We start from the raw sequence: 56,586 nt of genomic DNA, 5'->3' as shown, positions 1-56,586 counted from the left end.
ATGTCCGCCTTCGTCGTCAGCAACGAGAACCCGTACTTCGCGACGACGGGCGCGGACGGTGCCTTCGCACTCGAAGGACTGCCCGCGGGCACGTACACGGTGGAGGCCTGGCACGAGACGCTCGGCACGAAGACGGCCGAAGTCACGGTGAAGGACGATGCGCCGGCCGAGGCCGCGTTCTCCTTCTCCGCGGAGGACGCGTCCGCGCAGAAGTGACGAACGCGCTACGCGGCGGGGCGGCCCTCTGATGCCGGAGGGCCGTTCTTCCGCACGGTGAAGCCCACCCGAGCGCCGCCGCCGGGGCGGTTCTCCGCGAAGACTTCTCCGCCGTGGACGTGCGCGATGCGCTGGACCAGCGCCAGCCCCAGGCCCAGGGAGCCCGCCTCGCGCGCTTCGGTGCCTGAGTCTCTCCGGTAGAAGGGCCGGAAGATGCGCTCGTCCTCGCCGGGCTGCAGCCCAGGGCCCCGGTCTTCCACGCAGAAGGCCAGGTGTTCGCCTCGCTCCTGGATGCGCAGTGCCTCGGCGCCGGCGCCGTGTTTGCGCGCATTCTCCAGGAGGTTGGCCAGGGCGCGGCCCAGCAGCGTCGCGTCTCCCACGAGCCCGGCGCGCTCTACCTCCATTCCCAACAGGGAACTCGCCAGCCCCGCGCGCTCCAGGGCCTGCGTGGCCAGTGTCTGGCCATCGAGGACTCGCGGGGTGAGCTGGCCGAAGTCCAGCCGGGAGCTGGCCAGCAGCTCCCCCACCAGGGCATCCAGCTCCACCACCTCGCGGTCCACCTGGTCCAACGTCTTCGGGTTGCCGCCTCCGTCGCGGAGCAGCTCCGTCAGCACACGCAGCCGGGCCAGCGGGGTGCGCAGCTCGTGGGACACGGCGGCGAGCAGCTCGCGCTGGTCCGCCACCTGCTTCTCGATGCGCCCCGCCATGTCGTTGAAGGCATCCGCCAGCACGGCGAACTCCCCCGTGACATGCGGCGCGACGTCCGCGCGCGAGTCCAGCCGGCCCGAGCCCAGCTCTCGCGTGGCCCGCACCAGCTCATCCATGGGCCGCGCGAGCCGCCGCGCGAGCTTCCCCGAGGCCAGCCACAGCACCATGCACGACAGCGCCAGCGGCAGCACCATCCGCAGCGGGTTCTTCGGACGGAAGCTGGCGTAGCAGGCGCGCACCGAGCCCAGGGTGATGCCATCGCGAACCACGGGCAGGTTGAGCTCGGGCCGCCGGCACGGCACCTGGGATTGCGCCAGCATCGCGCCGGACGCGTCCCGCAGCTCCACGCCCACCTGCAAGTCCTTCTCGATGGACGCCACCAGCGCGTCCCGCCGTGCGGGCTCGTCCCAGACCTCCTCGAAGCGGTGGCCCACGAAGGCGCGCACGCGGTCGCCTTCCTGTTTCCAGGTGCCTCCGCCCACCAGGCTCATCACCGTGGCCACCAGGGCGCCGGTGGCGAGGATGGACAGGCCGAACCACATGAACAGGCGCCGGTGCAGCCGGGCGCGCACGAAGCCGCCCAGGCGGCCCATATGCCAGTAGCCGTGCGGCGGATGCCGGTGTCCCCAGGGGCCGCATTCGTGCGGCTCGCCCCACGCGTCCCAGCCGCGCTTGTGCGCCCGGGGCCTGGCGCGTTTCACGGGCCCTCCTTGGCGAACACGTAGCCCACGCCGCGCACCGTCTTGATGAGGCGGGTGCCCACGTCACCGAGCTTCTGTCGTAGGTGGGAGATGTGCACGTCGACGGTGCGCTCGCCCACCACCGTGTCACTGCGGCCCGCCTCGCCCAGCAGGGCGTCGCGCGGAACGACGCGTCCGGCCCTGCGCACCAGCGCGACGAGCAAATCGAACTCCAGGCCCGTCAACTCCACGGCGCGCTCCTCCACGCGTACCTCGCGCCCGGCCACGTCGATGGACACGCCGCCCGACTCCAGCCGGTCCGCCACCGCCGAGGGCTGCGAGCGGCGGAGCACGGCCCGCAGCCGCGCCAGCAGCTCGCGGGGACTGAAGGGCTTGGGGAGGTAGTCGTCCGCGCCCAACTCCAGGCCCACCACGCGGTCCGTCTCGTCGCCCTTCGCGGTGAGCATGATGACGGGGATGCGGCTCTTGGCGCGGATGCGCTTGCAGACCTCCAGGCCATCCATGCCGGGCATCATCACGTCGAGCAGCACCGCGTCGAAGGCGCCGGCCTCCAGCGCCGCCAGCCCCCGTCCGCCATCCGCCGCGTGGGTGACGCTGAGGCCATTCTGCCCGAGGTACTGCTCGAGCAGCTCGTACATCCGGGTGTCGTCGTCGATGAGCAGGACGCGCGTGGACATGAACCGCCTTCTACTTCAGGGGGAGGCCGTGTGGATGGACACGCGAGTCGCTGGCGGGGGAGTCACACCTCGCTGGCTGGAAGGCTCCCACCTGCCGTGGGGGCTCCATCCGTGTTCCCAGGCGCCGTGGTGACAGTGGCGCAGGTGATGGCGGTGGCGGGCCACGCTGGCGAACCCGGAGGCATAGCCTCCAACGGTGCCCAGGGCGAGCAGGACGATGAGCAGACGGCGGCGCATGGAGACTCTCCTTCAAGGACGACGAGAGGGGGCGTTGGTTCGGGGCTCACACCCCACGCGCGTCATCGCGTCCCCAAGGGCCGTGGCTGCCCCCGTGGCGATGGCCGCCGTGGCCGAATGCGCCGCCTCGCCAGCCGCCGTGGCCGCCACAGCGGCGGTGCCAGCCGCCATGGCCTCCGTGCCAGCCGTAGGCGGAGCCGAAGCCGTGCTCGAGGAGGTCCGCGAGCTCACGGCGCTGCCGCGGGTCCAGCGCCTCGTGGACCTGGGCGAGCGACCCCTGCACCGTGCGGCGCACATTGTCGATGGCGACATCGTGGCGGGCGAAGAGCTCGCGCAGCGCGGCGCCGTCGAAGTGCTCACCGCGCAGCGCGGCGCCCAGGGCGGTGCGGCTGGGGCCTACCTCATCACGGGCCTTGGCGAAGGCCTCCATGACATCGTCGGCGGCCTTGAGGAGGACCTTCTCCTGGCCAGGTGATGTGTCCAGCCGCTCGAAGAGCCAGCGGAGGCGTCCGCGCGAACTCCAGCGGCCTCCGCGGCGATACCCGTGGCGCCCGCCACGGACCGTGTAGATGAGCCCGGCGAGACAGGCGGTTCCGAAGAGAAACCCGAACATGGTTCCACGCTCCCAATGAGGCCGTCCCCTGGGGGCGGCGCTGGTGGTGACGAGCGGGAAGGTAGAGGGCGGGTATGAAGGCCACGCCCGCGCGCGGTGAAGAAGTGTGAAGACGGCCCCGGGAGAGGGGTGGGGGAGTGAGGGGAAGAAGACGGCTTGTCGCCCTGGCGGGAGGGGTCGGTGGAAGTGGAGTGTCCGGTGGCGGACGGCTGATTGCCCGGAAGGCGGCTGCCCGGTGGACAGGCGGCGCCAGGAAGTTTGTCGTTAGGGGGCCGGGGCGGTGTCCGCTCCGCACACGTCGATCAGGCAGCCCTTGGCGGCGGCCTCGAAGCAGAAGGAAGAAGGTCACATGGCAATCGGTACCGTGAAGTGGTTCAACGACGCCAAGGGGTTCGGCTTCATCGCGCAGGACAACGGTGAGGACGTGTTCTGCCACCACACCGCCATCAACATGGATGGCTTCCGCACCCTCCAGGAGGGGCAGCAGGTGGAGTTCGAGGTCACGCGTGGCCCCAAGGGCCTGCAGGCGCAGAACGTCCGCGCCGTCTGAAACACCCGCAGGCCACCCTTGAGTGTGCCCGAGGCCCGGTCTCCCAGCAGGGAGGCGGGGCCTTCGCATGTCTGGCTCCTGGCACGCCGGGCTGGCGACCCGCGCCGAGTGCTCGTCGGCACCTGGATGCCTTCCTTACCTTTTCCGGCAGACGCGCGGCACATCCGCCGCCATCCAACGGAGACGAAGGCATGGGCGACACCAGCGTGAAGAAGGTGGAGAGTCGGCACTCTCCCAAGGGCGAGATGGGGCAGAAGTACCTGGCGTCCGGCGTCCGCCTGTCGATGCGGCTATGGGAGGACGAACCGCCCGGAGAACCGGCACCCGCCACCGCGAGGGATTACGAGACGGTGGGCTTCGTCCTGAAGGGCCGCGCGGAGCTGCACCTCGAAGGACAGGTCATCCTGCTCAACCCCGGTGACTCCTGGCTGGTGCCTCGGGGCTCCAGCCACACGTACAAGGTGCTGGAGACCTTCTCCGCCGTGGAAGCCACCAGTCCGCCCGCGGCCGTGCATGGCCGGGATGAGGGCAAGGACGCGGGGACGAAACCGCCCGCGAAGGCGTGAACCTGACGGTCCGCGCCGTTTACTCAGGTTGTGATGGGGGCGAAGCTGCCTGGACGCTGCACGCGTACCTGGGATGACGTCCTGCTTCAGGGCGGCAAACCAGCAGCGGCGATGTCGGCACCCCCTCTGGGTGAGGAACAGGTGGGCCGTTGAACGTGCAACGGGCATCGCTGGAAGTGCGCCAGTGGCACTGGTCCGCGGCGAGGGTTTCCAGCGGCTCCCATTTCGACTGGCGACTCTGGGCCTCGTCGCACGCCAGTTCAGGGGTTTCGGGTTCGACGCATTGGAAGCGCGGGCCTTCGTCGGGGTAGGGCTTCGATACGGTGAGCTGCTTGCACCAGCGGAGGTGGACCTGCTGTGTGCAGCGTGCTTCGGCGGCATGGGCGGGCGTTTGAATCAGCTCGAACGACTTGCCTTCCCATGACCTGCCGGCCATGACCAACCGCTGCCCGGTCGAGGCAGCGCTGGAGTGGGTGAGGAATGGGCGACGGGCCTTCATCAAGGCAAGTGCCTTGCGTTCCTCATGCGGAGGGATGAGGGCCTTCCCTGGGGGCGTAATCAAACTGCCTCCAATGCGTTCCATGTCGCAGGGCTCACATGAGACGGATTCGCGCTGGACCACGGCCGGAAGGGAAGGGAGCTTCCCCGTCGTGAGCCAGACCCACTCCGCATCATCCAAAGAGGTCATCGGTCGGGAGCGGGAGCAGTGCCATATCAACCTGGCGTCTTTGGGTTCGGCGTAGATGAGATACTCCGCTTCGCCCCGGAACCGGACCCGGCAGTCGCCTCCGCCACCCTGGGGAAGATTGAACTTCTCGCCGGTGACGACCGGGCCTTTGATGACCTCCAGGACCTCGACGTCCACGGTTCCCAAGTAGGGGCCACGAGGGGCTGGGACGACGCGAGCCCGATAGATGGCGCTCGCACGCTCACGCGCCACCTTGAGGTCGGTGTGAAGGTTCCCCCCGCCCGCGACGCAAACACATGCCTGCGCTGTCGTCGGCCACAGGCAGAGCGTGATTGCCGCAGTGAGAATGATGAAGAGGATTCTCATTCTCGGCAGTCTACGGGGAATGTGCGGCGTGCAGGAATGGGTGCCGGATTGGCGCTGCTCTCAGCGCAGGCCTTTGAGGCGCTGCGCCATGCTCAGATCAGTCTGGTCAAGCCACTGGATGCAAGATTCGGGGCTGTCCCTGAGCCCCGCTTCGACCATGTCGAAGAATATGGGGGGAACCCAGGAGATGAGATAGTCATTGCCGGTATCGCGAGGCATCGGCTCGTCGGAAAAGACTCCCACCCAGGTGTCCCAGGGCGGCCCGTTCTCACCATCAAAATACCCGTGAGAGGACGCCTCGGCTGCCCCATCACTCAACGTGCCATCTGGGAAGAAGATGAGCAGTCTGCCTCCCTGCAGGATACCGTGGTCTGGCTTGGCATCCGAGTCCAATGCTCCCTTCACGCTCATGAGCAGGTGCTGTCGATTCGACGCAACACGCTTCATTGCGTTGAATCGATTCGACACCACGAGTGGGTTGGGCAGAATGTACGGTGTGCGGAGGCAGGTTTCGAGTGACTTCTGAGTTACCTTGAATGCACACCAGCGCACGGTCTCTGCAAGCACCTGCTGGAACCCAGCAAGATCCGAAGTGCAGTCGGGGACGCTACGAACAAGTCGACCTGCCATTCGCACCTCGCGCGTACTCTCGCCCTGCTGCTGCGCGCTACTTCCGCCCGCCAGACCACGCCATGTTCATGTACTTCGTGCCGCCGGCCAGTTCATCCAGCATCTGGTCGAGCCGCTTCTGTCGGGTCGCCTCCAGCTTTGCCCGGGCAATCCACCCGAGATAGTCATTCTGCTGGTACGGCGGACGCGCCTTGTACGCGTCCATGAGCCCGCGCTGGACCAACGCCGCCCGGACATTCGCGGGCATCGGGTTGACGGCGCGCTTGAGCGTGGGTCGCTTTGCCGTGGCCATGGTCATGTCCCAGCCTTCACCGGTGCCAGGCGCTCGAACATGAGCGAGGGCTCTCCCTTGTAGCGCCCCTGTCCCGTCTGCCGGAAGCCGCACTTGTCGGCGACTCGGATGGATGCTGCATTCTCGGGGGCGATGATGCACACCACGCGCTCAGGGCTGAGCTGGGCATCCGCCCAGGCCAGCGCCGCGCGTACCGCCTCTGTGGCGTAGCCCTTGCCGTGGAAGCCAGGAGCGAGCACCCAGCCCGCCTCGGGCCCGGCGCTCAGGGGCGGCTGCATGTCGCGGTGGAAGTCGCCCAGGCCTACCTCGCCAACGAGACGGCCTGTTGCCTTCTCACGCACCACCCAGAATCCAAAGCCCAGCAGGTCCCAATGGCCCACGTAACGCAGGAGCCTGGACCACATCTCTTCACGTGTGGACGGCTTGCCGCTGATGTAGCGGACCACCGCGGGGTCACTCCACAGCGCGAGGCACTCCTCGTAGTCCTCGAGGCTGTGACCCTTCATGACGAGACGCTCGGTCTCGAGGGTGGGGATGGTCGCTGCGGGCACGGACGCTCCTCCTGGGGCCTGGAGCCCCGCCGCGCCTGCCACACGATGCGGTGGCGCGGATGTTCCGATTCAACCGCTCCCAGGCCTCTCATGCCAGAGGACAACTGTCCATGTCCGGGAGCGGGGGCTCGGGAGGTCCAGTTGCGCGGCGTGGAGGGAACGTTCATTCCACGGACGGCCCCAGCCTTCACAGGTTCCGCTGCAAGCGCTCCTGCGCCTTGACGACAGCGGCGGTGCGCGTGGTCACGTCCAGCTTGGCGAACACGTTCCGCAGGTGCCACTTGGTCGTGGAAAGCGCGACGTTGGAGCGCTCGCTGATCTCCTGATTGCTCAGCCCCTGTGCGAGCAGCTTGAGCATCTGGAGTTCGCGCTCGGTGAGTGGCTCCAGGGGCGCGGAGGGGGGCGCCGCGAACTCCCGAGGCACGCGGGCTCCCGCGGAGAGCAGGTCCTGGTACCGCGTGGCGTACCGGTCTGGAAACGCGTAGCTCAGCTTCCGCTGCCGGGCGGCGGCGATGACGACCTCCTGCAGGCCGGGTGTCTCGTCGAACACGCTGCGCCCGAATCCGAAGCGCTGCGCCAGCGCGAAGCCCCGGTTCAACGCCGCGAATGCGGCCATTGCGTCACCCGCGCGCCAGTGGCACACCGCGATGGTGGCCAGCAGCGCCGTCTCGCGTGACACATAGCCCACCTCGTGCGCACTGGCCCGCAGCACCTCCAGAATCGCGTGCGCCTTGTCGTGACGGCCGCGCACCATCAGCACCCACGCCTGCGCGAGCCCGAGCCGCTCCCACGTCTCGTCGTAGAAGCGCTTCTCGCTCCACTCGCCCCGGCGCATGCGCTCGCCCAGGCCGAACTCCTGGGCCACCACCCGCATTCGCGCGGGCGCCTGCTCCACCAGGTAGAGGCGAATCTTCTCCCCGCAGACATGGGCCAGGAAGCGCGTCTGGTGGCCGCACTCGAGCACGCCGTGGAGATAGTCCAGGAGCCGGTACGCCTCCGCGTACTTCCCGCGAACCGTCTTGATGCGGGCCAGCATGAGGTAGGCGAGCGCGAACGTCTCGAACACGGAGGCCTGCGGGAGCAGCGGCAGCACCTCGACGCAGAGCGCCTCGGCTTCGTCGAGCCGGTTCTGCTCATAGCGAGCGTTGGCGAGCGCCGTGGCCGCGTTCGCCCAGACGGGGTTGCGCCGTCCACGGCTCGCGCGCTCGAAGGCTTCCTCGCAACGCGCGGCGGCGTCCTTCATGTTCCCCTGCGCCCGGTCCGCCAGCGCGACAAGGACGTCCGTGTATCCGACCAGGAATGGATTGTCGTGCCCCTGCAACGTCTCCCGGGCGCTCAGCGCGAGCCGGCGCATCGCATCGAAGCGGTTCATCCGGAGCGCCCGGTAGGCCTTCGCCGCCAGCACGGCGCCCGCCATGAAGACGTCCGACTCCTCGGAGCCCGGAGACGCGTCCAGGTCCATGCCGGTGTCCGGAGCCGAATCGGACAGCACGGCGTGAAGCAGCGTGAGGTGCGCGAGCCGCTTTGTCAGCCGCTCGCGTTCGGGCGCGGACACCTCATCGGCCGTGTCGAGGTGATGCTGGGCATCCCTCAGCGCCGCGGTCGCATGCGCGAAGCGACGGGACAGGATGAGGCAGGCGATGTGGCCCACGCAGATGGCTGGCGACCGGATGACCTCCTGCGCCGTCAGCTTCGCGGTCCAGTGGAGGACGGAGGCGAGCTCGCCCTCGCGCATCCACGCCTCCATGCAGCGCGCGGTGAGCGCGAGACACCAGTCCCTGTCTCCCGAGGCGAACGCATGCGTCAGCGCCTCGTCCGGCATCTGGTTCTCCGCGAACCACGCGCTCGCCGCACGGTGCAGCCGAGGGATGCGGTCCGCGTAGTCACAGGCGAGCTGGGCGCGCAGCACATCGAGGAACAGTGGATGATACCGGTACCACTGCCGCTCGGTGTCGAGCGCCTGGATGAACATCTGCGACCGCTCGAGCTGCCCCAGCAATGCGTGTCCTCGGGTGATGCCAGGCAGCGCGTTGCAGAGCGCCCCGTGGAGTTGCTCCACCACGGAACTCAGCACCAGGAACTCGCGGACCTCCTCGGGTTGCTCGCGCAGCACCGCGTCCGCCAGGTACCGGGCCACGTCGTGATTGGAGCCCATGGCCTTCGTCAGCGCATCGCTCACGCTCGCGTGCTCACCCGCCGACAGCAGCGCCAGCTTGACGCCAGCGACCCAGCCTTCCGTCCGCGTGCGGAGGGAGTCGATGTCCTCCGGCGTGAGCACCGCGCCGCACAGGCGCAGGCCCAGCTCGCGGATGGCCTCGCCGTCCAGGTTCAAGTCCCGGCCGTCGAGCGTCACCAGTTGCTCGGTGAGCTTCAGCTTGGCCAGGTCCAGTTCGGGGATGGTGCGCGATGAGACGACCCAATGCACGTGCGGTGGTGAGTGGTCCAGCAGGTACGAGAAGGCCCGCACCAGGGGGCGCTCGCGCAGGACATGGAAGTCGTCCAGCACCACGACGAGCTCGCGGCCCAGGCTCCACAGGCTTTGCAGGATGACGGCCGTCGCGTGCTCGGGCTGGCTCGTGCTGTACGCGTCGAAGTCTGGAACGGCCCGGCGAATCGCCCCGACCAGGTATGCGAAGAACCGCTCGGGAGCGTTGTCCTGCTCGTCCAGCGACAGCCATGCAAGGAGGTGCGGCACGCGTGCTTCGCGGTACCACTGCGTCAGCAGCGTCGTCTTGCCGGAGCCGAGCGGGGCCGTCACCAGCACCAGCTTCCCGCTCACCCCATGGTCGATTCTCCGCAGGGCGGCGCCACATGGCACCAGCACGGATGCTGCCCGGGGTGGGGAGAGCTTCGTGGGCAGCAGATCCGGAGCACTTCGAAGGCTCGGCATGAGCACGTCCCTCTTTGGCCGGTTGCGTCAGGCACTAGACCACGGAAAACGGGTGAACCGGGTTGATGTGCGCGAAGGCAACCCCGCAATGAGTGTCGCGAAATGGACACCGCAATGCGTTACACACGCGGTTTCGCGGCTTTGCGGCGCCGGGTGTTCGCGAGCAAAGCCTGACGTGCCGTGCCGGTGGCTGCCTTTGGGCGTGGGGAGGGGCCGGTCCCCCTCCCTTCGGTGGGGGCGTTGTCGCGAAGCCCGCTGCTAATCCCTGGACAGCAACGCTTTCCCGTCTCGTGAGGAGGTCCCTATGGTGGGTACTCAGCAAGTGGGCGCGCGCAGGAGTTGTTGGCGCGCCCGCACCGTTTCGTTGTGCGCCGTGGTGTCCTTGTTGGCCGCATTCACCGCGGCGGCCCAGGTGCCCTCGTTCATCACGTTCGACAGCGCGCACGTGCGTCCCCTGGCGCTCTCCCCGGATGGGACGCGGTTGTTCGCCGTCAACACGCCGGACAACCGCCTGGAGGTCTTTTCCATCAGCAGCGCGGGGCTCTCACTCATCGCGACGGTGCCCGTGGGCCTGGAGCCCGTCGCTGTCGCCGCGCGCAGCAACTCGGAAGTCTGGGTGGTCAACCACCTGTCGGACAGCGTCAGCGTGGTGAGCCTGGTGGGAACGCCGCGGGTGGTGCGCACGCTGCTCGTGGGCGATGAGCCGCGCGACATCGTCTTCGCCGGCACCAACGGCCATGCCTTCATCACCACCGCGCACCGGGGCCAGCACCGCACCGACCCGTCCATCGCCGCGGTTCCCGGGGCGGGAGACCCGAAGCTGACCACGCCTGGCGTGGGGCGCGCGGACGTCTGGGTCTTCAATCCGGCTTCGCTCGGGGCGACGCTGGGCGGTACACCCCTGCGCATCGTGACGCTCTTCGGCGACACGCCGCGCGGACTCGCCACCAGCCCGGACAAGAAGATTGTCTACGCGGCCATTGCCCAGTCCGGCAATCAGACGACGTCCGTCAGCCTGGGGAGCGTGTGCGACGGGTTCAAGGAGCGGGACATGTGCCTCGTCTTCCCCGACACGCCGCCATTCGGCAACAACCTGATGCCGGGCGGCCTGCCTGGGCCCGCGACGAACTTCGAGGGCGCGAAGGCGCCGGAGGCCGCCCTCATCGTGAAGTGGAACAGCGCCGCCGGGCAGTGGCAGGACACGCTGGGCCGCAACTTCAACAACGGCGTGCGGCTGCGTCTGCCGGACAAGGACGTCTTCGCCATCGACGCGGACACCCTTCATGAGACGGCTTCCTTCTCGGGCGTGGGGACCACCATCTTCAACCTGGCCACCAACCCGAAGTCGGGCGTGGTGTATGCGTCCAACAGCGAGGCCAACAACCTGACCCGCTTCGAGGGCGCCGGTGAATACGGCGGCAGCACGGTGCAGGGCAACCTCGCGCAGATGCGCATCACCGTCATCTCCGGGGGCACGGCCTACCCGCGGCACCTCAACAAGCACATCGACTACTCGAAGCTGGCGGGGAAGCCCGGCTTCGACCCCTCGGTGAAGAACCACAGCCTCTCCACGCCGACGGAGATGGTCGTCTCCCGGGATGGCACGAAGCTGTACGTGGCCGCGTTCAGTTCCAGCAAGATTGGCGTCTACGACACGGCGTCGCTGGAGAGCAATGCGTTCGACCCGCGCACCGTGAGCGCCAACCACATTCCGGTGAGTGGCGGCGGGCCCAGCGGTCTGGTGCTGGACGAGGCGCGCAACCGCCTCTACGTGATGACCCGCTTCGACAACGCGGTGAAGGTCATCGACCTGGCCACCAGGGCGCAACTGTCCTCGGTGTCGCTCTACAATCCGGAGCCCGCCTCCGTCGTCCAGGGCCGCCCGTTCCTCTATGACGCCAACTTCTCATCAGCCAACGGTGAGTCGTCGTGCGCCAGTTGCCACATCTTCGGTGACAAGGACGAGCTCGCCTGGGACCTGGGCAACCCGGATGCGACGGTGACGGCCAATCCCATCAACATGCGCCTCGCGAGCGACCTCGAGATTGGCATCTTCCGTGCCTTCACCGGCCACCCGAGCTCACCTCTCAACGGAACGGGGAAGCAGAACGAGTTTCACCCGATGAAGGGGCCCATGACGACGCAGACCCTGCGCGGCATGACGAACCAGGGCGCCATGCACTGGCGGGGTGACCGTTCAAATGGCTTCTTCGGTGTCGATGCCGGCGGGGAGGAGATGTCCTTCAAGAACTTCATCGTCGCCTTCCCGGAACTGCTGGGCCGCGCGTCGATGCCCACCGAGGCGGAGATGGACAAGTTCACGGCCTTCCAGCTTCAGGTGCAACTGCCGCCCAACCCCATTCGCAGGCTGGACAACGCACTCACGGCTTCGCAGAAGGCGGCGAGCGACTTCTACTTCGGCAGCCGCCGGGTGGACGGCATCGCGATTGGCGAGGACAACGGGTTCAATTGCAATGGCTGCCACAGGATTGACGGTGCGCAGGGCTTCTTCGGCACGGATACCCGGTCCAGCTTCGAGGGCATCAGTCAGATCATGAAGATTCCCCACGTGCGGAACATGTACACGAAGGTTGGCATGTTCGGCTTCCCGGACAGCAGCTTCTTCCTGCACCCGGAGACGGGGCAGTTGGGTGACCAGGTTCGCGGCTTCGGTTTCACGCATGACGGCGCGGTGGACACCATGTTCCGCTTCTTCAGCGCCATCGTGTTCTCCAACACCAGCATTGGTGGGCCCCTCGTGGGCTTCCGGAACGACACCGAGCGTCGCCAGATGGAGGACTTCATGCTGGCGGCGGATACCGACCTGGCGCCGATTGTCGGCCAGCAGGTGACGCTCACGGCATCGAATGCCGCCAACGTGGGGGCTCGCATCGACCTGCTGATTGCGCGAGCCCGAGCGCAGTTCACGTCGAAGGTGCTCGGTGGCGCGACCTACGAGGCCGACGTGGTCGCGAAGGTGGCCGTGGGCAGCAGGGTGAAGGGCTTCCTGTACGAACGAGGTCCCGGGACCTGGAAGCCCGATGATGGCAGCGCGAACATCTCCACCGTGGCGCTCCGAGCGCTGGCGAACACCGCGGGGCAGGAGGTGACCTTCACCGCGGTTCCTCCAGGCTCCGGCACGCGCATCGCGCTCGACCGGAACCTGGATGGCAGGCTCGACGGTCAGTAGCCGTTGAACGTGTTGACCTCGGCGGGAGCTGGGGTGGACGCAGTCGGTTGGATGGCAACCCACCGGTGCCTCAACATGCCGGTGGGCTTGCCAGTTGTTGCTTCCCTCCACCGGGCCGCTGGCGGGGACGCGCCGCGCTGGGAGGCACCCGCCGTCCGCGGTTCCGTGTCGCCCCAGGCATCGGTCATTCGTCCTACGGACGGATGGCCGATGCCTGTCGAAGGGCGTGTCCCATAATGTCCTCCGTCATGGACACACGCGCCCTGACAGAACGCCTCACCATCGCGACGCCCTGCGAGATGCGCTGGGAGGACATGAAAGGGGATGCACGTGTCCGGCACTGTGGTGCCTGCAGGCTCTCCGTCCACAACCTGAGCGAGATGACCACGCTGGAGGTGGAAGCGCTGCTCCAGCCCGGTGGGAGCGTCTGTGCCCGGCTCTACCGCCGGCCGGATGGGACGGTTGTCACGGGGGATTGCCGTCGCATCTGGAGCCAGCAGCGAGAGGAGGCGGTCACGCTCCTGGGCACGGCGGCGACCGTGGTGGCCGCGTTCTCATTCCTCGTCTTGATTGTCGCGCTGACAATCACCCTCTACGGCGACCACATCCGGCGCCTCTTCGGCCATGCCACCGTGGGAGCCTTGCCGGCCACGTCGCCGCCCACCGTGAGCGCGCCCTCCCCCTTGCCGGGGGGACACAGGGCTCCATGACTCGCGAGCAGCCGAGGCGGCCGGCTGTCAGGGGCGTTGAGGCGGCACTCTGCACGCGGCATGTCCCATGATGATGTCGCCGTCGACGGTGCTCGTGGGCGTCGGCGTCCATCCGGATGCAAGCCGGGCATCGAGGAGTTCATCTGCGCTGGGGCGGTGGTCCCACACGGAGACCGAAGTGACTCCGCCCAGTCAGGTCGTGTCAAAGACGAGGTAGCTGCCTTCCATCCACGGCATCACCACGTCGTGGGTGAACTCGTCCTGGACGATGACCTCCGTGACATCGCGCGGCGGCGAGCTCGCGAAGCCCCAGAGCACGACGTCCTGGAGCAGCGTGAGGGACGCCAGCTCCTTTTCCAGGGCGGAGCGCGCTTCCTGAGGCAGCGAAGCCCGGTCGGTCAAAGGCGCCATGGTGTCAGCCTACCTCGGAATCGCATCAGCGGGCAGTCGGTCGGACTGCTCCTCGGGGGCCACGGCGCGGGTCTGCACCGTCCGGCTCTCCGTGGGCACCCGCAGGCGGCCCCGGAGAGGGTCGTGCCACCGGGAGAGCACGGCCTTCGCCTGGCTCACCCGTGAAGGCCGATTTCATCGAGCCGTCATCGCCCCTAGAACCGGTGTACCGCCGTGAGCCTCACGACGGGGTGCAGCGTCTGCGTTGTCTCGACAGTGCGCTCGGGCTTCGAAAGCAGACACCAGGAGAACAGCGTGCAGGTCGCGGAGCGCGGCAGCTCGGTCTCCTGCCGGAGGTGGCTGAACCCAGCGCCGCCCGCCAGGGCGATATGCCACTGGTTGCCCAACCGCTGCGAATACCCGATCAGTCCGCTGACGGAGGCGCGGAGCTTCGATACGTCCTCATCCGCGTCGAAGAAGGTGCCATCGCCCTGAACGGACAGGAAGGGGCCCTGGAAGGGCCTCCCGGTCAGATAGACGCGGCCGCCAGCCTGGAGGCCCGTTGCCTTCATGTTCACACCCACGTGCCCGCCTGCGAACACCGAGATGAACGGTGACAGGGGTTGCTCGATGTCCACGATGAAGGCCATTGACGCAGGGGAGACGGAGTCCACCGAGAGCGAGTGCACGCCCAGGGCCGCCGCGCTGCTCAACCTCTGGGTTCCCCCATGGACAGCGGGAGGCGCGGAATGGGGGGCGACAGTCGGTGCTTCCTGGGCGTGCGCGAGCATCGGCGCGGACACGAGGCCAGCAAGAGCACGGACGCGAAGGGCGCTGAGATTCATGTGCCCATACCCATCAAGGGGCATGCCAACGCGAAACCCCACGAAATGACAGAAGGCCGTGTCAGCCACTGTGCATGCAGTTGCACAAGTGCGAAGCCGTGCTCGCGGCTTCAGGGACTCCGCCGGAGGTACCGGTCCAGGAAGGAGAGGATTCTGACGGAGGTTTCCGCCTCGCTCTTCGTGCTGCTGAAGCCATGGCCATCATTGGGGAGGACGAAGTAGTCGATGGGCACGCCGTTCTTCCGGACGGCCTCGACGAGCGCGTCCGTCTTGGCCTTGGGCACGCGCGGGTCGTTGGCGCCCTGGATGACGAGCAGGGGCCTGCGAATCTTCTCCGCATGGAACAGCGGGGAGATTTCTCGAAGCATCGCCTCCTGCGTCTGGGGGTTGCCCAGTTCCTGGTAGAGCGCCTCGCGCAGGGCCTCCTTGTGGGGCGGCAGCTCTCGCAGCGCGCTCAGCCAGTCGGAGATGCCGAACGCATCCACGCCCACGGCGAAGACGTCGGGATGGAACGCCAGCGCCGCGAGCACCATGTATCCGCCGTAGCTGGGGCCCAGGATGCCCACGCGCGCGCCATCCACGTAGGGGAGGGCGGCCAGGTACTTCTTCGCCTCGACGCAGTCCTGGAGCGGCGCCTTGCCGTGCTGCTGGTCATCCGCCGCGAAGAACGACTTGCCGTAGCCCTCGCTGCCCCGGTTGTTGACGGCGAGCACCACGTAGCCGTGGTGGACGAGGACCTGGAAGAAGCTGCTGTAGCCCTTGGAGGACTGTCCTCCCGGTCCCCCGTGGACGAAGACGATGGCGGGGGCGCGCTGCTTCGCGGTGGCCTGATGGGGCTTGTAGAGCAGCGCCGGAATCTCCAGCCCGTCGAAGGACTTGAAGCGCACTCGCTCCGACTCCACCAGGTGCTGGGTGTCCAGAGCCCGGCCCAGCGTGTCGGTCAGCCGGGTGAGCTTCTTCGTCTCGAAGTCGTAGACGTACAGGTTGCCGGGCGAGCGGTCTCCGTCGACGTGGAAGGCCATGCGCTTCTCGCCGCGGGACAGCGTCACACCGGAGATCGCCCCCTCTGGAATCCCTGGCAGGGACACGCGCCTGCCGGCCTTCATGTCGTGGACTCGAAGCGTGGTGCGGCCGTCCTCGTTGACGCGGGTGATGCGCCACGTGCCACGTCGCGAGAACACCGTGGAGAGCACGTCCCAATCCAACTGCTCCACCAACTCGCGCTTCCCGGAGGCAAGCACGTGGCGCTCCACGCGATTGAACTCGGAGCCCTCGTTGGTGAGCAGGTACAGCGCGGAGGACGCTGGGTCGAAGGTCGCCGCCTTCCAACTGGCCGAGCCCTCGTGCGCGGTGAGGTGCCGACGCTGCCGGGTGGCGAACTCGTAGAGGTAGACGTCGCTGTCGGACAGCGTCCGTGACTTCTCCAGCGCCAGCCACTTCTCGTCCGGGGAGAGGGCGCCGGGCACATGCTCGCCATCGCCCGCGTAGAGCAGGGTGCGGGCATACGTCTTGGCGTCGTAGCGGTAGAGGTCCTGGAAGCGCGCGTCGCGCTCGTTGGTGAGGACGTAGAAGGCGGCGCCGTCCTGGCTCCAGCCGAAGAAGGACGCGCGGTGCTCGTCGCCCGGCGTGAGGTCCTTCTCCTGGCCGTCCAGCGTGCGCACGTAGAGGTGGGCGAGCTCGTTGCCTCCCGAGTTTCGCGTGAAGAGGACGCGGTCATCGGTGGGGAAGTAGGCGACGGCGATGGAGGCGTCCTGGGTGGAGCGGGTCAGCTGCGTGGGCTTTCCGCCCGTCACCGGGACGGAGAAGACATTGAAGACGCCGGTCTCGTTCGACGAGTACAGCACCCGCTTCTCATCCGAGGAGAAGGACGCACCGAGCACGGAGGTCGTCTCCATGAACTGCTCGACGGTGTAACGCTTTGCCGGGCCTGGGGGCCTGGTCGTCCCGGCGCGGGGAGCGGACAGCGCCAGTGAGGGGAGGACCACGATGGCGACAAGGGCTCGCGTGAGGGTGGACCAGGAGGTCATGGGGGTTCCACAAGTCGGGCGGTGGAGCAGGGGCGTGCAAGAGACTGTGGCGTGATTGGGGCGGGAGACGAGTTTCCAGATGGACGGCGTGGCACCGCGCCAGGAGGAGGGCTCAGCGCACCCCCCTTGCCTGCGTCGGGTGCGAGGTTGGCTCCGGCGCACAGCCGCCGGTCCCAACTGCTCCGACGCGGGACGTCGCTGCGAAGCGGCGGTGGCACCCGCGTAGGCGGCGCGCCAGGGCGCCGCTGTCAGGAACGGACCGGCCCGGGCTCGCGTCCTCAGAGGGAGCGGGCCTCTGCACCGGTTTTGCACTGACCCCCAGGCTCACCGGTGGAGGAGGTTCCCATGAGATGGATGCGCACGTTGACGTTGGGTGTGTTGGCGATGTCGGGCGGCTGTACCGAGAGCAAGGTGGCAGAGGACCAGGACATCGTCCTGAGCGGACGACTCGTTGACGAGGCGGGCGCGCCGCTCTCGGACGCGCTGCTGAAGCTCTACCGCAGTGAGAACTCCGCGTGCGCGTTCGCTGCCTTCTCGGCGAGCTGGAGGTCGGTAAAGACCCGCGCCGATGGCACCTTCGAGGTCGACCTGCTGGGGGCGGACACCCGCAACGGGAGCATCGCGCGTTGCTTCGTGGCCCGCTCGCCCGAGCAGTCCCAGGGAAGGCGCGTTTCGGCCTTCTTCCTCATCCAGCAGTCGGAGGTCGCGCTGCCCGTCATCCAGGAGTGGACCGGCACGCTGACGGCCACCGCGCAGGCGCAGGGCGTGAGCGTGGGCTTCCGGCCGCTGTCCGCCACCCACGGTGCCGGGAACGATGAGCACGTGTTGTACCTCCACCCGTCGAGCGCCAGGGAGGCCTGGCAGGTGCTCAAGGCCACCTCGCCGGTCCTCCTGAGCGACTACGTCCTCGAGGACGCGGAGGGGCTCAAGGCCTCCCTCATCACCACGCGCGATGTGAATGCGGGGGGCGTGACGGTCGGCCTCACCTATTCCAGCGATGACGTTGTCCTGCCTCGCCGCGCCCTCGTCCCGGCAAGCCGTGGCGCGGCGTGCACCTACCTGAACGCCGAGACGCCCTGCCGCGTCACCAACGGCGACCTCGGCGGGATTGTGCTCTTCCAGGAAGGCGTCCGTGAAGTCGCCGTGCAGCTCTCGCGGCCCGTGGTGCCTCGCAAGGCCGTGCTGCGCAACTTCGGGGTGACGGGCACCATGCGCGAGCTGGTGCTGGAGGGAAGCGCCGACGGCGCCCAGTGGATGCCCCTGGCCAACTTGCTCGATGGCGAGAGTGTGCAGTCCTTCATGGAAGTGGACCTCACGGGCACGACACCGGTGTCGCAGGTCCGTATTCGGGCAACTCCGCAAGAGGCGGTGGGAGCGTTGCGCTCGCTGGGGCAGCTCTCGCTCTTCGAGGAGTGACAGGACCGCGGCCAGGGTTCTTCGTTTCTCGGTGAGGGAAATCGGGGCTCGGCTCCGTTCAGGGGAGTGACGGCGAATCAGCGCCGTCCTTCCTCACGGAGTTCCCGCTATGACGTCGCCCCGTTCATTCCGAGCGCTGGCCTGCACTGGTGCCCTCTCCCTCCTGGGGGCATTCCCCGTATGGGCGGCGCCCACCGAGCCGTCCGGACCGCGCGAGATTGCCCGCATCGGGACTTCTGACAGCCATGTGCTCTGGCTCGAGGGAGAGGGGGGCGCGGTCAACGTGGCCGTCATCGCCCAGTATCCGCAGCGTCCGCTCGTGGCCCCTCGTTTCTTCCAGACACACTCGGCGGCGGAGGTGTTCCTGGCCGTGGCACCCGAGGGGCACGCGCTGCCCCCGGCCCTGGCGGACCACGCGCTCGTCGCGATGGATGAGGGCGAAAGAGCGCAGCTCCGGCGGCAGAACGAGGCAGAGCTCTCCGCCCTACCGACCACCTTCCCCGAGGAGCCTCGCTCGCTCACCGGGAGCTGCTCGGCCTCGAACCGCGCCTGGGCTGCCTCCGTCTATGGGGACCCCACCTGCGGGGACCCAAGCCAGGAGGTCATCCACACGGCCTTCACGAGCGACTACTACTGCAATTCCCCGGACTGTGACTTCCCACTCGGAAGTGAGGACGGCTATCAGTGCTCCCCTCAATTGCTCGCCTGCGACAAGGTTCGTGGCACCGCGACGCGAGTCCGTCTGCGCGCCACCGACTGGAACGGGGCCCTGTCATTCAATCATCCAGGGCACTCCATGCACTTCGCCGTGCTGAACTGCGCGGGCAATGGGCCGGTGACCTTCAACTTCAGCCGAGGCACGGGGGCCGACAGCGTGCAGCTCAACCCTGGACAGATGGGGAACGTCAAGCTCGGGGCGCACATCGCTCCGACCCTCGCCGCCACGCGCGTCACCATGGGCCGGTGGACCGAAGGCCTGCCCGCGAGCGGCTCTTCGTACGTCTCCAACGCCATGTCGGTGGCCGACAATTCTGGCACGGCGGACGCCGTGCTTGCCTGCGGAGACATCATCACCCGTTACACCATGTCGGACCTGACTGTCCCTGCCTGCCACAACTACGCTGACCTCGCGCTCTGCAACGGCACCAACTGCAGCAACGCCTGCTATTACACCTGGTAAAGGGAGGGCTGCTCCGTCCCCGCTTTCGGACGGACTTGCTCCGGGCGAGGGCAAGCTGCTAGGGCACGCGCCCGTCAATGACCAAGACCTCCTTCGGGCGCGCACTCCTCTCGCTGTTGCTGTGCTGTTTGTTCACCACCGCTTGTTCCTCTGAGGGGCCCGTGGGCCCCCAGGGGCCGGCGGGACCGCAAGGGCCGCAGGGCCCCGCGGGCGGGCCTCCGGGGCCGCAGGGCCCCGCGGGTCCGCGCGGAGAGCAGGGCCTGACGGGCCCACGAGGCCCGATGGGCGTGGAAGGCCCGCGCGGCGTCATGGGGCCCCAGGGCGCGCAGGGACCCAAGGGCGACACGGGCGAGCAGGGCCCGCCTGGCGCGACGGGCGCGCAGGGCCCCCAGGGTCCCCGGGGCGACACCGGTCCGGCGGGCCCCATGGGGCCTGTGGGGGAGTCGCCGGAGATCTGCACGCCGGGAGAGTTCTTCTGCGAGGGAACGAGGCTGTGGGCCTGCACGCGCTCGGGGACGGACGCCGTGCTGAACACGAAGTGTGCGGGCGGCACGACGACGAATCCCTTGGGGTGCTTCACGACCGCCTGCCCCCCCGGCGACGCCGCGTGCTGCCGCACCGAGAGGCCCACGTGTCAGTGGTCCATGAGCCGCCCCATCAGCAGCACGGGCGTGGGCTACGAGAACACATATGGCGGCGTCGTTACGCCTGAGCGCTTCTACTGTTACGCGCCCTCGAGCTGCCTCTCGACGGATTCCTTCACCGTGCAGATGGGAATCACGGGCCATAGGAGCGTCACCTGTGGCGCGGTGTTCTCGACGCTGGTCATCCGGTTGACCCGGCCGATGACGGCGCCGGGGCAGGTCTTCACCCTGCCGAACTCCAGGGTGTCGCTCTCCCTGTTCGCGGATGACAACGCCCGGGCCTGCTCGAACTGGACGGGCACCGTGACCTGGCATTCCGAGGTCCCGGCCTGGAGCGTCAGCGTCAACGCGACCTGCTCGGAGACGGGCAAGAGCCACATCCAGCTTGTGGGCACCTACAGCGGCGACACCTGAGCCTCCCACGGCCCGCCCACGCCCAGTCCTCACCCGGCTGGGCGTGGCTGTTGGACGCTGGAGCCGCGCCGGTCCGGACGTCATGCAAGGCCAGGACCGTACGGGGCGCTTTCCCCGGGATTCCGAGCTCGCGGGCGGACCTTGCCTCCACGCCGCAACCATCTCTCGCCGCAATAAGGGAATCAGGGCGTCAGGCCGCTTGAGTCATGGCCCCCACGTTCGTGGGAGGCCTTTGCTCGCGAGGTCCACGATGCCGTCCATGTTGCGTCCGTCCTGGGGGCTGCTTTCCTCCTGCGTCCTGTTGCTGTCCACGCTCTCCGCCTGCGACGAATCCGGCCCCACTCCTGATGCAGGGACCTGGCTTCCCGAGGACTCGGGGTCGCCGGACTCCGGCGCTCCCGATGCGAGCGCGGAGGCGCCGTGGGATGGCGGCTACACCGTGCTGGAGGAACACGGTGACTGGATTGACCGGGGCCGTTACTCGCCATGCGACTTCAATCAGCAGGGAGACCCCACCACCATCCGGTGTGATGACCTGTCGCGCTACGACGTTTCGCAGTGCTCACCGGAGGCGCTCTCCCAGGTGGCGCAGCACGGCATCTACCTGGCCGACATGCGAGGTGAGCGCCTGCTGTCTGACGGAGGGACCCAGATTGCCCCCGACTTCACCACCTACCAGCTCTTCTCCGACGGAGGGACGGACACGCTCAACGGCCAGCCGTTGCTGACGCGGCACACGGACGGTGGGAGCTTCTTCGTCGTTGGCAGCCGCACCAATCCCTTCAATGGGGCCGTCACTGTCACCGCGCTCGCCGGCTGCCAGGTGCCCTCACCCGGCATCATCACGGGCTGCTACGCCCGCTGCACCAACGGAAGGTTCAGCCGGGCCGGCACCTTCGAAGCGCGGCGCATGCCCTCACAGCGAGGGGAGGGAGAGTCCTCGGGCGGGCTGCGCCTCATCTCCGAGTCCCCCGTCGCACTGGGGGATGCCGTGGACGTCTATGTCACGAAGAACCACGCCTACGTCGTCTCCATCGACGACCTTGGCGGCACCAGCAACGGCGGACTCACCGTCTTCGACGTGAGTGACAGGGCGCACCCCATCTTCAAGGCCTCCATCAGTCTGCCGGGGGACTCGAGCTGGAATGGCGTGTGGGCCAAGGAGGATGCCCTCTACATCGCCGGCAACCGCGCGGGCGTCGTCGTCTATGACATCTCCAACCCCGCGCAGCCTGAGTACGTGCGCCACCTGCCCGCGGGGCAGGGGGCGCACACCGTGCTGGTGGATGGAAACCGGCTCTATGCGATGTCACCCGGCGAGGTGACCTATGTGCACGACGTCACCTCGCCGCTGGCGCCCGTCCTGCTCCAGCTCATCACCGTGCCGTCCGAGTTCTCCTCGGGGGGCGCGCATGACGCCTTCGCGTACGAGGGCCGCCTCTACGTCAGCAATGGCTTCGGTGGTTACTCCATCATGGATGTCACCGACCTCGACAACGTGCGGCACCTGGGCCAGTACGTGCACGGCTTCAACGTCTTTGCGCACCACAGCGCCGTGGGGACCTTCGCCGGGCGCAATTTCGCCTTCGAGGGCACTGAATTCAATGGCAGCCACCTGCGCGTGCTGGACGTCACCGACCCGGCGAACATCGTCAAGATGGGTGAGTTCCGCCTCAGCCCCGTCACGTCCATCCACAACCTGATTCTGAAGGGCCACCTGCTCTACATCGCCTGGTACCACGAGGGCGTGCGCGTGCTGGATGTGTCCAACCCCACGAAGCCGCGCCAGGTGGCGCACTACAACACCTTCCGTGAGAGCGACCTTGGCCGCACGGACAACCTTTTCGAGGGCACCTTCGGCATCCGAGTGCCCGGCGACGGGTATGTGTACGCCGCCGACTCCGTGCGCGGCCTGCTCATCCTCAACGAACTCTGAGCGACCCACGGCGTCGCTGGAGCAGTGGAGGCTCTGAGGTCACGCCTCAGCGGGCCGCGGCCTTGGCGCGCTCGACCTGGCGCGCCCGGGCGCAGCCTTCGTTGACGCCCAGGTCGCACGCCTTCTTCAAGTCGGACAGCGCGGACTTGAGGTCCCGCAGGTGGTAGTGCGTCCCGCTGCGCTCCATGTAGGCCAGCCCGTGGTCGGGATTGCGTTCGATGAAGGCATCCCAGAGCGGAAGGATTTCCTTGAAGCGCCGCTCGCGCGCCAGGGCGTAGTCCCGTTGCTGCACGGTGCGGAAGTCCTCCGCCCCCTCGCCTTGCTTCTCCTCGGCTCGTGCCTCCGCCTGCTGTGGAGATTTGACGACCCATGCACGCCGCCGCGCCACCTCGGGGTTGCCTGGAGCGAGCTCCCCAGCCAGTTCCAGCAGGCCCAACGCTTCCTCACGGCGTCCGGCCTTGTGCGCCTCCCAGGCGTCGTAGATGACCCCCTTCACCACGTGGTCCCGCAGGGTCCGTCCGTCCGAGTCCGTCGCGTCCAGCCGCAAGGCGTGCAGGAGGTCCTTGCCCGCGGGTTCCCACTTCCGGCTGTTGGAGAAAATCCGAGCCCGTTCGAAATAGACGGACGCACGAGCGGGCCGCAGGGCCACGGCCCGGTTCGCCTCCTCCAGCGCGGCGTCCAGGGCCTTGGTGCGGCGCAGTTGCTTCGCCCGAGCCAGCCTGAACTCCCAGTAGTCGCCAGCTGACAGTGCCTGGGCGAGCAGGACCAGCCCCTGGTCGTGCTTGCCCTGGACCGCCAGGTCGTGTGCGCGGTCAAAATCGGCGAAGCCGCGCAGGAAGCCCATCTTGGGGTGAGCAAGGCTCTGCGCCTCGGCGAAGGCGTCCATCTTCTCGTAGGTGCCGCCCCAGCGGGGGGCGAGACCGTGGAGATAGACGGCCCGGACGTCCGCACACGTGGGGCACTGCTCCATGGCGCGGGTGTAGGCGCGTTCGCGAGCCTCGTCGTCGCCCAGCGCGTTCGCCACGTAGATGAGCGGCCGCGCCGCCGCGACCGCCTTCGGCTGGAGCGACCACGCTTGGACGAGATCGGGCACCGCGCGTTCGAAGGCGTCATGCATCCCGGCGAATTCCTCCTTCGCCGTTGCCCACACGGTCTTCCCCCCGCGGCGCAGGTATCCCACCGACACCCAGTGGGTCCCCCTCGCGAGGTAGGGCGCGAAGGAGCGCGGTGACGCTTCCACCCAGGCGTCGAGGAGCTCCGTCGATTCGGAGGAGCCGTTGCCGAGCGCCAGGATGCCATCCGTCATCCAGTGCTCGTCCTGGGGGTTCGACTCCATGCCCCACTGGAGCTGCTCGACCGCCAGCGTCAGCTCCTCGAACTGGCGCCGGAGCAGGAGCGAGCGCAGGGCCACCCCGTCCACATGCCCCTGGGGGACTTTGCCCTCCTCGCGCCCGGCAAGCGTCACAATGGGAAGCCCTTGCGGCGCGGGGCCGGGGGCGGGTGTCAGGACGGGCTCCTGGCGCGCCGCGATGCGCGCTTCGACCTCGGCGCTCCGCGTTGCCCGTGAAGCGGTCACGGCAAGTCCGGCGCCCAGGCCTATTACGAGGACTCCCGCGCCGAGCGCGGTACGAAGAGATGGCATTGAGCCTGGCATCCTACTCAATACAGGCCGCTGCGTGCCTTCCCGGCCGTCTTCTGGACAGGGACCGTGGACCGGGGCAGATGTGTGCATACCGATGGCCTCCCGTCCTCCCTCCGGCCGTGCCTCTTCCCCCCGGACGCAGAAGACGAAGCAGCTCCCTGCCGGCGCCCGGCGCGCCGTGAGGAAGGATTCCAGTCCGGGCTGGGGCCGCTGGATGTTTGGCGGGTGGCTGCTGTTCGTCGTCTGGCTCAGCGTGGAGTACGTGCGGCTGCCCGACGTCCGCTCGCTCCAGACGCAGAACCCGCGCACCACCGCGCTCATCACGCAGCGGGCCGAGGAGGCGCTGGCGGAGGGGAAGAAGCCCCGTGTGCGGCAGACCTGGGTGCCCCTGGAGGCGGTGGCGCCGCACGCGGTGGATGCCGTGCTGAGCTCCGAGGACGCGCGCTTCTACAAGCACGAGGGCGTGGATTGGATCGAGGTGGAGAACGCCCTCGAGCAGTCCGTGCGGAAGGCGCGTCTGGGCCGCGGCGCGTCCACGCTCACCCAGCAGTTGGCCAAGAACCTCTACCTCTCCACGGACCGCAGCCTCCTGCGCAAGGGCAAGGAGTTGCTGCTCGCCCGCCAACTGGAGACCCATCTGTCCAAGCAGCACATCCTCACGTTGTATGTGAATGTGGTGGAGTGGGGAGAGGGCGTGTATGGCATCGAGGCCGCGGCGCGTGAGCACTTCGGTACCTCGGCGCGGGCGCTCTCCGTGGCACAGGGGGCGATGCTCGCGGGAATGCTGCCCGCCCCACGCCGCTGGCTGCCCGCCCAGAAGCCCGAGACGCTGCGTATCCGGGCTGGCGCCATCATCGGGAGGCTTCAGCGCGAGGGCCGCATCACCGCGACGCAAGCCCGCGAGGCTCAGGCCGAACTCTCGCGCTTCTTCGGCGAAACCTCCGTGCCCGGCTCCGTGGTGGAGGCCATCTCCCGGCTCTCCTCGGAGAGCTGACCCGCGGACCCGGCCGGGCTTGCCTCGAACGATGGGGACCGCGCCGCGGGGCCTCCCGCTACTTCGGCGTGTTGATGAGCGTCAGCCGGTGTGGCTCCGGCGTCGCCCAGTTCTGGGGGCTGTTTCCAGACAGCGCAACCCCGTCGAGGATCACGTTGCTGTCGAAGAAGTAGAGTGCCCCGCCCTCCGGTGCCCTGTTGTTACGGAACTCGCCGCCGCGGAACGTCCATTGGTTGCTGGCCGGGAGGTGCGCGGTGTTGACCGCGCCGCCCACGCCTCCGAACTGGGTTCGCGGACCGGTGCATTCGTTGCCGTGGAAGATGTTCCCGGTGGCGATGCCCGAGCTGGTCGGCGCAATCAGCATCAGCGCGCCGCCGAACGCGGGCGCCTTGTTGAAGCGGAACTCGTTGTGGTTCAGGTTCACGTTCCCGCGTGAGCCAATCCAAAGCGCGCCACCGGCGTTCTCGGAATAGGAGCCCTCCGCGCCCGCGCCGTTCTCGCCGTCAATCTTGTTGCCGTACTCCAAGATGCAGTGTTCCAGGAAGTCCGACCCGGCGTCCGACGTCGCCGCCAGGCGCAGTCCAGCCCAGCCTCGGGAGGGATTGTTGGCGGTGAAGACAATGGGGCTGGCCGCGGTGCCCTGCGCGGTGATTCGCCCATGCACGGCGAGCTTGTGGTGTCCCATGAAAATGAGATGGACGCCGGGCTCGATGGTGAGCCGGCTCCCCGCGGGCACCGTTAAGTCACCCGTCACGTGATACGGCGAGCCCGCGCGCGTCAGTGTGCGCGTCGTGAGGCTTCCGGAGAGATTCGTCCCAGCGGACGTGCTCACCGCGACCGTGGTGCTCGCGGCGGTGCTGCCGCTCTCGTTGGTCGCCGTGAGGGTGTACGTCGTCGTCGCTGTCGGGCGGACCTGCACCGACCTTCCGGTCACCTCACCCACGCCGTAATCGATGGAGACGTCCTGCGCGCCGGTGATTTCCCAGGACAATTCGGCGGACTCGCCCGGAGCGATGGTCGCCGGGTTTGCTTCGAAGCGCAGGATGTTGGGGCGGTCCGGGACTGGATCCGGCGAACTGCAGGCGGTGGCGACCGCGACAACGGACGAGAGGGCCAGGACGAAACGACGCGAGGGGAGCATGCGCACGTTTTATCTCAACAGGGGAGGCCCGATAACCGGGATGGGAAATGGGCCCCCACGCGCCGTCCCAAGGCCCTGATGCCTGCGACGAACGGTCAGCGTGAGTGGCTCAGCATCCACGTGTCGATGTCATGGCCCGCGGAGCCGCTGTAGGTCCTGGACCAGGAGTCATGTCTGTGAATCAACATCCAAGTGCCAGCGGGTTTTCCTGGCGTGCCTACATCCACGTCGCGTCACACCGGGGACACATCGTGGCGCGCTCATACTCCTCTCGTGGGCCCTCGAAGCCACAGGCGTAGCAGGTCCGCAGTGTCTTCAAGACATGCGCTGCCATGGCAGGCGTGGGCTCCGTGCTCCAACTGGGCGCGGCGCTGGCGGCGGGGAGGGCCATCCCCGGCTCCCAGACGAGCTCGCATTGCAGGTCGGACAGTGGCTCCACGGGGCCGTCGACCACGGCTGCGATGAAGGCTGTCGGAAGCGTGGCCGCCGCGTGGCGCTTCACAGCCAGGCTGCCCGGTGAAACCTGGGGTCCCATCTTCATGTAGGCAGTGACACTCAGGCCCCCAGACATCACGGTGTTGAGCAGCGATTCACCGAGGTCGATTCCCATGGAGACCTCGCCCGACACCGCCTTCATGTCACTCTCCTTGGGAATCTCCAGGGTGTCGAAGAGCTTCCACGCGGGCCGCACGCGCGCGGCGTTGGGGTGAAGAATTGATTCCACCTGGAAGTGGACTTCATCGAACTCCGGGGGCAGCTCGAGCGGAAGCCGCCACCGCACCACGCGACCTCCCGCAAGAGATGGCAGCGGGAACTGGCCCAGCAGCCGGTGCGCGGAGCCCTGCTTCTGCCTGCCCATCACCAGCACGGACGGCGGGGTGGTGGCGAGGGGCTCGAAGGCGGCCTGGAGCCACACGACGGCGGTGGCCTGCCCGAGTGGATTGCGAATCACGGGCTCCACGTGCAGGTGGACGGAGCCGAACTCTCGGGGGGGACGCCCGACGTGGTCGAGGACGTCAGCGTAGAAGTCATCCATGCCGCGCATCCTCGCCGAGCCAGTGGCGTATGGACAAACGGGAATCTCCGGCCTCACTCACTGCCGCCACTCGTGCATGCGGTCATGTGTGTGGCCGGTCGCGGACGCCGTCGTCAGGGTCCGCGCCATGCCCGCCACGCGCTACGGCTTCATCGATACGAGGTGATGCGCGCGGGGGCGAAGTCCTCCGATGCGTACATCAACCGGAAGGGCGAGGTGGTGCTGCGCTGGTCGTGGAGAGTGGGAAGTTCGGCTTCGTGGACGAGTCTGGCGCGTGGATGGCGGGATGATGGGCGGCCTCTGACAGCCAGGCCATGCCCCGCCACGGCGTCTCTGGGCGCGGTATCCATGCTCCGGGACTGGCGCTCCGCCCGTGGACGCTCCGGCCCGCGCAAGTAGGCCAGAACACGGGCGGAGAGGGCTGGTCCAACGGCTGCAACGGGAGCGGGACCCCTTTCACCTGAAGGTTCATCCCATGCAGCGCTTTGTCTCCTCCGCTCTTGTCGTCGTCCTGTTCACCGGCTGCGCCAGCTCGACGGTGATTCGCTCCAGTCCCAGCGGCGCCAAGGTCCGGTCGCGCTCGGGCGAAGTGCTCGGCCGGACGCCGTACGAGTACAGCGACTCGGCCACCGTCAACAACACGGAGAGCTTCACCTTGGAGTTGGACGGCCACGCTCCCGAGTACGTCACCATTCGGCGCGATCAATGGAGCGGGGCACGCACCGCGGGCGGCATCGTCGGAGGACTGTTCGTCTTCCCCGTCTTCGCCACCCTGTTCTGGGCGGCGGACTACCGGGAGTCGTACCACGTAGAGCTCACCGCGCTGCCCGACAGCGAGCCGGAAGCGCCCGCGCCGCCCGTCCGGGCGCGCCGCGCGAGCAGCGAGAAGTCGCCCACGCCCCGCCGCTGACCAACAAGCTCACGGCGCCTTCGGCCGCGAAGCAGAAGCTGTTCGTCGACAAGCCGGGCAGCCCCTTCCAGAAGGACACCTTCGGCGGAACGGTGAGCGGCAACGTGGGCTCGATGCAGGCCTCTACCTCGAGCTACAGCGGCAGTGGCGTGCACCATTACTCGGTCCAGGCGGAGCTGCGTGGGCCTCACGTCGGCTACGAGCTGCAGAAGACGCACGCGGACCGGCTGCACGGCTCGGTCACCGGGGGCGCGGTGGCGGGCGCGGCGGCCCAGGCGGGCGGCAAGCCCGGCCTGGAGAATGGCTTCCTCAGGCACTCCGCGGACGTCAACGCCGTCGCGGGCGTGGGTACCCACGTGAAGGCCGACGTGGCGGTCGACCTGCGTCACTACCTGAAGCCGGGCATCGCGGCGGGCCTGCGCCCCGCGCTCGCTGGCGCCACGAGTGTGGCCTCGCCCGCGAGTACCATCGAGCCGGAGAAGTCGCGCGTCGAGAAGTTCTTGGCCAAGGCCTTACATGCCCGCCGAGCGGCGGCCACGATTCCCGCCGCCTCCACACTCAGAAGCCCAGCAATCTCATTGGGTTGCTGGGCTATTTCGTTGCCCTCGTGTCCTCATGTGCCCCTGCGGCGTCCGCGGGGGGCAAGTCCCGAATCCTGTGTAGTTGGTTCGGAGGGGGGCAGGGGAGGAAAGCTCCTTGGCTGCATCGAATCGTCGGCGTGTGGCAGCGGGTGAGCGGGAGCGTGGAGGAGTTCAGGCCTTGAGCGGGACGGCGCGCGCTGGGCGCATGCATTGAGGCGCTGTCATTCGTGGGGGATAGTCGCGCCGATGCTCATCGGGATTCCCGCACTCGACGCGACGGACTGGCCACGGCTGGTACACGCCTATGGCCGCGCCACTGACACGCCTGTACACCTTCGTGCCCTGCTCACCGAGGACGCGCGGGCCCGCGGCGCAGCCATGCAGCACCTGTGGTCTGCCATCATCCATCAGGGCACCGTCTTCCCCGCGACGGCTCCGGTTGCACTCGTGATTCTCGGGGTGCTCGACGATGCGAGGCTGGATGCGGGCGAGGAGCCTGTTCGCGCGGAGTTGCTCTTGTTCCTGACGCGTGTGGTGGACGCCTTCGAGCGGAGCGGCGCGACGATGGAGGACCTGGAGTCGATGGCCCGGTTCGACCTGGGGCCGCTCCTGGACGCGGACGACGATGATGCCATCTACGAGGACGAGGACGCCTCGAACGCGCTCCATGCGCAGTCCGTGCTGGCGTGTGCCCGGGTGGCGCCGTTCCTGACCCGCTCGCTGCTGGCCAACCTGGACCATCCGGATGCCCGGGTGCGGATGCACGCGGCGATGGCCGCCACCGCGCTCGCCACGTCACCGGCGTCGGACGTGCGACCGGACGAACTGGTGGAGCGGCTGGCGGAGATGGCGACGCGGACGGTGGATGTGGCGGAGCGATGCTCCCTGCTCCTGGCACTGGGAGAGCTCAACGTACCCCTGGAGCGCTTCCTGTCGGATGCGGAGCCCTCGGTGCGCCTGTGCGCGGCGATGGCGCCGTCCCTGGCTCGAAGCGAGGTCGCGACACGCGAGTTGCGCACCGCGCTGGAGCAGCATGCCGCGCACATCAACGACTGGTTCCCGGTGAAGCCGCCGCAGTTTCCGATGCAGCCGCGCTTCACGGTCGTCCAGCGGCTCCTGGAGCTCGTCCCCGACTTCGACCTCGTGGTGGACGCAGCCGTGGCGGTCGCGCGGACCACCAAGAAGTCCTGGGTGGACTTCGAGTGGGGCCCCCTCCTCGTTCACGCCTTTCCGAGTGGAGATGGGGTGGTGAGGACAGAAGCACAGCGGCGCTTCCTCGCCGCGCTCGTGGACACCTCGCACCTCTGGGACCCGCGCTTCGGCAACGCCGGGGGGCACTTCCGGAAGGCCGGGCTCCCCTATGAGCGCGAGGCGTGCGCGAGGCTCGTGAGCACGGCGTGAAGGGGCGGGCTGACACGCGCCCTGCTGATTGGGGCGGGTGTGATGACGAGTGGTGTCTTCGGGCTCGCGTGGACGGTGGACCACTTCGGGCAACCAGTCCCGATGAGTCCGGCAGACGATATGTGATTGTCGCGTACAATCCGGAGTCCTGCCCGATTCTGCACAAGCACTTGGCATACGTGCTCGCGCCTGGCGGGGAACTCCTTGGCCCACGACTCGTCGGTCGCTAGAATCACCAGGGGCCAGCAGCAACAGCGTTTGGGATTAGACAATGTCAAGCGGGTAGGGGTTTCCACGAGTCCACCCGCTGGATGTTTGCCCTAGAGTGCCTCCAACTCGTATGCATTGGGGGTGCGCCATGGCGATCACGACCCGACAGCCTGTCTTTCATGCAATGCGAAGTCTGCTGGGCATGGGCTCTGCCTCCAATGCAAAAAGTGCCGCGCCGAGTGCGACGACCGCGACGAAGGCGTCTGACGCAGCCCCGGATTGGAGAGCGACGTCGGCAAACCTCATGGAGTCCTTCATCCAGTCCGGATACGTGATTGGAATCAACAAGCCGGGCATCGCGAATCTCGAAAAGAAGGTCATGAGTGAGATGGAGGCATTCATTCGTGACAACCCGAAGCTGTCGGCGGTGGAGCTCGACAAGGCGGCGAAGCGGGTCACGATGCGTCACCTGTCCATGGCGAGGACGGATGGCCAACGGGAGGCGAAAATCAAGGCTCGCCTTCAGGAGCTCCAGCAAGACCGCTGGGGTTGATGGCTGTCCGTCAGGTGATGCTGTGTGCGGGGCCCCGCGAAGCGGGCGCCCCGAGGTGTTTCAGGGCGCGGGGACAATCCAGTACACCGCGAACTCATCGTCTTGATACAGCAGCGGGAGTTCTCGGGGGCAGGTCACCGCCTCGAATGGCGGCCGACGCAGCGGCCAGGCCCACCCAGCTCACCAGGCAGGCGACAAGCGTGGCCACGAGGAAGCCGACTGCCGCCCGCGGCAGCGCCCTGGCATGCCACGGGCCCAGGATGATGGAGAGGGGATCGGTGATGCGCCTTGAGCGCGCCTCTGAGTAGCACTATCTCAGTGAATGCCGTCAGTTCTGATACCTGCTCGTGTGTTGAATAAGCAGACGGGAGAATCACCGGCGCGGGCTCATGTGCCGTGCGAAAATGGCGGTTGGCCAGCAGGCCTTGCGCGAAGGGCGGGCTCCAACTCGGCTTGATGCGCTGCAATGCCGACGTGGCGGCTTCCCTCCAAGGGGAGGGAGCTGGTGCTCTCGTCGTCGTCTGGCAGCGCAACGCTTCGGTGGGCCCAGGCCCCTGTGTCAGGGGCCTGGGCAGGTCCGACTCACCGTCAGGTGAGCCGGACCGCGGTTACTTCCTGCGCTTGAAGGAGTCGAGCGAGGGGCAGTAGGTGGCGTACCCGTGGCCGGTGATGTCGCCATTTTCGTAGAGGCCATTCAAGTCGAAGGCCACGAAGTGCGATTCGGGAGGGGTACCGCTCAGGACGCAGGTGGGGCAGAGCGAGGCGGCCACAGGTGTGAAGGTGAGGCTCGTGCTGTGCAGGAAGTACGCAGTAGTGAGCACGCCCTCGAAGTCGACGAGCGTCGCTGTCGGCTCGCCCGACATGGTTCCTACCTGCGGCGTTGCGTCCACCGGCATCCTCACCTTGTGAACGTTGACCAACTGCGGCGGGAGCGGCGAATCCTCGGTGGGGCACTCACCCGGCGCGCCGTTGTTGAACTCGATCCAAAGCTCCCACGGCGCCTCCGGGTTGTCCGTCTCTTCATATCCGAAGTAGGCGCTGGTCAAGACACGCTGGTTCTCGCCCAATCGAATCGTGGTCGCGGTTTCCTGGCACTCGCCCTCGCAAACGGTGAACGGGTCCGGGGCAGTGCCCCCGTCCAGGTCGGTGCCCCCATCCGGGTCGGTGCCAGCGTCGGGGTCAGTGCCCCCGTCCGGGTCGGTGCCAGCGTCCGGGTCGGTGCCAGCGTCCGGGTCGGTGCCCCCGTCCGGGTCGGTGCCAGCGTCGGGGTCAGTGCCAGCGTCCGGGTCAGTGCCCCCGTCCGGCTCGGTGCCCGCGTCAGGCTCGGTGCCCGCGTCAGGCTCGGTGCCCGCGTCAGGCTCGGTGCCAGCGTCGGGCTCAGTGCCGGCGTCAGACTCAGTGCCAGCGTCGGGCTCAGTGCCAGCGTCGGGCTCAGTGCCCGCGTCCGGCTCAATGCCCGCGTCCGGCTCAACGCCTGCGTCGGGCTGAACACCCGCATCAAATCCCGCGTCCGGCGTCGGATCGACGTCATCGGAACCACAGCCGGAAAGTGCGGGAGCGACTGTGAGGGAGAGTATCAACAGGGAGCGTATCGAGAGTCGCAGGTTCATTTCGTTGATTGTCACGGGTTTCTCGCGGAGATGCGAGGGGGCCCGGCCTTCTTTGTTACAGCTTCGTTGCATCAAGGCGGACGTGTCCACATGCCGCGAACACGGTTCCGGGCGGTCTCCAGCGCTTCACGCCGAGCTTTCACGATGTTTCCGGGACTGGCCCGGATGCAATATCCCATCCCAACCCGCACCACACCTGCAGTCCCGTCCGTCCAAAGGGGGGCGACGCTCCATGGAGCCGTCTCGCATGGCCTGATGGAGCCCCGCATCGGCTGGGGTTCACTGCATGTCACAGGGGCGTTGACGCGGCGGCGCGATGCACCACGGCCTCCAGGGAAGGTCGCCAGCGGGCGAACCCGCTCGCCTGCTTTTCCCTCGCGTCCGGCACCGTCTGCCTGGCTCGACTTCGGTTCATCACGAGTGTTCGGTGCCATCGGAAACAGTTCTCAACTTGCGCTGGATTCGAGGCTCGCTACGCGCCGGTAGCGGTTGGTGCGTGCAGTCGCTCCCCAGAGCAATTAGAGCCCGATGCACGCCATGAACCCGTTCCCCGTGCATCGCGTCTCAGGCCTGCTCCTTGTGTTCTCGCTCGTCTCAGGAGGCGACGCAGGCGCGGCGCCCGCGGATGCCCCCCTGGTGTCGGAGGCGTGCGTCGAGGCCGTTCCCGCGGAGCCCCGGCTCCTCGTGCCGGAGCTCGTGCACCCGCCTCGCCGCGCCATCTGGAACGCGCCGGACGGAGGAGGGCGCAACTTCGTTGTGCCCATCGTGGAGATGGGCGCCTTCCACGCCATCTTCTGGGGGACGGCGAAGCTCCTCGGCAAGCCCTACGCGGACATCTCGCTGGAGACCATGCGTCGCAACGTCGCCGATGGCTGGGTGTGGGACGAGGATGCGTTCGCGACCAATGCGCTCGGGCACCCCTACCAGGGCTCGTTGGCCTACACCGCGGCGCGCTCAAGCGGCTTCGGCTTCTGGGGCTCGGTCCCGTTCACGGTCGCGTCAAGCGTGTTGTGGGAGCTGTTCATGGAGTCTGAGACTCCATCCACGAACGACCTCATTACAACGTCCATCGGGGGCGTCGTGCTGGGCGAGGTCCTGCATCGCACCGCGCTCGCGATTCTCGACGAAGGCGAACCCACGGTGGCGCGCTCGGTGCTCTCGCTGCTCGTCGAACCCGCGGGCGGCATCAACCGTTACCTCTTTGGCCGTCGCAAGAACGACTTCCTCCCGGTACAGGGGAACTTCCTCCAGTTGATGGCCGGCTTCACGAGCAACGTCGACAACTACAACGACATCGACGGCACGCGCTTCGATGTTCCCAACAAGATGGAGGGGCACCTCGGCGTCGAAATGGTCTACGGCCCCCCGCAGCTCACCACGGGCGACTATGACCAGCCTTTCGACTACTTCACGCTCTTCGCGCGAATGGGCTTCTCGCGTGACACGCTGACGGTGGGATTCTTCAGCCGGGGGCTTCTCTACGGCGACCGCTTCAAGTTCCGCTCCATTTCGGGGCTCTGGGGCTTGATGGCGGGCTACGACTTCGCCAATCCGAACACGCTGCGCGTTTCCACGGTCAGCCTGGGCATCGGCGGCGTGGCGCAGGTTCCTCTCACGTCGCAGCTCACCCTGGACGTCAACGCGAACATGGCCGGGGTGCCGTTCGGCCATGGCGGCGGTCTCACCTCGCCGGAGTCCGCTCGTGACTACCACTTCGGGCCCGGGGCGCAGTCGGCCTTCGAGCTGGGCCTGGTGCGGCGGGGTGTCGGGCGCGTCGGCGTGTCCGTGCGCAACTATCTCATCTCGGGCGCCTTCCTCGGTGAGGGCGTGGAGCTCATCACCTATGCCACCGCGCGTGCCGAGCTCCTGCTCGCCGGCCAACATGGCGTGGCGCTCGAAGCCTTCGTCGCCAACCGCGCGGGAGAGTTCGGCAGCGTTTCCGACACCATCCGCCAGCGTGCGACGCAAATCCGTCTGCTGTGGACGGTCTCGAAGGGCTCGGGCTTCGGAACGCGCTGAGGACCCGCGTGAGCGAATTCCAGCCCGAGCGCGACTCCCACTGCTCGCGCTGACCGCCCGGCTCGGCTTTGAAGCCGGAGCGCAGGTGGAGCGCCCGTCAGGTCCGGCTTTCGGTGACGCGGGCGGCCGTACTCGCCGCGAGCCGCCAGCCCCTGGCCCGCTCCTGTTCCTGCCAGAGCGCTGCGTAGACGCCGCGCTTCGCGAGCAATTCGTCGTGCGTGCCTGACTCCGCGACGCGCCCTTTGTCGAGCACGATGATGCGGTGCGCCCGCCGCACGGTGCGCAGCCGATGTGCGATCACGACGACGGTCTTCTTCCTGACCAGTTCGTCGATGGCGCGCTGGATTTCAGCCTCCGCCGACGCGTCGACGGAGGCAGTGGCCTCGTCGAGAAGCACAATGGGGGCGTCCTTGAGGATGGCACGTGCGATGGACAAGCGCTGGCGCTCACCCCCCGAGAGGGTTCCTCCTCCTTCTCCAAGCAGGGTGTCGTAGCCGTTCGGCAAGGCGGTGATGAAGTCGTGGGCGCGCGCTGCCCGCGCTGCACGCTGGACTTCCTCGAGCGAGGCGTCGGGCCGTCCAACGCGCAGGTTATCGAGGATGGTCCCGGAGAAGAGGACGACGTCCTGGAACACCATCGCGAGGTGCTGGTGCAGTTCCTCGAACGGAATGTCCCGGATGTCGACGCCGCCGATCCGGATGGCACCCTGGCGCGGGATGTCCCACAGCCGCGCCACGAGGTGGACCAGCGTCGACTTCCCTGAGCCCGAGGCACCGACGAGCGCGGTCAACGAGCGCTCGGGGAACGTCACCGAGACGCCGTCGAGCACGGTCGCGTCTTCGTACGCGAAGGACACTGCGTCGACCTCCACGTCGAACTTCTGGATCGACGCCGCTCTTACGGACGGTTCCGCGAGCGGCTTCTCCGCGAGTAGCCGGTCAACGCGACCGAGTGCGCGCTGAGACGCTCGAAGCATGAGCAGTGCCACACCGAGATCCGAGACCTGACGAACGACTCCGACCGTCACGATGAGGAAGACGAGCAGCACCCCGGGCTGAATCGAACCGCGCAACGCCAGGGTGCTTCCTGCGTACGCCACCGCGACGAAGCTCATCTCGACGACGAAGCCGAACACGGCGAGCAGCGGGGAGGGCAAGACATCGGCGCGGATGAGGGCGTCGCGCAGGCGCTCCATTGCCTTCACGAAGCGCTGGTAGACCTCGCCGTGCCGGCCGAACGCCCGGAGCACGGCGATGCCCTGCACGTATTCGACGACGCGGGCGTTTACATCCGCCGAGGCCTCGAGCACGGCTTCGAACTCACGAACGAAGAGGGGCGTGGTCGCTGCCAGCACGAGGAGTGCCACCGGTAGGGCGGCGAGGACGACGAGCCCCAGGCGCCAATCGAGGAAGCAGAGGCCGAGACCGACGAGCATCGGCAGTGCGAAGCTCGCCGTGAAGATGCCGATGGTGTGCGACCACACGTCTTCGACAAGCGCGACATCGGTGGTGAGCACGCCTGCCAGTTCACCGCTCCTTCGCTGCGTGAAGAAACCCATGGGCAGGCGTCGCAGGTGGTCGGCGGTGCGGATGCGCGCTTGCCCCATGAGCGCGTGCGCGGCGACGAAGATGTTGGACATCGCTCTGATGGAGAACGCCAGGCGCAGCAGCACCGAGAGCGCGATGCCGCCGGTGAGCCACCACGTCAGGTGCATCGAGAGCCGGTGCTCGAGCGCTTCACGAACGAAGAAGAGGACCAGTGTGTAGGGCGCGGCGACCGCGAGTGCCTCGGCAAAGGCGAAGAGAAGTCCGCGCCGGAGCCGTGCGTCATTTCGGCCCGCGAGCCGCTCGCCGAGCATGAAGAGTTCCCTGAGCATCACACCACCTCCTTCTGAATGTCAGGAGTGGCCGGATCGCCCAGTGACCAGTCGAGCGCTTCGGTGTGGCTGCGCCAGAGTTGCTGGTACAAGGCGCAGCGCGCGAGCAATTCGTCGTGCGTCCCCTGGTCATTCACGTGCCCGCCGTCGAGGACGACGATGTGGTCCGCGGTGGCGATGGTCGAAAGCCGGTGCGCGACGACGAGCACCGTCCGTCCCGCGCATAGCTCGGACAGCGCTTCTTGGATGCGCGCCTCATTCTGGGGGTCGGCGAAAGCCGTCGCCTCGTCGAGCAGCAGCACCGGGGCGTCCTTGAGGAGCGCCCGCGCGATGGACAGGCGTTGCTTCTCGCCCCCGGAGAGGCGGGCGCCGCGCTCACCGAGCAGCGTGTCGTACTTCCTGGGAAGCGCCTGGATGAAGTCGTACGCACGCGCGGCGCGACACGCGGCATCGACTTGCGCATCGGTGGCATCGGGCCGAGCGAGACGCAGGTTCTCGCGAACGGTGCCGTGGAAGAGGAAGACGTCCTGGAACACCATCGAGAGGTGGGAGAGCAGTTGGTCGAGCTGGAGCGCGCGCACATCGACGCCGCCGAGTTCAACCGCGCCGTTCGTCGCCTCCCAGAGCCGGGGCACGAGCCTCACGAGCGTCGTCTTGCCAGCGCCCGAAGGTCCGACCAGTGCCGTGACCTTGCCCGCGGGCGCTTCGAAGGAGACGTCGCGGAGGACCTCTGAACCGCCGTCCTCGTAACGGAAACTGACGCCACGGAACGCGATGCCATCGTGCGTGGGCCGCGCGGCGCTCGTGGGCGTCTCGAGATCGGGCGCCGCGAGGATGGCCTGGATGCGCGCGTTGCCCGCCTGGATGCGGTCAACGTTGCCCCACGCGAACATCAGCCGCATCATCGACATGAGGAGCTGTGGCCCGAGTACGAGGAAGAGTACGAGCGACTCGAGCGAAAGCGTGCCGCGCGTGTAGAGCCAACCGCCCATGGGGACGAGGACGACGAGGCTCGAGCCGATGAGCGCGCCGAACGCGCCGTAGCCACGGCCGTTGGTGCGCATGAAACCCTCCATCCACGCGAGCCCTTCCTCGATGGAGCGCGAGAGGTCGCTGAAGCGCCGCGCGGACAGGCCGAAGGTCTTGATGACGTGGATGCCCCGCAGGTATTCGAGCAGCGAGCGGTTCATCCGACTCTGGATCTCGTTCCACTGTTGATGGGCCTTGCCGACCTCTCGCATGGCGACGGCCATCGCCAAGACAGCGAGCGGCGCCATCACGAGGCTGGCAAGGGTCATGCGCCAGTCAATCCACAGGAGGGCGACGGCCGTCGCGAGCGGGACGACGAGCGCGGTGACCGCATCCGGGAAGTGATGAGCGACGAACGCCTCGATCTGGTTCACGTCGTCCATCAGTGTCTTCTTCAGTTCGCCCGCCCCACGACGGCTGAAGAACGAAAGCGGAACGGCGCCGAGCTTCTTCGCGAGCCGCACGCGCAGGTCATGGAGGATGCGGAACGCGGCGACGTGCGCCAGCACGTTCGCGGCAGCGACGAGGATGTAACGCAACGCGAGCGCACCCGCGGCGAGGAGGGCGAGCGCGCGAACCGCGTCGAGGTCCGGCGGCGCCGCGTAGATGGAGGTCGCCATGCGTGCGACGACGAAGAACGGCACCAATGCGAGGGCTGCCGCCAACGTCGACGAGAGCGCGGCCCCAGCGACGAGTGGCCCCTGCGGTCCGAGAAGTGCCCCAATGTCCCGGAGAGGGCGTTCCTGGGCCCGCGTGGCGGAGGAGTCGGCGCTCATGCTCGCCTCCCTCTGTGGGGGCCGCTGCGGCTGGGGTGCGATCGTTCCGTCCATGCCGGGCCTGCCGGCACGCGCTGTGGGAGGCGTTCACTCGGTTCCATGACGCCCAGGAAACGCCGGGACCGCCGCCGCGGATTGGATCTTTTTACCCGGAGACCGCCACGTGGTCGGTGCCCTCGACGCGCGTTGCCAGGTACTCGCGGGGGCTCGAGCCGGCGAGCGTCCGGAACTCGCGAAGGAAGTGGGCCTGGTCGAAGTAGCCGTGCTCGGCGGCCAACGCGGCGCCACGCAGGGCGCCCTGTTCGACGTCGAGAAGCGCCGCTCGAAACCGTCGAACGCGCCAGTACGTCTTCGGACTCAAGCCGACTTCCTCGCGGAACAGGGCCAACAGGCGCTTGGGGGAGAGCCCCGTGCGGCGATTGACTTCAGCGACCGACGTGAGGTCGGGTTCCTCGAACGCGGCCAGCGCCGCACGAAGCGCGGGCGCTGGTTCGACGGGCCGGCGCAGTCGGTGCAGGAGGTGTTCTTCCAGCAGTTGAAAGCGCTCGCGCGTCGAGGATGCCTCCATGATCCGTTCGCGCAGTGAGTGCGCCGACGCGCCCCATATCGCATCCAGCGAAATGACTTGTTCCGCGAATTCGTTGCAGGGCACGTCGAAGAAGGCGCGCGCGCCGCCGGGCTTGAAGTAGATACCGGCGGTCGGGCCAGCCACGGCCGCGATGGTCAGCGGGCTGCTTCGCGCGCCGCTTACGATCGCGCCCCGGATTTCAGCGGCCTCGTCTGTCTGGTCGCTGGAGTAGACGCGCAGTGGGAGGGCGCCGAGAGGGACGATAAGGGAGTGCGAGCCCGACGGCAGCACACGTTCTCGTGGCGCCTGTGCGACGTAGCCGGCGGACACCCAGAGGAAGTCCACGAACTTGTCGAGAGGCGCGTGGGGCCGATAGGTCGTGTGCATCATGGCGCGTACTGTGAGCGAATCATGCGAGCTGCTCGCATGATTCTCAAGGCCCAAATCCAGTGACCGTGACAGGGATTTCCGACTACGGCGCCGTGCCGATGTCCCCCGTGTCGACACACATCCAGGGGCATTCCGCGAGACAGACCGCGAAGGCCTGTTGGTGCGTATGGATTCCAACGGCGCAGGTCGCCGGCCAGGCGTAGGGATACTGGTGGCCGCGATAGCCACACTCGAAATAAGCATACACGCAGGATTGCTCGAGGCCCTCGGCTGCCACGTCCGTGCCCGGCGCATCCTGCGTCTGGCCACCACAGCCCACCATGGACACGAGACCGGCCACGAAGCCCACTGCGATGCGTCCCATCTTCATTTGTGCCTCCTTGGAGAGGGGGAAAGGATGACTGAATTGGTGGCTTTCAGTCTATTCTGGATTGGTGCAGGTGGCCGGCTCCTGCAGGGTGGGGTGGTGGGATGGAACCGTCGTTTCAGCGATGAGGACTCGAATGATGTATGCATTTCGGCTGAGGCCATGCACCCTTCTGGTTGTCTCCCTCGGGCTGGCGTGTGCCGGGCAGTCCAGTCAGGACGTTCCCGACGACGCGCTTCCTGGCACCGCTGATTCGGGCGTATGGCCCCCGGACGGCGGCGACACGGAGCCAGATGCGGGGGCAGAGGACGCGGGAGTCCCGGATGCCGGCGGCTCGGACGCGGGGGAGCCCGGCACGGCGCCCCCCATCACGAGCGCCCGGGTCTTCTTCTCCGGACACAGCCTGCTCGACAACCCCATGCCCGACCACTTCGATGGCATCGCCACCAGCCTGGCGAAGGACTTCAACTGGAACCAGCAGAACGTGATTGGCTCACCCCTCCGGGTGCGGACCTGGGGCAATGGCGGATGGGCAGGGTACCGCCAGGGCAAGAATCGCGTGGGCTCCAACATGAACGTGGTCCAGGAGCTCTTGTCTCCCCAGACGCTGGGTCCAGGCGAGCGATACGACACCCTCCTCATCACCGAGCGGCATGACCTCCTGGGCACCATCGAGTGGGAGAACACCGTCGGTTACTTGCGGCACTTCCATGACCGGTTGATTGCCGGGAATCCGCAAGCCGTGACGTATTTCTATCACACGTGGTTGGATATCGATAAAGCCAACCCTGCCCGGTGGATTGCCTACGAGAAGAACGCTCGGGTTGCCTGGGAGTGTGTGTCCTCCAAGGTCAACCTCACGTTGCAGTCCGATGGGCGGGCGGACCGCGTGGTGGCGCTCCCGGGGAGCACGGCGCTGGTCGACCTGGTGGAGCGCGTCATCGCGAACGAGGTGCCGGGGATCACCGGCACGACGTCGCAGAAGCTCAACGTGCTCTTCAGCGACAACGTCCACTTGACGAGCCTGGGTGCGTACTACATGGCCGCGGTCCACCATGCGTCCGTGTTCCGGGAGTCGCCCGAGGGCGCCCCGGGGCCTGCTGGCGCGAACGCGGCGACCGTCCAGGCGCTCCAGCGCATCGCTTGGAACTTCGTGAGCGCCTATTACGCGCAACCTGACGCGGGCGAGCGGACGATGGCGGACTGCCGCACGCGAATTCCTCGGGACGTCTGCCCTGGCTTCTGGGAACTGTTGGGGCGCTCGGAGAACGTCGCGGGTTGCCAGCGTTACTTCGGTAACGCGGCCCCGGGCGCAGGTGGAAACCCCTTCGTCTGGCCCGACCCGAACTGGCAGCCGCTGCCCCCTCCGTAGTCATGGGCTTCCAGGCGCAGGGAGGGAATTCATCCCCCCTGTGCCGGAGCCTCAAGAGAGCCTGGGCGGACGAACATGTTCGCGACGTACGACTCTCGCGAAGCGTTCAGGGCTACAGTTTGCGATCGCAGAAGAACACGGGGGGAATCGACCCCAGGGGTTCCGAGTATCAACACGGCTCCTGCCCGTCGGATGCGCGTGCGAGCTTCGGTTGTCCATCTGGCGGGACTTGCCGTGAGGGGAGCGCAGTCGTGGCCTCCGGTTCATCGCGTGCGAGCACCTGTGCGATGAGCGCCGCCCGCGACTGGACTCCGAAGCGGCGGTAGAGGGTTTTCGTGTACTGATTCACGGTGAAACGACTGATGCCGAGCCGAGCCGCGATCTGCTTGTCTCCGAGTCCCTGAAGCAGCAACTCCAACGTTTGTCGTTCGCGAGGCGCCAGACAGCCTGACGGCGTTCTCACCTTCGAGGACCCTGGCGGGTCGAGCATGGCTCCGCACTCGGCGTGGAACAGATGCAGCAGCTCGCGGTCCGCGGCGTCGAAGGGGCGGCCGCCCCGCTCACGGTAGATTCCGATACCCCGCACCACCCCCGGGAGCTCGGACCACTGGCTTGAATACACCGAGTCATCGAGCCCCGTGGGGCGCAGATAATGCTCGACATAGGGGGCGCCATACCAGCTCGAGTCCTCCACCAGTTCCCGGCGCATCGCGGTGACGATGGTGCCGGGTTCCGAGCCGCGCTCCATCAATGAGCGAATGGCGGGGTTGCAGGCACTTCCCATCCTCCGGAGCGCCTTGAGCGCGGACACCGCGCTCCCGCTCCACCCTTCCAGGACAATCTCCGTGAATCCGACATGTCCTCCCGGTCTGAAGTCGCGCTCCAAGACGCACGCTCCGGCCTCTGCGCCCAGAATGCGACACAGCCCGACGAGGAGATGCCGGGACCGTGTCGCCACTCGCGCTGGCAGCTCGTGTGCCTCGTTGATGAGCCTCACGAGCGCATGAACCTGTGGGCTTCGAAGGGTGCCGCCGCTCATGGGACCTCCCGGTTCGCGCCGGATCGAGCATCTCCCTAATTTTAGCGAATTTCAAGAAATGCATGCGAAGGCCAGGATTTGCGCGGCATTTCACAGGCACGTTGGCGGCGCATCGTTTGGGAACCGGAGTCAAGGAGGATACATCATGAAGAGCAAGTGCACGTTTCGGCTGGGGATTCTGCTGATGGCCGGCCTGGTGTCAGCAGGGTGCGGTGATGGACTCGGGGAGACCCAAGCGCCAATCGATTTCAGCCCGTCCTCGCTGAATGCAGCGCGACTGTCGTTCCAGCACATCGACCGACTCTATGAGTCCGATCCGGCGGCCGCGGTGGAGGCCTCGCGGCGACTGCGGCCGAAGCTCGATGAGCTCAATCAGCTGCTTGCTCGTGTCGAGGTGTCACGGGAGCACTTCATCGAATTCTACGATTTGCAGCCCGGCGGCATCCTCGTCGTGGAGCGTGGCCCCGTAGCGGATGGACGTGTCTTGCGTGACGGTGATGTTGCCAGGCACTCCGCCGTCGAACTCTATCGCCAGTTGACGCAAGGCGCCACGCCGCCCACGGCGTTGGTCAGTGCCGAATCGCGCCGTTCTGTCCCTGATGATGCCCATGTCATCGTGCGGGATGAAGCGGCTCCCCATTTGGAATCATCAGGGGGATTCGCACCGGACCTTGGGGAGCAGGGGACAGACGGCTTCTCGTCCGTGGCTCAACCCCTGACGAGCGCGGACGGCCCCTTCTGGAGAGACAGCGTCTGTTACAAGGGCGGGGACTTCTTCGACTGCTGGTCCAATGTGACCGGCAACGGTTGGGCGGCCGCGGATGCCAAGACATCCTTCACCCAACTCGCGCCCTATCGGGGGACTGTTGGGCTTTGGGTGTCGTACGAGTCTTCTGTGAAAGCTGCCTGGAACGTTGCCGCCGGAGAATGGTTTTCGTTCCACCAATACAGCGGAACCTACTGGACGTGTCCTCCACTCGTTGCCTGCGGCATCACCGATTACTACATCCGCAATCATCGATGGGACGTCACGGACGCGGTCGGCGACGGATATCACTTCACTTATGCGTTCAGGCGGAACTGCAGCGGCGGCTTGTGTACGTTCAGCCCCTGATGTTCGCGTAGGTGGGGCCCGTCGATGCCTGCTTGGAGCAGGCACAGGTACGAAGCCGACCCTCGTGGTGTCGAGGGCCGGCTTCGTTACCGACCGTTCAGCGAACTTCGAGCTCGTAGATTCGCGTCGCTGGGTCGCTGTTCTGAGTCGGCGTCGTCACGTTGAGCCGGATGTAACGCGCCGACGTCGCCGTGATTGCATGGGTCGAAGTGCTGCCAGTGTTGTTGCTCACCGTGACGGGCGTACTCCAAGTGGACCCGTTGCTCGACGTCTGGATGGTGAACGCCCTGCTGTTCCAAGCCGTCGATTCACCGCCCGCACCCGCGTGCTGGATCGTGAAGCTGCTGACTGTCTGCGCCGTACCGAGGTCGACCTGCATCCACGCTGGCGAGGTCAGTGAGCAGAACTTGTCGGTGGTACCGCCCGAGATGCTGCCGTTGACCGCCTTGGCGGCCGATTCGGTGCTGTTGCAGGGGGCTGAGCTGGTGGTGGGCTTGTTCAACGCCAGATTGGCGTAGCCCGACCCGACGGACACCGCCTGGGACTTCGTATGGCTGGCGCCGCCGTTGTCGGTGACGGTCAGGGTGACGTTGTAGTCGCCGGCGCTTGCGTAGGTGCGCGAAGGGTTGGTCGCGGTGGAGGTCCTGCCGTCGCCGAAATTCCAGCTGCGCGAGGCGATGGTTCCGTCCGCGTCGGTGGACGCATCGCTGAAGGTCGCGGTGAGGCCGCTGACGGTGACACCGAAGTTGGCCACCGGCGGGGTGTTGCCGCTGACGGCGGTGTTGATTGCCGCCGCATACTGCGCGCTCGTCCCCTGCGCGCTGCACTGCTGGATATCGTCGTACAACCACATGAAGCCGCCGCTGATGCCGGCGCTGGCCTTCCAGTTGCTCATCCGGGTCTGCACCGTGGCTGGACTGTCGCCAGACGTGCAGCCGCTGCCATGCTTGGACCACAAGCCGGGGGCGACAGTCATGCCCATGGCGGTGTTCCAACTCGCCGGGTTGTTGCCGGCGCCACCGGCGTACACTTGCAGGTAGATTCTATCGACGGCGCTGCCGAGGTTGTTCCTGAGGTTCCGCCAGAACGTCTGCTGCGTGTACGGCGCGAAGGTGATTTTGTAGCCCATCCCGATGAGCATCTGGCTGAAGGTCGTGGTCGGGGCTAGGTTGTAGGCGCTTTCGTCGTCGAAGTTCACGGCGTCGGCGCCGGTGGCGGCCTTCAGCGCCTGGAAGTTCCTGTACAGGATGCTGTTGCTTCCGGTACCGCAGACGATGGTGGTGCCGCAGCCGGGTGCGGTGCCGTTGACCAGTCGAATCATGCGTTCGAAGTCCGGAACACCCCAGGCACCGATCGACACCTCGATGCGATTGACCGAGGTCGGCGCGGTCTTCAGCGTGGCCAGCCGGTCCGGCCAGGCTGGGTCGCCCATGTAGGCGCCGTTCTTGACCACCGGAATGTCGTTGTAGATCAGGTCACCGTTCTCCTCGATGTGGAAGCTCCACAGGATGACCGTGGTGAAACCCGAGCCGCGCAGGTCGTTCATCACCGCGGTCCCGCCGGAATAGAACGGGCCGCCGCCGTAGATCGCCGAGTACGCGCTGGCATCCGGCGCGGCGACAGCCAGGGCGAGCGCGGCGAGTGTTGGCAACAGGCTGCGGTGAGAAAGGGTCGGCGCGGACTGATTCGATTTCGACATGAAATGCTCCATGGCATTGCGCGTCGTGGACGATGTGATGGCCGGCGATCCGCGTCTGTTCGTGAGCCATTGCGCTCGTTCATGCCCAGACGCACTCCGGGTCGCCAATGATAGCGACGGGCCGAGATTGCGAGCGGCGACTCCAGCGTGTCAATCTTTGGTGTGATTCAAGTCAGGCAAGAACGTTTGAGCGCGGGTGTCTGCATGGTGCGTGAACCCGTTGGGTGGATGGGTTGATTCCGCCGCACCTCTTCCGACTGGGGCGGCTGCCATCGCAAGGCGTGAAGGGGGAGTGGCTCTCAAGGTGAGTGTTGAGTAGTGTTGATTGGGACCTGGTGAGCGCGTTTCTGAGGCAGAGAAGTCAGCCGCCCCCAGGTCGAGAGCGCGGATACTGATTTCCGCTGCCTGGAGAGCGCTCTGTATGATTGCTACAGCGACGCGACCTTCACGACATGGGTTGGAGAAACCTATTGTGAGTGTCGCCGCCTGGCGGCGCATGCCGGGGCGCGCACCCAATATGCCGAGGTGGTGTATGCCGAGCCTTGTTTGGGCGCGGCTCTGGATTGTGCGCCGACGGTTGAGTGATGGGCGTGTGTGCGGGTTGGACGTGAGTCGAGCAGTCTCCCCTGGGACTCACCCCAGCGCGCTGCAGGGGAGCGCATGCGAAGAGTGGTCGGCGGCGACCCCTGCGTGCGGCCGACCGGTCCTTGTCCACCGTGTAGCGGCGTGCACAGGTGTGCTGCGACCGCGCCACCCATTGCACGCCCGGGGCTTCTCGGAAGGGCCAACGGCGCTGGCATTCTCGGTGCATTGCCGACGACACTCGTGAGACCGAGGCACGTCGCCGCGGACTCTCGAAGGGGTTGGCCATGGCTGCAGTGACCGTGATTCTCGTTGCCCTCCTGATCGTGGGGGCTTTCGTGGGCGGACTCGTCCTCATGCTCCAGAAGCACCAGCCCCGGGTCATGAGGGTCCTCGGGGGCATCATGGCACTCGGCACCGCTGTGACGGTGGGGGCCCTGGTTTGGCTCGCCCACCTGATCAGCTCCACCAACTTTTCGAAGGGGAGGGTCCTTCGCCTGCGTGGACGAACGCGCGTGGCTCGCCGGGCGCTGGGGGCGGGCTGGGCGGATGACGCCGTTCCGGATGTTTCGGGACTCACACCCTGGCAGCGAACGGTGCTCGGGGAGGTCTGGATGTACTCAGCGGGCCTGGAGCATGCGTCCGTTCCCGCCTTCTCGAAGTTGTCGCTCAAGCTCTCCGCGTTGGGGGCGCCCTCGGAGCTCCTGGAGGACTGTCACCTGGCGGCGCTGGATGAGATTCGTCATGCCAGGCGGTGCTTCGCGCTCGCCAACGCCTACTCGGGAGTGGGCTGGACGGCGGGAACGATTCCGGAGCTTGGAAAGGGAAGTACGCCGCCTTCCCCGATGGATTCAGGAGACACCTGGGCCCGGCTCGTGCGCGGTTCGCTGCTGGATGGATGTCTGGCCGAGGGGATGGCCTCCCTGGTCGCCGGCGTAGGCGCGAGGCGGGCCTCAGACCCTGTCGTGCGGGAGACCTTGTCGGTCATCTCCGAGGACGAGGGGCGGCACGCCGAGCTGGCCTGGGACGTCATCGCGTTCGCCCTGGAGCGGGGTGGCCGGAGTGCAAAGGACGCGTTGCGCCAGGCCCTCTTGGCGCTGGAGTCGCAGCAGACGCCCGCGCTCCCTCGCATCCCGGGCGTCGACGAGGATTTCCTCGCGCGAAACGGCGTCCTGCCCCAGGTGGAACTGGGGCGACTGATGGTGGTGTGCATCGAGCGGACGCGCGCCCGGGCGGAGGCGCTGCTGGAGCCGTCGAGCCTCTCGATGCGGCACGGCCCCAGTGACTTCCAGGTGGCGCCCGCTTCCTCTTCGCGCGACGCGGTGCCCATGGAGGTCGCGCCGCGCTGCTGACCGGTGTGCGGCGTGGGAGTTGGCACTGGCCGGCTGTCAAAGGCGCCGTGGTCAGCGGCGAGAGCGCGGAAGCTGCCACATGGGCTGCTGCGCCTCCGCTCCCGCCAGGGCCCTCACAGAGGCGCTATCCGTTCGATGCTCGGAGCCGAAGTCGTCGCCTTACCAGGGGCGAGCCTGGCCCGGCAGGCCACGTGTCCACTCCTCCTGCGAGTACCACCGGACCACGCCTAGTTCTTCCGCATCCGTCAGCCACTGGTCGATGGTTTCGGACGCAGCGAGATTCCCTGCGTGTTGGATGAGCCATCGGCCAGGTACGTCGCCAATGGGTCTGACCGTCACGTGGTGGAAGTCATTCTTGGTCCAAGAAAAGGAAAAGGAAGCGCCGGAGCCGCTCCTGATGATGGGGGTGGTCTGATGGCGGTGGCTCTGGGCTGTCAGCCAGTTGCGGAATCGCTCGAGCACGGTGTCTGATTCCCATGCGCGGGCATCACGACTCTGTGCTTCGACGGAAACATGGTTCCGCACGACGGGGCGGATACCCGAGGGCAGCGGCGCATCGCACTGGTCGCCTGAATCTGCTTCCGTGAGGCGGCGCAGGATGACAGGGTCGGTCCCCCGGTATCGAATGCATCCGAACTCCTGGCAACGGACGACCATGAGCGCGCGGTCGACTTCTTCGGGGCTGGTGGGCTGCCGCTGGACGTAGCAGCTCGCCCCAGGTTGGTCGTTCTCGAACGCGAACGTCTCTGGGGCATGGTGTGTTGGAACACCGCACGCCGTGCAGCACTGGTCCACGACATAGAAGTCGCCAGGGACGTTCATGGGATGGGGAGCGTGCTGTTTCGACATGTGCTTCTCCTTTGGGCGTGGGAGTGCCAGCGCACGTCCCCGTTTGTCGGAACCGGCACGTGCGGCCACCCTCAGCTGGCCAGTTCCTGGGATTGAACTGGGGGGCTCTTGGGCTCACCGAAGGACATCAGCCGACGGTGTAGCGGCGTGAGCAGTCCGAGCAGGATCACCAGCACGCCGGTGACCTGCAGGAGCCGCTCGATGGAGACCACTTCTGCCAGGGGCCCGAAGAGCAGCATGGACAGTGGCATCAGCGAGGTGGAGAGCATGGTCATCACGCTGATGACGCGGCCCAGGTAGGCCGGCTCCACGCGCTCCTGGAGCATCACCATGGCGGGCGTGTTGTAGAGCGGCAGCGCCACGCCGAAGATCCCCATGGCCGCCAGGTACACCCCGAAGTGAGGCACCACGCCGAGGGCCACGGTGCACGCACCCATGATGAGGTTGGATGCGACCATCGTCCGCATGCGGCTGTTGAATCCGCCCCACGCCGCGAGCGCGGCGCCTCCCAACATCATTCCCACCGAGAAGACCATTTCGATGGCCGACAGCCTCCACACCTCGTCCCCGAAGCTTCGCGCCGTCTGCAGCGGCGTGAGGAATGCGGCCGGAGTGATGAGAACCATGATGAATCCCAGGTAGCCGAAGAACGGCACCAGGTGTGCGTGGCCGCGGATGTAGCGGAAGCCGTCTTGGATCTCCGTCAGCTGCGAGGCCCCCTCCTTCTCCGGCGCGCGGGGGCGCGGCTCTACCTGGACGAAGAGCGTCACCAGGGTGATGGCCAGGGCCGCTGTCACCACGTCGATGTAGAAGAGCACCTGCAGGGGGGCCACGGACATGAGGAAGCCAGCGAGCGCGGGCGCCCCCAACATGTTGACCGAGTGGAGGGTGCCCTGGATGCTGTTGACCCGCATCAGCTGGTCCTCGGGCACCAACTGCGGCAGCAGCGCGCCCACCGCCGGCTGTTGAACGGCCGTCCCCACAGAGCGGATCGCCGCGGCCAGGAAGAAGAGCCACAGCTCCGTGCCGCGCAAGGTGAACACCACGGCCAGCGCCAGGGTCACCAGCGCAATCATCGCATCGGCGAGGACGATGAGCTTGCGGCGGTCGTACCGGTCGGCCCAGACGCCCGCGAAAGGCGAGAGGAGGAACGTGGGCAGGAAGCCGGCCACGATGTAGAGCGTCATCATGACGCTCGAACGTGTCTGCAGCGTCACCTGCCACAGGAGCGCGTACTGCACCAGGGAGGAGCCGAGTAAGGAGAGGGCCTGGCTGCCCAGGAAAAGGGCCGTGTTGCGCTTCCAGGAGGCGTGCATGGCGCGCACTGTAGTCGCTGGCTGGGCATCAACAACCACACCGGTCTGGATGACTCCATACTGGACGTATCTTTCTCTTCGGCTGCGAGTGAAGTTCGCTCAATCGCTAGACACCTCAGGAAAGACTTCCCAGGCGCGGAGGGAAGTGAGCCCGCCTGGATTCGAACCAGGCCCCCATCGGTCATGAGCCGCGGTGGGGCGGGTTGGCGGGGGCCCGCAACCTGCGGAAGCGTGGTATGGGGCCTGTTTCCATCACGGTCAGCGGGGATGGGAATTGGCTGACGCAGTATTGTCAGGGCTCGACTTCGACCTGGGCCAGGGGGCCGTAGGGCGCTCGCCCGATTCGCCGCGAAGCCGCCCTTGAGTTGTCCGGGCGGCTTCGCGTCATTCCTGGAGCGGGCGCATCAGGCTCCGGGCAGCACGAGAATTCGCACGAGCCCGGAGTTGTCGTTGACAGGCGCGTCCGCGAAGCGCACCTGCAGGGGTGCGTCCTCTCCCGTCAGGTCGTAGGTGTACTTGTGCTCGGCCGCGTTGAAGTCCGCCGTGGATGCCGGGTGCTTCCAGGTCTTTCCTCCGTCGAGGCTGACCTGGACGGCGCTCGCCCTGAGCGGAGCGGCCGCCGGGGGCTTCACGCCCGCGAAGACGAACTCCGGGTCGAAGCCGACGTTGCGATTGGTGACGCCCGGGCTCGGGAACATCGGCGCGGGCTCGGGTTGACCGGACTGCGGGCCTGGGACGATGTTGTTCCCCCACACGTTGAAGGTGCCCTGCATCGTGACACGGTAGGGCTTGCCCTTCTGGAGCACCTGCTTGCTGGGAACGGGGGCGGCGCTCCGGGTGTTCAGCCACAGCTCCTCGGCGGGCACCACGACAATCTTCAAGCGCCCGGAGTTGTCGGTAACGGGCTTGTCGGCGATCCGCACCTGCAGCGCGGACTCTCCGCCCATCACCTCATAGCCATACTTGTGCTCGGCCGCGTTGAAGGCCGCCGTGGAGGCCGGATGCGCCCACGTCTTTCCTCCGTCGAGGCTGAGCTGGATGGAGCTTGCCCTGAGCGGAGCGGCCGCCGGGGGCTTCACGCCCGCGAAGACGAACTCCGGGTCGAAGCCGACGTTGCGGTTGGTGACGCCCGGGCTTGGGAACATCGGCGCGGGCTCGGGCTGGCCTGACTGCGGGCCCGGGACGATGTTGTTCCCCACACGTTGAAGGTGCCCTGCATGGTGACGAGATGCGGCCATCCCGGCTTCAGCACCATCTGGCTCATCACGGGAGCGGCGCTCCGGGTGTCGAGCCAGACCTCTTCCTGCTGCTGCGCCCACGCGGGGGCGGCGGCCAACACCCACAATCCAGCACAACGCGCGGTCAGTTGCGAAAGACCTCTCATGCTCTCTCTCCATTGTCTCGAACGGGGACTTCGGATGCTCGGGAGCTTCTCTGCGAGTCTTGGGAGTGCAAGCGAGGGACCAGGAGGAGAGAGTCTTCACTGTTCAGGGCGTCCGCTCTGCCATCGGATGGAATGGGGCTCGAGGCGCTGTCGCCAGCGCGGGCCTGACACGTCAGGAGGCATGGGCTGGCACGGGGGTTGACGCGTCAGAGAGGGCTTCGGGCCCGTAGGCAGGCCAGGGCATCAACCCGTTTTCGGGGTGACTTCGTAACGAGCAGGTACGGAGGGAGAATGCCGGCCAGGTCCAAGCCCTGGCCGTCCGTCTCCCGCCGTCTTCGCGCCTGTGCCCGTTCTCACTCCGTTCGTCATGACGTGATGCCCTTGGAGGCCATTCGTGTCGCATGAGTCCTTGCTTCGTCGTGTCTTTGTTCCTTCGATGAGTACCGTCCTCATGGAGGCGCTGGTGGCGTGTGGCGCTCCCGAGGAGGCGTCACCCTCCACGGAGCCCGTGGGCCAGGAACTCCTCCAAGCAGGAGGTGAGGAGGGGAGGGTGGCCCCCAGGTAGCGGCCAGGAAGGAGCCGAAGAGGGAGGGGACGGCGCGTGTGGAATTGGCAGGACTGCAGAGGAGGACCTTGGACTTCGACGTATGCGCCTGCGTAAGGTGTGGAGGCAGGGGGCGGGTGCAGGCGTACGAGAAGAAGGCGGGAGGGGTGCGAGGGATTCTGGAGCAGCTGGCATCCCCTCGGCTCCTGCCCGTCACCCTCACAGAGTCCCTATTCGTCTTATGCGCTCGCTCACGCTGTCCGGCGTCACGGCGTAGGTCGCTTGTACCGGGGCACATTGTCTGCGAGGTGGTGCAGCAGTCATGCCCTGGAGGAACTCGTGAGGACATACCACTCCAGGATGATGGTCAGGGGCGCGTACCTCGGGCGAGTCTTCGCTCGCGGTTCCACCACGAGGACCACGTCCTGGGGGGCTTTGGCATGATTTTGAATTACGACCCGAGCATCATCCACACTCACGCGGCCGCGCTCTATCGGCGCGCCGCGCGCATCGTCTATATGGCGGCCTTCCTGGGCTTTGTCTTTGGCGCCATCGCGGGTTCCGGCTTGGGCGCTCCTACAGGAGGAGCGATTCCCGTATTCGCAGTTGCGGGTGGAATTTTCGGAGCGCTGATTGGCGTGAGCGTCGGCCGGGCCCGGGCATTTGTCCTCCAGCTCCAGGCACAGCTAGCCTTGTGCCAGGTGGCCATCGAGGCCAACACGCGGAGGGCTGCGGAAGTCGCTACGGCCGAGGCGACTTTGACTCCCCACGCAGTGTCGCGAGTTGGTTGATTCCAGAGACGCTCGACGAAAGGATGTCACATGCCATTGCCACTGATTCCTGTTGCGCTCGGTGTCGCCGCCCTGCTCGGGTTCGGCGGAAAGAAGGGCTACGACGGCGTCCAGGCCATGAAAGAGGCCAAGGCCATTGGTGATGAAGCCGAAGAGCGCCATCAAGAGTGGGTTGCCCGCCTCGAAGAGGCTCGCTCTTCGCTCCAGGTCAAGTTGGACGCCCTGGATGCACAGCGCAGCGCGGTGATGACAACTACCTTCCGGCGCCTCTTCGACTTCCTCGAACGGCTCGAACAGAAGGCCCGATTGTCCGCACTGGAGAGTCTGGGCTCGCTGGGCGTGACTCGCGAAGAAGTCGGTCGGTTTGCAACTCAGTACCTGGAGGCGGGTGGAACCCTCTCCGGCGCAGTCGCGGCAACCCTCACCGGTGCAGGTGCGAGCGCGGTGACCACGAGTCTGGTCACCACGTTCGCGACCGCCGGAACCGGAACCGCCATCTCCGGGCTGACAGGTGCCGCCGCGAAGAGCGCGCTGCTCGCCTGGCTTGGTGGTGGCTCTCTCGCGGCAGGGGGCTTCGGCGTCGCGGGTGGCGCCGTCGTCCTCGGCGGGATCGCCGTCGCCCCGGCGGCGGTCGTCGCGGGCTTCGTCATCGCCAGGGAAGGGGAGAAGGCGAAGACCAAGGCCGAGGAGTTCGCGGCCGAGGTAGACAGGATGGTGGCGCAGCTCGAAGCGGCCATCGCGCTCCTTGCCCGGGCGGGCACCCGCGTTGACGAACTGCAGCACGTCACGACGGAACTCGACGTGCGCGCCAACCGCGCCATTGACGCCCTCTGGGCATTGGATGGCAGCTTCGACGCGGCCAATGACGAGCACCTCCGCACGTTCGCCGCGGCGATGCAGCTCGCCAAGGCGGAGAGCGAACTGCTTCGCGTCGCCATCTTCACGCCCGAGGGCAACATCAACGACCAGGCAGAGGCCCTGCTCGCCCAGCAGCGCCAGTTGCTTCAGGAGTCCTTCTCATGACGGCTGACAAACTGGTCAAGAACCCGACCCCTGGCCTCGCCGAGGTCCTCGAAGGCCTCAAGACCGTGGCCGAGTGCGTCCGGGACATCCAGAAGGAGAAGACGGAGCAGGTCCGCATCCAGATGACCGCGCAGGTCGACGTCGAGCGCATCCACGCAAATCGTGACGTCCTGCTCGACTATCTCGATCGTTCCTTCGACGAGCGAAAGGAGAACTTCCGTCAGCTCTTCGCGCGGCTCGACACCGCCATCGCTTCGAACAACACGGAACTCACCGGTGCCGTGCTCGACTCCGTGCTGAAGCTCGCGGATTCATCCCCGTTCAAGGCGCTCCGGGACGTGGCCGCGACCCGAGAGGCCCTGAGCGAGAAAGGCAAGGAGTGGCAGTTCTAAGCTGAGCCCCTCAGAACCGGCTCATGGCGCCGGTCCGTGGCGCGTAGACGTTCGCGCTCACGGACCGGACGCCCACGTCGACGCCAATCCGGCTCTCCGCGTGGCCCTGGAAGAAGGAGCCCGTGGGTGGGCGCCGATGCAGCATCCCGCGAATCACACTTCGGGACTTGACCTCACACGCGCCTGGAGCGGTCACCTCACGCACCACCTCGTGAGGACATCGAGGGAAGCTCCAGAGTGAGAACACCCCGGCGGCGAGCCATCGAAGCGCCAGTCCATCTGGACCCGTCCAGTTCTCAATTCTGGAGCATGTCACGGGACTTGCGACAGGGTAATAGCCCCGACCGTGGAAGGTTCGATTCCCGCGGGCGAGCGATGAGGGCGATGCTCAGCATCGCGCGCCTTCACGTTTGGAATTGACAAGAACCAACGACAAGGAGCGCTGGAATGAGCGAGAAGAATCACATGATCGTTCGCCCCGTTGAGAGGGGCGACTTTGAACAATGGCTTCCATACTGGAAGAGCTACCTGGAGTTCTACAAAATCAATTTGCCGGAAGAAGTGACCCAGGCGACCTGGGAGCGATTCTTCGACGACCGCGAGCCGATGCACTCGGCCGTCGCGGTGGACGGCGAACGAGTCGTCGGGTTTGTCAACTACCTCTTCCACCGTTCGACGTGGGCGCAGAATGACTTCTGCTACCTCGAAGACCTCTTCGTCGATCCAGAGACACGGGGACGCCATGTAGGCAAGAAGCTCATCGAGTTCGTACAGGAGCGCGCCCGCGCAAAGGCCTGCGGGCGTCTCTACTGGCATACTCAAGAAACCAATCTCACGGCGCAACGACTCTACGATTGGATTGGAGAGAAGCCTGGTGTGATTGAATATCGGATGTCGCTCGCTTGAACGACAGACGACGCGTCGAAGCGCGTCTCGGCGATGCTTGAAGCCCTCGGTATGGATGAAGCGGGGGCTTCGGCGGTCGTTACGACGTGTGGTCTGAGGTCGCGTTCGGCTCAGGCCAATAGTGGCTGTCGGGTAGCTCGCGAGGGCCGAAGATCGCCTGCCCCACGCGCACGATGGTGGCTCCCTCCTCGTCAGCCAACTCGAAGTCGCCGGACATCCCCATCGAGAGCTCGTTCATCGTGATGCCGGCCGGCGCCTCCTCACGCAGCCGCGTGCGCAGCTCCCGAAGCAACGTGAAGCACGGACGCACACGCGTCGGATCGGCCGACAGCAGCGCGAGAGTCATCAGCCCACGGACGCGCAGCGAGGAGAAGGCGGGCAACTCGCGGACGAACCGGGCGACCTCATCCGGCGGCAGGCCGAACTTGCTGGCCTCACCGGACGTGTTGACCTGCACCAACACGTCGAGCGCGCGCCCCTCCGCCTGCAAGCGCCGATCGAGCGCCTCCGCGACGCGAAGGCTGTCCAGCGCTTGAAACTCGCTGGCGAAGCGCGCGACGACCTTCGCCTTGTTCGTCTGGAGGTGCCCGATCACCGACCACCGCAGGTCCGTGAGATCTGCCATCGCCTCGGCCTTACCCATCGCCTCCTGGACCTTGTTCTCGCCGAGTTCGCGGCAGCCAGCCGCGTAGGCCATGCGGATGCGGGCCTCGGGCATGGTCTTGCTGACCGGCAGGAGACGGACCTCGACCGGATCGCGACCGACGCGCGCGCACGCGGCGGCGATGCGCCCGCGAACAGTCGCCACGTTGCGCCGAATGTCCTCGGCACTGTACGCAGTTGAATATGCAGGGGTGCTGATGGCTGCCTCCTGGATCGCGCATGTCCTTGCGCGAGTTCGTAAATGGCAAGAGACTGGCCCCATGGACAGCCCCAGAATCAAGAATGATGAGGGTCCAGTCAGGCGGCCGTGGCGCTTCGACTTCACCCTCGAACGGGACACGTCCGTGTCGCAGCAGACGCAGCTCACCCGAGCGCTCATCCACGAGATCCAGCGCGGGAGGCTCCCTCCGGGCTCGATGCTACCGGGAAGCCGAACCCTCGCAGAGCAGCTCGGGGTGAATCGGAAGGTGGTCGTCGCGGCGGTGGACGAGCTCGTCGCCCAGGGGTGGCTCGAGACGCGCCCCGCCTCTGGAACGCGCGTGGCGGCCTCCCTACCGCGCTCGGCGATCGCTGACGTCGAGTTGCCCACGCAGCGCAAGTCGGCCTGGCCCCGTCGGGACACCTCCCTCGTGTCAATCACCGATGGGTTGCCGGACCCTCGGCTCGCGCCGCAGGCGGAGTTGGCGCGCGCATACGCGCGGGCGCTTCGCTCTCTCAGCCGAGCGGCGGTGGGCTACGGCGACGCAGCAGGAGATCCGAGCCTCCGCGAAGTGATTTCGAGCTTCGTCAATCAGGCTCGCGGGCTCTCCACAACCATCGATGAGATCTTCCTCGCTCGTGGAGCGCAGGGCGCGCTCGGTCTCTACGCACTGGCGATGCTCGAACGTGGCGACGTGGTCGCTGTGGAGGTACCAGGCTACGCACCTGCGTGGCGCGCGTTCGAGTTCGCGGGGGCGAAGGTCTCGTACATCCCCATCGATGGCGAGGGCTTGAGGACCGACGTCCTCGAGAAGACGGCGCGGAGGCTGTCGGGCAAGTTGAAGGCCGTCTACGTGACGCCGCATCATCAGTACCCGACGTCGGTCTCCATGACGCCGGAACGACGGATCAAGCTGCTGCAGCTCGCCGAGCACTTCGACTTCACCATCGTCGAGGACGACTACGACTACGAGTACCACTTCGAAGGTGAGCCGCTGCTACCGCTCCACGCGACCGGAGGATCTCGGCGCGTCGTCTACATCGCGTCGCTGTCCAAGCTGCTCGCGCCGACCGTGCGGCTCGGCTACCTCGTCGCGTCGGAGGAGTGCATTCTCAAGCTGAAGGAAACTCGTGAGCTGCTCGAACGACAGGGTGACGTCGTCCTCGAGCACGCCATCGCGGAGCTCTTCGAAGATGGGACGCTCCAGCGTCACGCGAGGCGAGCCCGTCGAGAATACAAAGCACGCCGAGATCACCTCCTCTCGCGGCTCCGCGCGACGCCTGCGCTCGACGCGTGCTTCGACTACTCCGTGCCGGCGGGTGGGTTGGCGCTGTGGCTGACCCTGCGCAAGGGGAGCATCGACTCGTTGGTGGCAAGGGCGCGTGAGGAGCACCTGCTGATGGCCCCTGGCTCCACCTATCTTCCCAAGGGGCGCCTGGACGCCGTTCGGCTCGGGTTCGCCGCGCACACGCCGGACGAGCTTACGCGAATCTGCGACACGCTCGCCCGTTGCATTCCAAGCTGACCGCCCCGCATTCCCCCTCCTGCCTCCCGGGCGGCTTTGCTCCCGAGGAGGCACCTCCAAGCAGGAGGTGAGGAGGCGAGGGTGGCGCCCCAGGCAGCGGCCAGGAAGGAGAGGACAGCGCGTGTGGAGTTGGCGGAACTGCAGAGGAGGACCTTGGACTTCGAGGTATGCGCTGTTCCACACGACGCTGGCGCACACCGTAGTGTGCTGCGGCGAGAAGGAGAACGTGCTCCCGCAACGCGCCCGGGCGGTGCTCAATCTGCGCCTGCACTTCGTGGACACCGTGCTCGGCGTGT

51 protein-coding genes (1 of these 51 only partly in view) are annotated in these 56,586 nt (G+C 67.0%); 24 read left to right on the top strand and 27 right to left on the bottom strand.

Going from position 1 to position 56,586, the window contains the following annotated elements; genetic code table 11:
- Positions 1–216, top strand: partial view of a carboxypeptidase regulatory-like domain-containing protein gene (locus FL344_RS20410; protein ID WP_194863179.1) — the end only. It extends 615 nt beyond the left edge of the window; 216 of the gene's 831 nt are visible here — the last part of the coding sequence; its start codon lies beyond the left edge, outside the window; the stop codon is at positions 214–216.
- A gap of 8 nt (positions 217–224) precedes the next feature.
- Here FL344_RS20410 and FL344_RS20405 read toward each other — a convergent pair whose 3' ends face one another.
- Genes FL344_RS20405 through FL344_RS20390 form a run of 4 tightly spaced genes read right to left on the bottom strand, consistent with a single transcriptional unit; the run spans position 225 to position 3,152 of the window.
- Positions 225–1,625 carry a HAMP domain-containing sensor histidine kinase gene (locus FL344_RS20405; protein WP_141589157.1) on the bottom strand — a complete coding sequence of 467 codons (1,401 nt, stop codon included), beginning with the start codon at positions 1,623–1,625 and terminating at the stop codon, positions 225–227.
- A complete protein-coding gene (locus FL344_RS20400) occupies positions 1,622–2,302 on the bottom strand; it encodes a response regulator transcription factor (protein ID WP_141589158.1) in 681 nt (226 codons plus the stop codon). The genes FL344_RS20405 and FL344_RS20400 overlap by 4 nt, the downstream gene beginning before the upstream one ends.
- Before the next feature lie 15 nt (positions 2,303–2,317).
- Entirely contained in the window at positions 2,318–2,539 is a 222-nt protein-coding gene (locus FL344_RS20395; protein WP_141589159.1) for a hypothetical protein, read from the bottom strand.
- Positions 2,540–2,585: 46 nt separating this feature from the next.
- Positions 2,586–3,152: a periplasmic heavy metal sensor gene (locus tag FL344_RS20390; RefSeq protein WP_141619706.1), complete on the bottom strand. Its 567-nt coding sequence runs from the start codon at positions 3,150–3,152 to the stop codon at positions 2,586–2,588.
- A 349-nt stretch (positions 3,153–3,501) separates the two neighbouring features.
- On the opposite strand from FL344_RS20390, the gene FL344_RS20385 reads away from it, so the two are divergent.
- Positions 3,502–3,702 carry a cold-shock protein gene (locus FL344_RS20385; RefSeq protein ID WP_011555276.1) on the top strand — a complete coding sequence of 67 codons (201 nt, stop codon included), beginning with the start codon at positions 3,502–3,504 and terminating at the stop codon, positions 3,700–3,702.
- A 191-nt stretch (positions 3,703–3,893) separates the two neighbouring features.
- The gene (locus FL344_RS20380) at positions 3,894–4,268 is read left to right on the top strand and encodes a cupin domain-containing protein (protein ID WP_011555275.1); all 375 of its coding nucleotides are present in this window, start codon (positions 3,894–3,896) and stop codon (positions 4,266–4,268) included.
- A 19-nt stretch (positions 4,269–4,287) separates the two neighbouring features.
- On the opposite strand, the gene FL344_RS38565 is transcribed toward FL344_RS20380, so the two are convergent.
- The 5 genes from FL344_RS38565 to FL344_RS20355 form a co-directional block, all read right to left on the bottom strand.
- Positions 4,288–5,322 carry a hypothetical protein gene (locus tag FL344_RS38565; protein WP_194863178.1) on the bottom strand — a complete coding sequence of 345 codons (1,035 nt, stop codon included), beginning with the start codon at positions 5,320–5,322 and terminating at the stop codon, positions 4,288–4,290.
- Between the two features lie 60 nt (positions 5,323–5,382).
- Positions 5,383–5,952: a hypothetical protein gene (locus FL344_RS39205; protein WP_228565226.1), complete on the bottom strand. Its 570-nt coding sequence runs from the start codon at positions 5,950–5,952 to the stop codon at positions 5,383–5,385.
- Between the two features lie 37 nt (positions 5,953–5,989).
- Entirely contained in the window at positions 5,990–6,244 is a 255-nt protein-coding gene (locus FL344_RS20365) for a YdeI/OmpD-associated family protein (RefSeq protein WP_228565225.1), read from the bottom strand.
- A 2-nt stretch (positions 6,245–6,246) separates the two neighbouring features.
- Positions 6,247–6,795 carry a GNAT family N-acetyltransferase gene (locus FL344_RS20360; RefSeq protein ID WP_141619703.1) on the bottom strand — a complete coding sequence of 183 codons (549 nt, stop codon included), beginning with the start codon at positions 6,793–6,795 and terminating at the stop codon, positions 6,247–6,249.
- A 187-nt stretch (positions 6,796–6,982) separates the two neighbouring features.
- On the bottom strand, positions 6,983–9,685 hold the full coding sequence (locus FL344_RS20355; protein ID WP_228565224.1) for a LuxR C-terminal-related transcriptional regulator: 2,703 nt from the start codon (positions 9,683–9,685) through the stop codon (positions 6,983–6,985).
- A gap of 304 nt (positions 9,686–9,989) precedes the next feature.
- Between FL344_RS20355 and FL344_RS20350 the strand changes: the two genes are divergently transcribed.
- Together FL344_RS20350 and FL344_RS20345 are read left to right on the top strand one after the other, a co-directional pair.
- Positions 9,990–12,875, top strand: coding sequence for a YncE family protein (locus FL344_RS20350; RefSeq protein ID WP_141619701.1), 2,886 nt, complete (start codon positions 9,990–9,992; stop codon positions 12,873–12,875).
- A gap of 248 nt (positions 12,876–13,123) precedes the next feature.
- Entirely contained in the window at positions 13,124–13,585 is a 462-nt protein-coding gene (locus FL344_RS20345) for a hypothetical protein (RefSeq protein WP_228565223.1), read from the top strand.
- A 192-nt stretch (positions 13,586–13,777) separates the two neighbouring features.
- Here FL344_RS20345 and FL344_RS20340 read toward each other — a convergent pair whose 3' ends face one another.
- From FL344_RS20340 to FL344_RS20330, 3 genes are all read right to left on the bottom strand, one after another.
- A complete protein-coding gene (locus FL344_RS20340) occupies positions 13,778–13,996 on the bottom strand; it encodes a hypothetical protein (protein WP_141619699.1) in 219 nt (72 codons plus the stop codon).
- Between the two features lie 194 nt (positions 13,997–14,190).
- Entirely contained in the window at positions 14,191–14,688 is a 498-nt protein-coding gene (locus FL344_RS20335) for a hypothetical protein (RefSeq protein ID WP_228565222.1), read from the bottom strand.
- Between the two features lie 242 nt (positions 14,689–14,930).
- Positions 14,931–16,847 (bottom strand): S9 family peptidase, encoded by a 1,917-nt coding sequence (locus FL344_RS20330; RefSeq protein ID WP_194863177.1) that lies wholly within the window; start codon positions 16,845–16,847, stop codon positions 14,931–14,933.
- 345 nt (positions 16,848–17,192) lie between these two features.
- Here FL344_RS20330 and FL344_RS20325 point away from each other — a divergent pair, with 345 nt between their 5' ends.
- The 4 genes from FL344_RS20325 to FL344_RS20310 all read left to right on the top strand — a co-directional run bounded on the left by FL344_RS20325 (position 17,193) and on the right by FL344_RS20310 (position 22,437).
- Positions 17,193–18,263, top strand: a complete 1,071-nt coding sequence (locus FL344_RS20325) for a hypothetical protein (RefSeq protein WP_228565221.1) — start codon at positions 17,193–17,195, stop codon at positions 18,261–18,263.
- 109 nt (positions 18,264–18,372) lie between these two features.
- Positions 18,373–19,443, top strand: coding sequence for a hypothetical protein (locus FL344_RS20320; RefSeq protein WP_228565220.1), 1,071 nt, complete (start codon positions 18,373–18,375; stop codon positions 19,441–19,443).
- A 281-nt stretch (positions 19,444–19,724) separates the two neighbouring features.
- Complete coding sequence (locus FL344_RS39925) at positions 19,725–20,501, top strand: collagen-like protein (RefSeq protein WP_228565219.1); 777 nt, start codon at positions 19,725–19,727, stop codon at positions 20,499–20,501.
- Positions 20,502–20,751: 250 nt separating this feature from the next.
- On the top strand, positions 20,752–22,437 hold the full coding sequence (locus FL344_RS20310) for an LVIVD repeat-containing protein (protein WP_141619696.1): 1,686 nt from the start codon (positions 20,752–20,754) through the stop codon (positions 22,435–22,437).
- 46 nt (positions 22,438–22,483) lie between these two features.
- Here the strand turns inward: FL344_RS20310 and FL344_RS20305 are convergent, their stop codons facing one another.
- The gene (locus tag FL344_RS20305; RefSeq protein ID WP_228565218.1) at positions 22,484–24,013 is read right to left on the bottom strand and encodes a DUF4034 domain-containing protein; all 1,530 of its coding nucleotides are present in this window, start codon (positions 24,011–24,013) and stop codon (positions 22,484–22,486) included.
- Positions 24,014–24,173: 160 nt separating this feature from the next.
- Between FL344_RS20305 and mtgA the strand changes: the two genes are divergently transcribed.
- Positions 24,174–25,073, top strand: a complete 900-nt coding sequence (gene mtgA / locus FL344_RS20300; RefSeq protein ID WP_141619694.1) for a monofunctional biosynthetic peptidoglycan transglycosylase — start codon at positions 24,174–24,176, stop codon at positions 25,071–25,073.
- A 58-nt stretch (positions 25,074–25,131) separates the two neighbouring features.
- On the opposite strand, the gene FL344_RS20295 is transcribed toward mtgA, so the two are convergent.
- Complete coding sequence (locus FL344_RS20295; RefSeq protein ID WP_141619712.1) at positions 25,132–26,214, bottom strand: hypothetical protein; 1,083 nt, start codon at positions 26,212–26,214, stop codon at positions 25,132–25,134.
- Between the two features lie 217 nt (positions 26,215–26,431).
- A complete protein-coding gene (locus FL344_RS20290; protein WP_141619693.1) occupies positions 26,432–27,250 on the bottom strand; it encodes a hypothetical protein in 819 nt (272 codons plus the stop codon).
- A 475-nt stretch (positions 27,251–27,725) separates the two neighbouring features.
- Between FL344_RS20290 and FL344_RS20285 the strand changes: the two genes are divergently transcribed.
- The 4 genes from FL344_RS20285 (at position 27,726) to FL344_RS20270 (ending at position 30,905) form a co-directional block, all read left to right on the top strand.
- Positions 27,726–28,160 (top strand): hypothetical protein, encoded by a 435-nt coding sequence (locus tag FL344_RS20285; RefSeq protein ID WP_228565216.1) that lies wholly within the window; start codon positions 27,726–27,728, stop codon positions 28,158–28,160.
- Between the two features lie 92 nt (positions 28,161–28,252).
- A complete protein-coding gene (locus FL344_RS20280; protein WP_228565215.1) occupies positions 28,253–28,894 on the top strand; it encodes a hypothetical protein in 642 nt (213 codons plus the stop codon).
- A 93-nt stretch (positions 28,895–28,987) separates the two neighbouring features.
- Positions 28,988–30,142 carry a hypothetical protein gene (locus FL344_RS20275; protein ID WP_228565214.1) on the top strand — a complete coding sequence of 385 codons (1,155 nt, stop codon included), beginning with the start codon at positions 28,988–28,990 and terminating at the stop codon, positions 30,140–30,142.
- 358 nt (positions 30,143–30,500) lie between these two features.
- Complete coding sequence (locus FL344_RS20270; protein WP_153881179.1) at positions 30,501–30,905, top strand: hypothetical protein; 405 nt, start codon at positions 30,501–30,503, stop codon at positions 30,903–30,905.
- A 608-nt stretch (positions 30,906–31,513) separates the two neighbouring features.
- Here the strand turns inward: FL344_RS20270 and FL344_RS20265 are convergent.
- Positions 31,514–32,530, bottom strand: a complete 1,017-nt coding sequence (locus tag FL344_RS20265) for a hypothetical protein (protein WP_228565213.1) — start codon at positions 32,528–32,530, stop codon at positions 31,514–31,516.
- A gap of 522 nt (positions 32,531–33,052) precedes the next feature.
- Here FL344_RS20265 and FL344_RS20260 point away from each other — a divergent pair.
- Positions 33,053–34,534 (top strand): DUF3943 domain-containing protein, encoded by a 1,482-nt coding sequence (locus FL344_RS20260; RefSeq protein WP_228565212.1) that lies wholly within the window; start codon positions 33,053–33,055, stop codon positions 34,532–34,534.
- A 97-nt stretch (positions 34,535–34,631) separates the two neighbouring features.
- On the opposite strand, the gene FL344_RS20255 is transcribed toward FL344_RS20260, so the two are convergent.
- From FL344_RS20255 to FL344_RS20240, 4 genes are all read right to left on the bottom strand, one after another.
- Positions 34,632–36,410, bottom strand: coding sequence for an ABC transporter ATP-binding protein (locus FL344_RS20255; RefSeq protein ID WP_141619686.1), 1,779 nt, complete (start codon positions 36,408–36,410; stop codon positions 34,632–34,634).
- On the bottom strand, positions 36,410–38,215 hold the full coding sequence (locus FL344_RS20250) for an ABC transporter ATP-binding protein (RefSeq protein WP_141589182.1): 1,806 nt from the start codon (positions 38,213–38,215) through the stop codon (positions 36,410–36,412). The genes FL344_RS20255 and FL344_RS20250 overlap by 1 nt, the downstream gene beginning before the upstream one ends.
- Before the next feature lie 145 nt (positions 38,216–38,360).
- Positions 38,361–39,173 (bottom strand): helix-turn-helix domain-containing protein, encoded by an 813-nt coding sequence (locus FL344_RS20245; protein ID WP_141589183.1) that lies wholly within the window; start codon positions 39,171–39,173, stop codon positions 38,361–38,363.
- A gap of 82 nt (positions 39,174–39,255) precedes the next feature.
- Entirely contained in the window at positions 39,256–39,537 is a 282-nt protein-coding gene (locus FL344_RS20240; RefSeq protein WP_228565211.1) for a hypothetical protein, read from the bottom strand.
- Positions 39,538–39,676: 139 nt separating this feature from the next.
- Here FL344_RS20240 and FL344_RS20235 point away from each other — a divergent pair, with 139 nt between their 5' ends.
- Positions 39,677–40,912, top strand: a complete 1,236-nt coding sequence (locus tag FL344_RS20235) for a hypothetical protein (RefSeq protein ID WP_228557735.1) — start codon at positions 39,677–39,679, stop codon at positions 40,910–40,912.
- Between the two features lie 169 nt (positions 40,913–41,081).
- On the opposite strand, the gene FL344_RS20230 is transcribed toward FL344_RS20235, so the two are convergent.
- Positions 41,082–41,798: a helix-turn-helix transcriptional regulator gene (locus tag FL344_RS20230; RefSeq protein WP_228565210.1), complete on the bottom strand. Its 717-nt coding sequence runs from the start codon at positions 41,796–41,798 to the stop codon at positions 41,082–41,084.
- 298 nt (positions 41,799–42,096) lie between these two features.
- Between FL344_RS20230 and FL344_RS20225 the strand changes: the two genes are divergently transcribed.
- Complete coding sequence (locus FL344_RS20225; RefSeq protein ID WP_141619684.1) at positions 42,097–43,065, top strand: hypothetical protein; 969 nt, start codon at positions 42,097–42,099, stop codon at positions 43,063–43,065.
- Positions 43,066–43,162: 97 nt separating this feature from the next.
- On the opposite strand, the gene FL344_RS20220 is transcribed toward FL344_RS20225, so the two are convergent.
- Positions 43,163–44,764 carry a PKD domain-containing protein gene (locus FL344_RS20220; protein ID WP_194863175.1) on the bottom strand — a complete coding sequence of 534 codons (1,602 nt, stop codon included), beginning with the start codon at positions 44,762–44,764 and terminating at the stop codon, positions 43,163–43,165.
- Positions 44,765–45,861: 1,097 nt separating this feature from the next.
- Between FL344_RS20220 and FL344_RS20215 the strand changes: the two genes are divergently transcribed.
- Complete coding sequence (locus FL344_RS20215) at positions 45,862–46,698, top strand: ferritin-like domain-containing protein (protein WP_194863174.1); 837 nt, start codon at positions 45,862–45,864, stop codon at positions 46,696–46,698.
- 159 nt (positions 46,699–46,857) lie between these two features.
- On the opposite strand, the gene FL344_RS20210 is transcribed toward FL344_RS20215, so the two are convergent.
- The 3 genes from FL344_RS20210 to FL344_RS20200 all read right to left on the bottom strand — a co-directional run bounded on the left by FL344_RS20210 (position 46,858) and on the right by FL344_RS20200 (position 50,101).
- Entirely contained in the window at positions 46,858–47,547 is a 690-nt protein-coding gene (locus tag FL344_RS20210; RefSeq protein WP_141619682.1) for a ferredoxin, read from the bottom strand.
- A 71-nt stretch (positions 47,548–47,618) separates the two neighbouring features.
- Positions 47,619–48,863 (bottom strand): MFS transporter, encoded by a 1,245-nt coding sequence (locus tag FL344_RS20205; RefSeq protein ID WP_141619681.1) that lies wholly within the window; start codon positions 48,861–48,863, stop codon positions 47,619–47,621.
- Positions 48,864–49,267: 404 nt separating this feature from the next.
- On the bottom strand, positions 49,268–50,101 hold the full coding sequence (locus FL344_RS20200) for a hypothetical protein (protein ID WP_228565209.1): 834 nt from the start codon (positions 50,099–50,101) through the stop codon (positions 49,268–49,270).
- A gap of 582 nt (positions 50,102–50,683) precedes the next feature.
- On the opposite strand from FL344_RS20200, the gene FL344_RS39780 reads away from it, so the two are divergent.
- The 4 genes from FL344_RS39780 (at position 50,684) to FL344_RS20185 (ending at position 52,997) form a co-directional block, all read left to right on the top strand.
- Positions 50,684–50,812: a hypothetical protein gene (locus FL344_RS39780; RefSeq protein WP_255508232.1), complete on the top strand. Its 129-nt coding sequence runs from the start codon at positions 50,684–50,686 to the stop codon at positions 50,810–50,812.
- 419 nt (positions 50,813–51,231) lie between these two features.
- Positions 51,232–51,582, top strand: coding sequence for a hypothetical protein (locus tag FL344_RS20195; RefSeq protein ID WP_141619711.1), 351 nt, complete (start codon positions 51,232–51,234; stop codon positions 51,580–51,582).
- 30 nt (positions 51,583–51,612) lie between these two features.
- Positions 51,613–52,605, top strand: coding sequence for a hypothetical protein (locus FL344_RS20190; RefSeq protein WP_141619680.1), 993 nt, complete (start codon positions 51,613–51,615; stop codon positions 52,603–52,605).
- Complete coding sequence (locus FL344_RS20185; RefSeq protein ID WP_228565208.1) at positions 52,602–52,997, top strand: hypothetical protein; 396 nt, start codon at positions 52,602–52,604, stop codon at positions 52,995–52,997. Before FL344_RS20190 ends, FL344_RS20185 begins: the two co-directional genes overlap by 4 nt.
- A 10-nt stretch (positions 52,998–53,007) precedes the next feature.
- On the opposite strand, the gene FL344_RS39775 is transcribed toward FL344_RS20185, so the two are convergent.
- The gene (locus FL344_RS39775) at positions 53,008–53,142 is read right to left on the bottom strand and encodes a hypothetical protein (RefSeq protein ID WP_255508231.1); all 135 of its coding nucleotides are present in this window, start codon (positions 53,140–53,142) and stop codon (positions 53,008–53,010) included.
- A 302-nt stretch (positions 53,143–53,444) separates the two neighbouring features.
- On the opposite strand from FL344_RS39775, the gene FL344_RS20175 reads away from it, so the two are divergent.
- Complete coding sequence (locus FL344_RS20175) at positions 53,445–53,903, top strand: GNAT family N-acetyltransferase (RefSeq protein ID WP_141619679.1); 459 nt, start codon at positions 53,445–53,447, stop codon at positions 53,901–53,903.
- 79 nt (positions 53,904–53,982) lie between these two features.
- Here FL344_RS20175 and FL344_RS20170 read toward each other — a convergent pair whose 3' ends face one another.
- The gene (locus FL344_RS20170) at positions 53,983–54,828 is read right to left on the bottom strand and encodes a YggS family pyridoxal phosphate-dependent enzyme (protein WP_141619709.1); all 846 of its coding nucleotides are present in this window, start codon (positions 54,826–54,828) and stop codon (positions 53,983–53,985) included.
- Here FL344_RS20170 and FL344_RS20165 point away from each other — a divergent pair.
- The gene (locus FL344_RS20165; RefSeq protein ID WP_141619678.1) at positions 54,827–56,290 is read left to right on the top strand and encodes a PLP-dependent aminotransferase family protein; all 1,464 of its coding nucleotides are present in this window, start codon (positions 54,827–54,829) and stop codon (positions 56,288–56,290) included. The two genes, FL344_RS20170 and FL344_RS20165, sit on opposite strands and share 2 nt — an antisense overlap.
- Positions 56,291–56,586 lie beyond the last annotated feature (296 nt).

Source organism: Myxococcus sp. AB036A (assembly GCF_006547355.1).
GTDB classification, from domain to species: domain Bacteria; phylum Myxococcota; class Myxococcia; order Myxococcales; family Myxococcaceae; genus Myxococcus; species Myxococcus virescens.
This window is presented reverse-complemented; position numbering and strand designations above follow the sequence as displayed.

Bases quoted from the DNA above. Each gene is read 5' to 3' on its own strand.
- FL344_RS20400 (WP_141589158.1), bottom strand. From the start codon at position 2,302: ATGTCCACGCGCGTCCTGCTCATCGACGACGACACCCGGATGTACGAG.
- FL344_RS20395 (WP_141589159.1), bottom strand. From the start codon at position 2,539: ATGCGCCGCCGTCTGCTCATCGTCCTGCTCGCCCTGGGCACCGTTGGA.
- FL344_RS20390 (WP_141619706.1), bottom strand. From the start codon at position 3,152: ATGTTCGGGTTTCTCTTCGGAACCGCCTGTCTCGCCGGGCTCATCTAC.
- FL344_RS20385 (WP_011555276.1), top strand. From the start codon at position 3,502: ATGGCAATCGGTACCGTGAAGTGGTTCAACGACGCCAAGGGGTTCGGC.
- FL344_RS20380 (WP_011555275.1), top strand. From the start codon at position 3,894: ATGGGCGACACCAGCGTGAAGAAGGTGGAGAGTCGGCACTCTCCCAAG.
- FL344_RS38565 (WP_194863178.1), bottom strand. From the start codon at position 5,322: ATGAGAATCCTCTTCATCATTCTCACTGCGGCAATCACGCTCTGCCTG.
- FL344_RS39205 (WP_228565226.1), bottom strand. From the start codon at position 5,952: ATGGCAGGTCGACTTGTTCGTAGCGTCCCCGACTGCACTTCGGATCTT.
- FL344_RS20365 (WP_228565225.1), bottom strand. From the start codon at position 6,244: ATGGCCACGGCAAAGCGACCCACGCTCAAGCGCGCCGTCAACCCGATG.
- FL344_RS20355 (WP_228565224.1), bottom strand. From the start codon at position 9,685: ATGCCGAGCCTTCGAAGTGCTCCGGATCTGCTGCCCACGAAGCTCTCC.
- FL344_RS20350 (WP_141619701.1), top strand. From the start codon at position 9,990: ATGGTGGGTACTCAGCAAGTGGGCGCGCGCAGGAGTTGTTGGCGCGCC.
- FL344_RS20345 (WP_228565223.1), top strand. From the start codon at position 13,124: ATGGACACACGCGCCCTGACAGAACGCCTCACCATCGCGACGCCCTGC.
- FL344_RS20340 (WP_141619699.1), bottom strand. From the start codon at position 13,996: ATGGCGCCTTTGACCGACCGGGCTTCGCTGCCTCAGGAAGCGCGCTCC.
- FL344_RS20330 (WP_194863177.1), bottom strand. From the start codon at position 16,847: ATGACCTCCTGGTCCACCCTCACGCGAGCCCTTGTCGCCATCGTGGTC.
- FL344_RS20325 (WP_228565221.1), top strand. From the start codon at position 17,193: ATGAGATGGATGCGCACGTTGACGTTGGGTGTGTTGGCGATGTCGGGC.
- FL344_RS20320 (WP_228565220.1), top strand. From the start codon at position 18,373: ATGACGTCGCCCCGTTCATTCCGAGCGCTGGCCTGCACTGGTGCCCTC.
- FL344_RS39925 (WP_228565219.1), top strand. From the start codon at position 19,725: ATGGGCGTGGAAGGCCCGCGCGGCGTCATGGGGCCCCAGGGCGCGCAG.
- FL344_RS20310 (WP_141619696.1), top strand. From the start codon at position 20,752: ATGCCGTCCATGTTGCGTCCGTCCTGGGGGCTGCTTTCCTCCTGCGTC.
- mtgA (WP_141619694.1), top strand. From the start codon at position 24,174: ATGGCCTCCCGTCCTCCCTCCGGCCGTGCCTCTTCCCCCCGGACGCAG.
- FL344_RS20295 (WP_141619712.1), bottom strand. From the start codon at position 26,214: ATGCTCCCCTCGCGTCGTTTCGTCCTGGCCCTCTCGTCCGTTGTCGCG.
- FL344_RS20290 (WP_141619693.1), bottom strand. From the start codon at position 27,250: ATGGATGACTTCTACGCTGACGTCCTCGACCACGTCGGGCGTCCCCCC.
- FL344_RS20285 (WP_228565216.1), top strand. From the start codon at position 27,726: ATGCAGCGCTTTGTCTCCTCCGCTCTTGTCGTCGTCCTGTTCACCGGC.
- FL344_RS20275 (WP_228565214.1), top strand. From the start codon at position 28,988: ATGCTCATCGGGATTCCCGCACTCGACGCGACGGACTGGCCACGGCTG.
- FL344_RS20270 (WP_153881179.1), top strand. From the start codon at position 30,501: ATGGCGATCACGACCCGACAGCCTGTCTTTCATGCAATGCGAAGTCTG.
- FL344_RS20260 (WP_228565212.1), top strand. From the start codon at position 33,053: ATGAACCCGTTCCCCGTGCATCGCGTCTCAGGCCTGCTCCTTGTGTTC.
- FL344_RS20255 (WP_141619686.1), bottom strand. From the start codon at position 36,410: ATGCTCAGGGAACTCTTCATGCTCGGCGAGCGGCTCGCGGGCCGAAAT.
- FL344_RS20250 (WP_141589182.1), bottom strand. From the start codon at position 38,215: ATGAGCGCCGACTCCTCCGCCACGCGGGCCCAGGAACGCCCTCTCCGG.
- FL344_RS20245 (WP_141589183.1), bottom strand. From the start codon at position 39,173: ATGATGCACACGACCTATCGGCCCCACGCGCCTCTCGACAAGTTCGTG.
- FL344_RS20240 (WP_228565211.1), bottom strand. From the start codon at position 39,537: ATGGGACGCATCGCAGTGGGCTTCGTGGCCGGTCTCGTGTCCATGGTG.
- FL344_RS20235 (WP_228557735.1), top strand. From the start codon at position 39,677: ATGATGTATGCATTTCGGCTGAGGCCATGCACCCTTCTGGTTGTCTCC.
- FL344_RS20225 (WP_141619684.1), top strand. From the start codon at position 42,097: ATGAAGAGCAAGTGCACGTTTCGGCTGGGGATTCTGCTGATGGCCGGC.
- FL344_RS20220 (WP_194863175.1), bottom strand. From the start codon at position 44,764: ATGTCGAAATCGAATCAGTCCGCGCCGACCCTTTCTCACCGCAGCCTG.
- FL344_RS20210 (WP_141619682.1), bottom strand. From the start codon at position 47,547: ATGTCGAAACAGCACGCTCCCCATCCCATGAACGTCCCTGGCGACTTC.
- FL344_RS20205 (WP_141619681.1), bottom strand. From the start codon at position 48,863: ATGCACGCCTCCTGGAAGCGCAACACGGCCCTTTTCCTGGGCAGCCAG.
- FL344_RS20200 (WP_228565209.1), bottom strand. From the start codon at position 50,101: ATGGCCGCATCTCGTCACCATGCAGGGCACCTTCAACGTGTGGGGAAC.
- FL344_RS39780 (WP_255508232.1), top strand. From the start codon at position 50,684: ATGAGTACCGTCCTCATGGAGGCGCTGGTGGCGTGTGGCGCTCCCGAG.
- FL344_RS20195 (WP_141619711.1), top strand. From the start codon at position 51,232: ATGATTTTGAATTACGACCCGAGCATCATCCACACTCACGCGGCCGCG.
- FL344_RS20190 (WP_141619680.1), top strand. From the start codon at position 51,613: ATGCCATTGCCACTGATTCCTGTTGCGCTCGGTGTCGCCGCCCTGCTC.
- FL344_RS20185 (WP_228565208.1), top strand. From the start codon at position 52,602: ATGACGGCTGACAAACTGGTCAAGAACCCGACCCCTGGCCTCGCCGAG.
- FL344_RS39775 (WP_255508231.1), bottom strand. From the start codon at position 53,142: ATGCTGCATCGGCGCCCACCCACGGGCTCCTTCTTCCAGGGCCACGCG.
- FL344_RS20175 (WP_141619679.1), top strand. From the start codon at position 53,445: ATGAGCGAGAAGAATCACATGATCGTTCGCCCCGTTGAGAGGGGCGAC.
- FL344_RS20165 (WP_141619678.1), top strand. From the start codon at position 54,827: ATGGACAGCCCCAGAATCAAGAATGATGAGGGTCCAGTCAGGCGGCCG.
- FL344_RS20170 (WP_141619709.1), bottom strand. From the start codon at position 54,828: ATGGGGCCAGTCTCTTGCCATTTACGAACTCGCGCAAGGACATGCGCG.